40 protein-coding genes and 2 pseudogenes (1 of these 42 running past the window's edge) are annotated in these 41463 nt (G+C 61.5%); 19 read left to right on the top strand and 23 right to left on the bottom strand.

The genetic code is table 11. The features are described from left to right. Positions 1-298 precede the first annotated feature (298 nt). The 4 genes from mnmH to JFT44_RS17645 all read right to left on the bottom strand — a co-directional run bounded on the left by mnmH (position 299) and on the right by JFT44_RS17645 (position 3558). On the bottom strand, positions 299-1399 hold the full coding sequence (gene mnmH, locus JFT44_RS17660; protein WP_128593926.1) for a tRNA 2-selenouridine(34) synthase MnmH: 1101 nt from the start codon (positions 1397-1399) through the stop codon (positions 299-301). Next, complete coding sequence (selD, locus tag JFT44_RS17655; RefSeq protein ID WP_057439455.1) at positions 1399-2433, bottom strand: selenide, water dikinase SelD; 1035 nt, start codon at positions 2431-2433, stop codon at positions 1399-1401. The genes mnmH and selD overlap by 1 nt, the downstream gene beginning before the upstream one ends. 94 nt (positions 2434-2527) lie before the next feature. Then, positions 2528-3277, bottom strand: a complete 750-nt coding sequence (locus JFT44_RS17650) for a TerC family protein (protein ID WP_057439456.1) — start codon at positions 3275-3277, stop codon at positions 2528-2530. A 29-nt stretch (positions 3278-3306) separates the two neighbouring features. Beyond that, complete coding sequence (locus JFT44_RS17645) at positions 3307-3558, bottom strand: hypothetical protein (RefSeq protein ID WP_057959108.1); 252 nt, start codon at positions 3556-3558, stop codon at positions 3307-3309. Between the two features lie 148 nt (positions 3559-3706). Between JFT44_RS17645 and nhaR the strand changes: the two genes are divergently transcribed. Then, positions 3707-4606 (top strand): transcriptional activator NhaR, encoded by a 900-nt coding sequence (gene nhaR, locus JFT44_RS17640; protein WP_057959107.1) that lies wholly within the window; start codon positions 3707-3709, stop codon positions 4604-4606. Here the strand turns inward: nhaR and JFT44_RS17635 are convergent. Further along, complete coding sequence (locus JFT44_RS17635) at positions 4603-5757, bottom strand: MFS transporter (RefSeq protein WP_057439459.1); 1155 nt, start codon at positions 5755-5757, stop codon at positions 4603-4605. The genes nhaR and JFT44_RS17635 overlap by 4 nt on opposite strands. A gap of 209 nt (positions 5758-5966) precedes the next feature. On the opposite strand from JFT44_RS17635, the gene sstT reads away from it, so the two are divergent. After that, complete coding sequence (gene sstT, locus JFT44_RS17630) at positions 5967-7190, top strand: serine/threonine transporter SstT (RefSeq protein WP_057959106.1); 1224 nt, start codon at positions 5967-5969, stop codon at positions 7188-7190. Positions 7191-7291: 101 nt separating this feature from the next. Here sstT and JFT44_RS17625 read toward each other — a convergent pair whose 3' ends face one another. Continuing rightward, complete coding sequence (locus JFT44_RS17625; RefSeq protein ID WP_057439460.1) at positions 7292-7801, bottom strand: DUF1993 family protein; 510 nt, start codon at positions 7799-7801, stop codon at positions 7292-7294. 115 nt (positions 7802-7916) lie between these two features. Here JFT44_RS17625 and JFT44_RS17620 point away from each other — a divergent pair, with 115 nt between their 5' ends. Next, positions 7917-8564 carry a YceH family protein gene (locus tag JFT44_RS17620; RefSeq protein ID WP_057439461.1) on the top strand — a complete coding sequence of 216 codons (648 nt, stop codon included), beginning with the start codon at positions 7917-7919 and terminating at the stop codon, positions 8562-8564. 186 nt (positions 8565-8750) lie between these two features. On the opposite strand, the gene JFT44_RS17615 is transcribed toward JFT44_RS17620, so the two are convergent. Continuing rightward, on the bottom strand, positions 8751-9569 hold the full coding sequence (locus JFT44_RS17615) for a shikimate 5-dehydrogenase (protein WP_128593925.1): 819 nt from the start codon (positions 9567-9569) through the stop codon (positions 8751-8753). Between the two features lie 165 nt (positions 9570-9734). Here JFT44_RS17615 and JFT44_RS17610 point away from each other — a divergent pair, with 165 nt between their 5' ends. From JFT44_RS17610 to JFT44_RS17600, 3 genes are all read left to right on the top strand, one after another. Further along, entirely contained in the window at positions 9735-10082 is a 348-nt protein-coding gene (locus JFT44_RS17610) for a hypothetical protein (RefSeq protein WP_057439463.1), read from the top strand. A 230-nt stretch (positions 10083-10312) separates the two neighbouring features. Further along, positions 10313-10507 (top strand): hypothetical protein, encoded by a 195-nt coding sequence (locus JFT44_RS17605; protein WP_057959104.1) that lies wholly within the window; start codon positions 10313-10315, stop codon positions 10505-10507. Positions 10508-10616: 109 nt separating this feature from the next. After that, positions 10617-10796 carry a hypothetical protein gene (locus JFT44_RS17600; RefSeq protein ID WP_057959103.1) on the top strand — a complete coding sequence of 60 codons (180 nt, stop codon included), beginning with the start codon at positions 10617-10619 and terminating at the stop codon, positions 10794-10796. On the opposite strand, the gene JFT44_RS17595 is transcribed toward JFT44_RS17600, so the two are convergent. Further along, entirely contained in the window at positions 10793-11860 is a 1068-nt protein-coding gene (locus tag JFT44_RS17595; RefSeq protein ID WP_057959102.1) for an AI-2E family transporter, read from the bottom strand. The two genes, JFT44_RS17600 and JFT44_RS17595, sit on opposite strands and share 4 nt — an antisense overlap. Before the next feature lie 161 nt (positions 11861-12021). Here JFT44_RS17595 and yegQ point away from each other — a divergent pair, with 161 nt between their 5' ends. Next, positions 12022-13341 carry a tRNA 5-hydroxyuridine modification protein YegQ gene (gene yegQ / locus JFT44_RS17590; protein ID WP_057959101.1) on the top strand — a complete coding sequence of 440 codons (1320 nt, stop codon included), beginning with the start codon at positions 12022-12024 and terminating at the stop codon, positions 13339-13341. 558 nt (positions 13342-13899) lie between these two features. Here the strand turns inward: yegQ and JFT44_RS29190 are convergent. The 3 genes and pseudogenes from JFT44_RS29190 to JFT44_RS17580 all read right to left on the bottom strand — a co-directional run bounded on the left by JFT44_RS29190 (position 13900) and on the right by JFT44_RS17580 (position 16971). Continuing rightward, entirely contained in the window at positions 13900-14655 is a 756-nt protein-coding gene (locus JFT44_RS29190) for a methyl-accepting chemotaxis protein (protein WP_374068248.1), read from the bottom strand. Between the two features lie 102 nt (positions 14656-14757). Beyond that, a pseudogene (locus JFT44_RS29185) lies at positions 14758-15579 on the bottom strand (cache domain-containing protein); the annotation flags it as partial. 72 nt (positions 15580-15651) lie between these two features. Continuing rightward, complete coding sequence (locus tag JFT44_RS17580; protein WP_169990072.1) at positions 15652-16971, bottom strand: Na+/H+ antiporter family protein; 1320 nt, start codon at positions 16969-16971, stop codon at positions 15652-15654. A gap of 165 nt (positions 16972-17136) precedes the next feature. On the opposite strand from JFT44_RS17580, the pseudogene JFT44_RS29180 reads away from it, so the two are divergent. Together JFT44_RS29180 and JFT44_RS29175 are read left to right on the top strand one after the other, a co-directional pair. Next, positions 17137-18450: pseudogene (locus tag JFT44_RS29180) on the top strand (chemotaxis protein); the annotation flags it as partial. A 150-nt stretch (positions 18451-18600) separates the two neighbouring features. Further along, on the top strand, positions 18601-19356 hold the full coding sequence (locus JFT44_RS29175; RefSeq protein ID WP_374068247.1) for a methyl-accepting chemotaxis protein: 756 nt from the start codon (positions 18601-18603) through the stop codon (positions 19354-19356). Between the two features lie 6 nt (positions 19357-19362). Here JFT44_RS29175 and JFT44_RS17570 read toward each other — a convergent pair whose 3' ends face one another. The 7 genes from JFT44_RS17570 to JFT44_RS17540 all read right to left on the bottom strand — a co-directional run bounded on the left by JFT44_RS17570 (position 19363) and on the right by JFT44_RS17540 (position 25694). Continuing rightward, entirely contained in the window at positions 19363-19779 is a 417-nt protein-coding gene (locus JFT44_RS17570; RefSeq protein WP_169961218.1) for a DUF1850 domain-containing protein, read from the bottom strand. Continuing rightward, entirely contained in the window at positions 19776-21803 is a 2028-nt protein-coding gene (locus JFT44_RS17565) for a TRAP transporter permease (protein ID WP_169990062.1), read from the bottom strand. Before JFT44_RS17565 ends, JFT44_RS17570 begins: the two co-directional genes overlap by 4 nt. A gap of 124 nt (positions 21804-21927) precedes the next feature. Further along, positions 21928-22881 carry a TAXI family TRAP transporter solute-binding subunit gene (locus JFT44_RS17560; RefSeq protein WP_057439471.1) on the bottom strand — a complete coding sequence of 318 codons (954 nt, stop codon included), beginning with the start codon at positions 22879-22881 and terminating at the stop codon, positions 21928-21930. A gap of 209 nt (positions 22882-23090) precedes the next feature. Then, on the bottom strand, positions 23091-24410 hold the full coding sequence (locus JFT44_RS17555) for a sensor histidine kinase (RefSeq protein ID WP_169990061.1): 1320 nt from the start codon (positions 24408-24410) through the stop codon (positions 23091-23093). Beyond that, positions 24407-25075: a response regulator transcription factor gene (locus JFT44_RS17550; protein WP_057959091.1), complete on the bottom strand. Its 669-nt coding sequence runs from the start codon at positions 25073-25075 to the stop codon at positions 24407-24409. The genes JFT44_RS17555 and JFT44_RS17550 overlap by 4 nt, the downstream gene beginning before the upstream one ends. Continuing rightward, positions 25075-25389: a PepSY domain-containing protein gene (locus tag JFT44_RS17545; RefSeq protein WP_057959090.1), complete on the bottom strand. Its 315-nt coding sequence runs from the start codon at positions 25387-25389 to the stop codon at positions 25075-25077. The genes JFT44_RS17550 and JFT44_RS17545 overlap by 1 nt, the downstream gene beginning before the upstream one ends. Continuing rightward, positions 25389-25694, bottom strand: a complete 306-nt coding sequence (locus JFT44_RS17540; protein WP_057439473.1) for a PepSY domain-containing protein — start codon at positions 25692-25694, stop codon at positions 25389-25391. Before JFT44_RS17540 ends, JFT44_RS17545 begins: the two co-directional genes overlap by 1 nt. A 159-nt stretch (positions 25695-25853) precedes the next feature. Between JFT44_RS17540 and JFT44_RS17535 the strand changes: the two genes are divergently transcribed. The 8 genes from JFT44_RS17535 (at position 25854) to codA (ending at position 33201) form a co-directional block, all read left to right on the top strand. Next, on the top strand, positions 25854-26933 hold the full coding sequence (locus JFT44_RS17535; RefSeq protein ID WP_198830966.1) for a patatin-like phospholipase family protein: 1080 nt from the start codon (positions 25854-25856) through the stop codon (positions 26931-26933). Between the two features lie 184 nt (positions 26934-27117). Then, positions 27118-27330, top strand: a complete 213-nt coding sequence (locus JFT44_RS17530; RefSeq protein ID WP_057439475.1) for a helix-turn-helix transcriptional regulator — start codon at positions 27118-27120, stop codon at positions 27328-27330. A gap of 301 nt (positions 27331-27631) precedes the next feature. Further along, positions 27632-28027, top strand: a complete 396-nt coding sequence (locus tag JFT44_RS17525) for a hypothetical protein (protein ID WP_057438507.1) — start codon at positions 27632-27634, stop codon at positions 28025-28027. Positions 28028-28168: 141 nt separating this feature from the next. Further along, a complete protein-coding gene (gene queD, locus JFT44_RS17520) occupies positions 28169-28525 on the top strand; it encodes a 6-carboxytetrahydropterin synthase QueD (protein ID WP_003190259.1) in 357 nt (118 codons plus the stop codon). A 118-nt stretch (positions 28526-28643) separates the two neighbouring features. After that, entirely contained in the window at positions 28644-29267 is a 624-nt protein-coding gene (locus JFT44_RS17515; protein WP_057959087.1) for an NUDIX hydrolase, read from the top strand. A gap of 205 nt (positions 29268-29472) precedes the next feature. Continuing rightward, complete coding sequence (codB, locus tag JFT44_RS17510; RefSeq protein ID WP_198830965.1) at positions 29473-30741, top strand: cytosine permease; 1269 nt, start codon at positions 29473-29475, stop codon at positions 30739-30741. Continuing rightward, on the top strand, positions 30738-31937 hold the full coding sequence (locus tag JFT44_RS17505; RefSeq protein ID WP_120733554.1) for a PucR family transcriptional regulator: 1200 nt from the start codon (positions 30738-30740) through the stop codon (positions 31935-31937). The genes codB and JFT44_RS17505 overlap by 4 nt, the downstream gene beginning before the upstream one ends. 28 nt (positions 31938-31965) lie before the next feature. Further along, complete coding sequence (gene codA / locus JFT44_RS17500) at positions 31966-33201, top strand: cytosine deaminase (RefSeq protein ID WP_057438504.1); 1236 nt, start codon at positions 31966-31968, stop codon at positions 33199-33201. A gap of 9 nt (positions 33202-33210) precedes the next feature. Here codA and JFT44_RS17495 read toward each other — a convergent pair whose 3' ends face one another. The 5 genes from JFT44_RS17495 to JFT44_RS17475 all read right to left on the bottom strand — a co-directional run bounded on the left by JFT44_RS17495 (position 33211) and on the right by JFT44_RS17475 (position 40265). Beyond that, the gene (locus JFT44_RS17495) at positions 33211-35361 is read right to left on the bottom strand and encodes a lipase family protein (RefSeq protein ID WP_198818332.1); all 2151 of its coding nucleotides are present in this window, start codon (positions 35359-35361) and stop codon (positions 33211-33213) included. Positions 35362-35375: 14 nt separating this feature from the next. Beyond that, positions 35376-36155, bottom strand: coding sequence for a hypothetical protein (locus JFT44_RS17490; protein ID WP_169990059.1), 780 nt, complete (start codon positions 36153-36155; stop codon positions 35376-35378). Further along, a complete protein-coding gene (locus tag JFT44_RS17485; protein WP_057438502.1) occupies positions 36152-36982 on the bottom strand; it encodes a DUF4123 domain-containing protein in 831 nt (276 codons plus the stop codon). Before JFT44_RS17485 ends, JFT44_RS17490 begins: the two co-directional genes overlap by 4 nt. Beyond that, on the bottom strand, positions 36982-39003 hold the full coding sequence (locus JFT44_RS17480; RefSeq protein WP_198830964.1) for a type VI secretion system tip protein VgrG: 2022 nt from the start codon (positions 39001-39003) through the stop codon (positions 36982-36984). The genes JFT44_RS17485 and JFT44_RS17480 overlap by 1 nt, the downstream gene beginning before the upstream one ends. A gap of 290 nt (positions 39004-39293) precedes the next feature. Further along, a complete protein-coding gene (locus tag JFT44_RS17475) occupies positions 39294-40265 on the bottom strand; it encodes a diaminopimelate epimerase (protein ID WP_120733559.1) in 972 nt (323 codons plus the stop codon). 217 nt (positions 40266-40482) lie between these two features. On the opposite strand from JFT44_RS17475, the gene JFT44_RS17470 reads away from it, so the two are divergent. Both JFT44_RS17470 and JFT44_RS17465 read left to right on the top strand, forming a co-directional pair. After that, the gene (locus tag JFT44_RS17470; protein WP_057959080.1) at positions 40483-41145 is read left to right on the top strand and encodes a carboxymuconolactone decarboxylase family protein; all 663 of its coding nucleotides are present in this window, start codon (positions 40483-40485) and stop codon (positions 41143-41145) included. Positions 41146-41404: 259 nt separating this feature from the next. Beyond that, a protein-coding gene (locus JFT44_RS17465) for an MFS transporter (protein ID WP_057959079.1) crosses the window boundary here: on the top strand, positions 41405-41463 show its start. Its footprint extends 1093 nt past the window's final position; only the first 59 of its 1152 coding nucleotides appear in the window; it begins with the start codon at positions 41405-41407; its stop codon lies off the right edge, out of view.

The following is a 41463-nucleotide window of genomic DNA, read 5'->3' as shown; positions in this document are numbered from 1 at the left end:
CTTTGAGGTCCATAGGTTTCAGCTCTTCCCAGGGCATGGTCAGATCCTCACAAAATCGACCCTGCCAGTTAATAACTGTTACCTATGTGCGTGAACTGATTTGTAACCCATGTGGGTGAGTCATACCCTGACCATACATTTGCTTACTTTGGGGCTTTTCCAAAGTGAGCCGCCGTAAGGGCGGAACCCTAAGTGGCCATGACCGCAGCAACGGATATGTACACAAACCTAAGAATCACTAAAGAGACCTGTAGCTCATCGCAGGCAAGCCAGCGATGGTGCCCTGAAAACCAACCAATCACCCGCGCCGGGCAGCACGCTCGCGCAGATACTCCACCACCGCGCCCTGCTCCCCGGAAAACTCGATCCGGGCGCCCTTCTTCTCACGCTGGAACGCGTACATCGGATCGTAATATTCACGCAGCCCGACAATCCAGCCGCGATGCAAATCCACGTTCCCCGAGCGGGCCTGCTCGGCCAGGGCGTCCTGCATCAGCCCGTGCAAGCGCTGGTAGCGCTCCCCACCCAGACGCTTGTGGATATTGGCCAGGCTCTGCACCAGGCGCTCGGCGAACAGGCAGAAGCCCGCTTCACCAAACTCTGCGTTGAACTGCGCGCACAGGTCGATCACATAGTCGCGCAAGACCCGCTCGACGCGGTTTTCCAGGCTCTCTTCCAGCCACACCATCGGGTACGCCTGCATGCCCCGGTGCAGGTTCAGCGGCAAAGCGCAGCTACCGATCATGCGGCTTTCGTCCTCAAGCACAAACTGCTCGATGCCCCGCGCGCGCTTTTTCAGTACGTCCACCGCCAGGCGGTTTTCAAAGTCGATATTCGACGGCTGGCCCGTGGCCCGCTTGCCAAAGCTGGAGCCCCGGTGGTTGGCGTAGCCTTCCAGGTCCAGGCCATTGCGCAGTTGCTGGAGCACTTCGGTCTTGCCGCTGCCGGTCAGGCCACCCAGCAGGACGAAATCGCACTGCTCCACAGCCTGGTCCACGGTCTCCAGCAAGAAGGTACGCATAGCCTTGTAGCCACCGCCGACCCGGGGATAGTCGATCCCCGCTTCGTCCTTGAGCACCTTCTGCACCAAGTGCGAGCGCAAGCCGCCACGGAAGCAATACAGGTAACCGTCAGGGTTGGCCTGGGCAAACGCGGTCCAGCGCGCCAGTCGCTCCTGCAGCGTTGCGCCGCTGACCAGTTGGTGCCCCAGCACAATCGCGGCCTGCTGCCCTTGCTGCTTATAGCAAGTGCCCACCCGCTGGCGTTCGTCATCGTTCATCAACGGCAGGTTGACCACGCCGGGGAACGCACCCTTGACGAATTCGACCGGCGCACGGGTATCCATCATCGGCCGGTCGTTAAGAAAGATATCGCGGTAATCGGTGATGTCGATGGGCATCAAGACACCTCTACCGCGTGGCTCTGTCGCTCGACCAACTGGCCAATGGGCGCAAGGTTCAGCCCCAGTTCGGCCGCTGCCGCGAGAAACTCGGCTTCGCCCTCAGGCGTGACCGCCACCAGCAACCCGCCACTGGTTTGCGGGTCGCACAGCACGCGCTTGTGCAACTCATTGATACGGCCCAGTTGGCGCGAGTAACTGTCGAAGTTGCGCAACGTACCGCCAGGCACACAACCCTGGTCAAGGTAGTACTCGACCCCTGGCAGACGTGGGACTTTTTCGTATTCGATAAGCGCGGTCAAACCGCTGCCGTCAGCCATTTCCACGAGGTGCCCGAGCAGGCCGAAACCGGTCACGTCGGTCATGGCGCTGACCCCGGCCAGCTTGCCAAAGCGGCTGCCGGGCTTGTTGAGGGTGCACATCCAGTCCCGCGCCAGGCCGATATCGGCTTCCCGCAGCTTGCCCTTCTTCTCGGCGGTGGTGAGGATGCCGATGCCCAGGGGTTTGGTCAGGTACAAGCGGCAACCGGCGGTGGCGGTGTCGTTGCGCTTCATATGACGCTTGTGCACCAGCCCGGTGACGGCCAGGCCGAAGATCGGCTCCGGGGCATCGATGGAGTGCCCACCGGCCAGGGGAATGCCCGCCGCGTCGCACACCGCACGGCCACCGCGAATCACTTCCCGGGCGATCTCCGGGGCCAGCACATTGACCGGCCAGCCGAGAATCGCGATGGCCATCAACGGATCGCCGCCCATGGCGTAGATATCGCTGATGGCGTTGGTGGCAGCAATGCGCCCGAAATCGAAGGGATCGTCAACGATCGGCATGAAAAAGTCCGTGGTGGACACCACCCCGCGCTCGTCATCAATGGCGTACACCGCCGCGTCGTCCCGCGAGGCATTACCCACCCAGAGCTTGGGGTCGAGGTTCTGCGCACCGCTGCCGGCGAGGATCACTTCCAGCACCTGTGGCGAAATCTTGCAGCCGCAACCGGCACCGTGGCTGTACTGGGTCAGGCGAATCGGCTCGTTCATGGTGGACCTCAAACTATCAAGTGCGGGGATTCTAACAGACAGCAAAAGGCCGGCTGGGCTCTTGTGAGCGCAGCCGGCCTTTGAGGTTCAGCGGTTACTGGCGGGCAGCGAGCAAACGCTTGTGGCGATTACGCCGGGCAATGTTCAGGCACTCGATGGCAGCCGAGAAAGCCATGGCCGCGTACACGTAGCCTTTCGGCACATGGGCACCGAAGCCTTCGGCGATCAAGGTCATGCCGATCATGATCAAGAAGCCGAGGGCCAGCATGACCACGGTCGGGTTGTCGTTGATGAACTTGGCCAGGGGTTCAGCCGCCACCAGCATCACGATTACCGACGTCACCACAGCAATGATCATGATCGGCAAGTGCTCGGTCATACCGACGGCGGTGATGATGCTGTCGATAGAGAACACCAGGTCGAGCAACAGGATCTGCCCGATGGCCGCGGCAAAGCCAATAGCCACTGTATTGCCGACGCTGGCCTTCTCTTCGGGCTCCGGGTCCATGCTGTGGTGGATCTCGGTGGTTGCCTTCCATACCAGGAACAGGCCGCCGGCGATCAGGATCATGTCCTTCCACGAAAACGCCTGGCCAAAGACTTCGAATACCGGCGAGGTCAATTGCACAATAAACGCGATGGTGCTCAACAGGCCCAGGCGCAGTATCAGCGCCATGCTGATGCCGATGCGCCGTGCCTTGGCCCGGTGCTGCTCCGGCAATTTATTGGTGAGGATCGAGATGAAGATCAGGTTGTCGATCCCCAGCACGATTTCCATGACGATCAATGTCGCCAGGGCCACCCAGGCGGTAGGGCTCGCGGCCAGTTGTACAAGATAATCCATAGGTCAGTCCTGACTCGGTATACGGGGAATTAAGCTTCTTGGGAACTTGGCTCAGGCTTGGAGTCCTGATCTTGCTCGTCGTCCTTGGGGGCGATCAAGCCCTGGGTCGCTTCGCTCAACGCCTGTTCGGCGGCTTTATGGGTGTCGTCAATGGCCTGCTTGGCCGCTTCGCTGGCTTTGCCCAGCACCTGCTGCGTGCTTTTCTCGACCTGGTCGCAACCACTGAGCACCACTAATGAAAGCGCAAGCAACGACGCCGCGCCCAGGGAATTGAGTTTCATGATGTATTCCTCGTTAGAACCGTTGGGCCCAAGCATTGGGCTCGCGATAGCGAGGCATTCTAAGGAAGCGAACACTTCAGGAAAATTCGTATTTTTTTCGCTTATACTTCGATTTATACGAAGTAACACTCTGCAACCGAGGCACCTGATGCTCAACTACCGACAACTGCATTACTTCTGGGTGGTCGCCAAGACCGGCAGCATCGTGCGTGCCTGCGAGCAACTGAACCTCACACCGCAGACCATCAGCGGGCAAATCAGCCTGCTGGAGCAGACATTTGGTATCGCACTGTTTCAACGAGTCGGCCGCCAGTTGGAACTGACCGAGGCCGGGCGCCAGGCCCTGCCCTATGCCGAGCAGATGTTCCAGACCGGCAGTGAATTGGAAGCGATGTTGCGCGCCCAGCCCAATGAACAACAGATTGTGTTTCGTGTCGGCGTGGCGGACGTGGTGCCCAAGTCCATCGTCTACCGCCTGATTGCGCCGACCATGGAGCTGAGCGAGCCGCTGCGCATCACCTGCCGCGAAGACAAACTGGAGCGGCTGTTGGCCGACCTGGCGATCCAGCGCCTGGACCTGGTGATCTCCGACAGCCCGATGCCGACCCACCTGGATATCAAGGGCTACAGCCAGAAGCTGGGGGAATGTGGCATCAGCTTCTTCGCCACCCAGGCGCTGGCGGACCTGCACGGCGGCGATTTCCCACAATGCCTGCACGGTGCGCCGCTGTTGATTCCAGGTGCAGAAACCGTGGTGCGCAGCCGTTTGCAGCGCTGGTTCGCCGAGCAGCAGATTCGTCCGAAGATTATCGGCGAGTTCGACGACAGCGCCTTGATGCAGGCGTTCGGCCAATCCGGCAGCGGGATTTTTATCGCCCCCAGCGTGATTGCCGAGGAAGTGCTACGCCAATACGGCGTGGCATTGATTGGCCAGACAGACGCGGTCACCGAGTCGTTCTATGCCATCTCGGTGGAGCGCAAGGTCAAGCACCCCGGCATCGTGGCGATTACCGAAGGTGCTCGCCGCGAGCTGTTTACCGCGCTTTAGGCGCAGGCGACCCGGGTCTTGGCGGTCATCAGCCACAGGGCCAGGAGAATCGACAGCAGGATAAACCCCGACGCGGCAAACCCCAGGCTGCCCAGGCCCATGGTGTCGATCACCCGCCCACCGACCATCGCGCCCAGGCCAATGCCCAGGTTGGCCCCGGCAATGTTCAAGGACGCAGCAAATGCCGGCGCATGGGGTGCGGCCTTCATCAACCGCACATGGCTGACCAAAAACAGCGCCGCCTGGGTCACGCCCCAGATCGCCATGGCCGCCGCCAGGCCGAGGGTGGAGTGGATCGCCGGTACCAGCGCCACCATGCCGGCGATCATAAAGCCGCAGAACACCATAGAAGCGATCAGCGGATGCTTGTCGACCATGCGCCCGCCCAGGGAGTTACCGATCAGGCCGACGGCGCCAAAGCCCATCAGGCACCAGCCCACCAGGGTGCCATCGAAGCCGGCCAGGCGCTCCAGAATATCGGCCAGGTAGGTGTAAGCGGTGAACATGCCGCTGAAGACCAGGATCGACAGCAACACATGGCCCTGCATCAACGGGCTGCGCAGGATCTTGAACTGCGAACGCAGGGTCACCGCGTCCTTTTTCACGGTGGTGGCCGGCAGGTAGATCAACAGCAGCAATGCCTTGAGCATCGCCACCCCGGCGAGGATGCCAAAGGCGCTGCGCCAGCCAAACGCATCGGAGATCAGGGTGCCCACCGGGATGCCGAAGACGGTAGCGCAGACAATCCCGAAACCGATCTTGGCAATCGCCCGGCCAGCGTAGTCCGGCCCGACGATGTCCACTGCCGTTTCACTGGCCAGGGCCCAAAACACCGGCAGCCCCAGAGCGGGAATCAGGCGGGCCACGGCCATCACCCAGATATTCGGCGCCAGGGCCGCCAGGGTATTGGCCGCGCCGAACATCAATAGGATGCTGATAAACAGACGCTTGCGCTCGAAACGCGCGAAATACGCGGTCAGAAACGGCCCGAACGCGGCCACGGTAAAGGCAAACAAAGTCACCAGCAGACCGGCCTGGGACACGCTCACATCCAGGTCGCGAGCGATGGAGGGTAATAGCCCGACAATCACAAATTCGGTGGTCAACACGGTAAAACCGGCTGCGGACAGCAGCAGGATGGGCAACAACATGCACAACTCCAGAAACGGCGACGCCAGCGTTAGCCTTGAGGCCCGCTGACAGAGATATAAGAAGAGGATGGCGAATCTTAACAGAATGTGACCGTGCCACACACGGACTTGGCGACTGAATGCCGCAGTAAACTGGATATTTCCTACAGCATGTTAGACTTCGCGCCCTGCATAGCGCTGTACACATTAAAAAAACTAGAGACACTCTTATGACTGCTGCTCCCTCTCTCTTTCAACGACTTATGCGCCTCAGCCTGGTCACCCAGATTGTCATCGGCCTGGCCGCTGGCATCTTACTGGCCCTGCTGTCGCCCAGTGCGGCCCTGTCCACCGCGTTTATCGGCAAGGTATTTGTCTCGGCGCTCAAGGCCGTGGCGCCAATCCTGGTGTTTGTGCTGGTGATGGCCTCGATTGCCAACCACAAGCATGGCCAGGAAACCCATATCCGGCCGATTCTGTTCCTGTACCTGCTGGGCACCTTTTCCGCTGCGGCGGTCGCGGTCATTGCCAGCACCCTCTTCCCCTCGAACCTGGTGCTCAGCACCCATGACGTGGCCGTCAGCGCCCCTGGCGGGATTGGCGAGGTAATGCAGGGCCTGGTGCTCAGCGTGGTGGACAACCCTATCAGCGCCCTGATGAACGCCAACTTCATCGGGATCCTGGCCTGGGCCATCGGCATGGGCATCGCGATCCGTCATGCCGGGGAAACCACCCGTACCGTGCTGGCCGACCTGTCCAACGGCGTCACGCTGATCGTGCGCGTGGTGATTCGCTTCGCCCCCCTGGGTATTTTCGGCCTGGTGGCCTCGACCCTGGCTGCTTCCGGCTTCGATGCCTTGCTGGGTTATGCGCACCTGTTGCTGGTGTTGATCGGCTGCATGCTGTTCGTGGCACTGGTGGTCAATCCAGCCATCGTGTTCTGGAAACTGCGCCGCAACCCGTACCCGCTGGTGCTGTTGTGCCTGCGTGAAAGTGGGATCACCGCCTTCTTCACCCGCAGTTCGGCGGCCAATATCCCGGTCAACCTGGCGTTGAGTGAGCGCCTGGGCCTGCATGAAGACACCTATTCGGTGTCGATCCCGTTGGGTGCGACCATCAATATGGCCGGCGCCGCGATCACCATTACCGTGCTGACCCTGGCGGCCGTGCACACCTTGGGCATCGCCGTCGACCTGCCGACCGCCGTGCTGCTCAGCGTGGTTGCGGCGGTCTGTGCGTGTGGCGCGTCGGGTGTGGCCGGGGGTTCGCTGTTGCTGATTCCACTGGCGTGCAGCCTGTTCGGCATTCCGAGTGAAATCGCCATGCAAGTGGTGGCCGTAGGCTTCATTATCGGGGTTTTGCAGGATTCGGCGGAAACCGCGCTGAACTCGTCTACCGACGTGTTGTTCACCGCTGCGGCGTGCCTGGGCCAGGAAGACAAGAACCCGGCCTGACACAACCCGGCAAGCAAGTGGGCGCTGGTTTGGGTGGAAGCTGGCTTGCCAGCTCCCATACAAGCCAGCTCCCACATTGGTTTTGCGGTGTGACTCGGGGCTTAGAACGCGCCCATGTAGTCACGCTTGCCCACTTCCACACCGTTATGACGCAGCAAGGCGTAGGCGGTGGTGACGTGGAAGAAGAACTGCGGCAGGCCGTAGGTCAGCAAGTAGGACTGGCCGCTGAAGCGTTTCTCTTTAGGCGTGCCCGGACGGGTGACGATCTCGATACCTTCCTTGCCGTCGATCTGTGCCGGGGTGATGGTGTCGATAAAGGCCAGGACCTTGGCGATCAGCGCTTGCAGGTCAGCGAAGGTAACTTCGGTATCTTCGTATTTCGGCACTTCGATCTCAGCCAGGCGCGCGGAAACGCCCTTGGCAAAATCCACGGCGATCTGTACCTGACGGACCAGCGGGAACATGTCCGGGAACAGACGCGCCTGCAGCAAGGCGTTAGGGTCGATGTTCTTGGCGGTGGCGTGGGCCTCGGCCTTGTTCAGCACATCGCTCAGGGCGTTGAGCATTTGCTTGAAGACCGGAAGTGAAGCGGCGTACAGGGAAATAGTCATGACAGTCTCGACAGTGGTGACAGGGTTTGAACAGCGGCGATTATAGACATGAGCGCTGCTTGTCTTTTATTTTTTCGGGATTAGGCTAGTGGGCTCACTGCATAGGGAAAGCGCGATGACCGCCGAGCACGACACCACCTCTTCCGAGCCGCGCCTGAACAGCACGGAAATCCGCGTTTTGGGCTGCCTGATCGAGAAACAGGCCACTAACCCGGAAACCTACCCGCTGACCCTCAACGCCCTGGTCCTGGCCTGCAACCAGAAAACCAGCCGGGAACCGGTGATGAACCTCAGCCAGGGCCAGGTTGGCCAGAGCCTGCGCGCCCTGGAGGGCCGTGGTTTTACCAAGCTGGTGATGGGCAGTCGCGCCGACCGCTGGGAACACCGCGTGGACAAGGCCCTGGAACTGGTGCCGGCACAGGTGATCCTTACCGGCCTGCTGTTCCTGCGCGGGCCGCAGACGGTCAACGAACTGCTGACCCGCAGCGGGCGCATGCATGATTTTGAAGATGCCGAGCAGGTGGTGCATCAGCTGGAACGCCTGATCGCCCGCGACCTGGCGGTACTGGTACCCAAGCAGGCCGGCCAGCGCGAAGACCGCTACACCCACTCCCTGGGTGACCCCGCGGATATCGAGGCGATCCTGGCCGCACGCGGTAGCCCGGTGGAGCGCAGCAGCGCCAGTGGGGTTTCCGTGGAGCGCATCGAGGAGCTGGAGGCGCGGATTGCGGCGCTGGAAGAGCGCCTGTCACGCCTCGAATAAACGTCCCCCCTTATGGGAGCGGACTTGTGTGGGAGCGGGCTTGCTGGCGAAAGCAGTGGGTCATTCAACACCAATGTTTGCTGGGCCGACGTCGTCGCGAGCAAGCCCGCTCCCACATTTGATCTTCGCTGCTTTGAGCATTGCGTTGCATTAGGGCTTGCCCGCTCCCACATGGGCCGGCGGTGTTTACTGCCGGGCGAAATCCACGGCCTTCTGGAACTGTTCGTCCGTCGGCCGGATGCCGGTGTACAGCACGAACTGCTCCAGGGCCTGGATCGCGATCACTTCCAGGCCGGTAATCACCCGCTTGCCCTGGGCCCTGCCCCGCACGATCAAGGGCGTTTCGGCGGGGATCGCCACCACATCGAACACGGTGTCTGCCGCATCAATTGCGTCGGCCTCGAAGGCCAGGTCCTGCGCCTGGGCGCCGCCAGTCATGCCGATCGGCGTCACGTTGACCAGCATCTGCGGGCGCGCTTCACCCAAGGTCGCCTGCCACTGATAGCCCAGGTTCTGCGCCAGGGCCCGACCCGCCGTTTCATTGCGCGCAACGATCACGCCATTGGCATAGCCACCATCCCGCAAGGCACTGGCCACGGCCTTGGCCATGCCGCCGCTGCCGTGCAGGGCGAAGGTCGAGTCCTTGGGCACCGCGTGTTTTTGCAGCAGTTGCTCGATGGCGATGTAGTCGGTGTTGTAGGCCTTGAGGTGCCCGGCGGTGTTGACAATGGTGTTGATCGAGGCGATGGCGCGGGCCGATTCGTCGAGCTCATCGACCAGCTCGATGCAGGCTTCCTTGAACGGCATCGACACCCCACACCCACGAATCCCCAAGGCACGGATCCCGGCCACGGCGCCGTTCAAGTCCTGGCTGCTGAACGCTTTGTAGTAGAAGTTCAGCCCCAGTTGCTCATACAAATGGTTATGAAATCGCAGGCCGAAATTGCCCGGACGGGCCGACAGCGACATGCACAACTGGGTATCCTTGTTGGGGTTCATCAGCATCGGTAACGCCTCTTCGAAGTAAGCAAATCGGTACAGACCTTACACAACCTTTACCTAGTGGCCGTGCTGTTTTCCTGAAATACGTTGTCTTAAAAGTATCCCCGCGACAATCCTTGAGTCTATTGATTGCAGACCACAAGCGCAGGGGCCAACCGAGGAAAGACCATGATTCGTAAAATCCCCAGGATCGCTTTGCTGATCGGTGCACTTGCTGTAGCCGGCCAAGCCTCCGCCCATGGTGGCGGTTGGGGTGGCCCGGCCGTATTGGGTGCGGTTGTCGGCGCAGCCGTAGTTGGCTCTGTGATCGCCAGCCATGATCGACCGGTGTATGTGCAGCAGCAACCGGTGTATTACCAGCCACAGCCGGTGTATGCCGCCCCGCCACCGGTCTATTACCAGCCGGCGCCAGTGTACGTGCAGCAGCCGGTGTATTACCGCCGGGCGCCCGTATATTACGGGCCACCACGTGGCTACTACGGCCCGCCCCGCGGCTATTACGGGCGTGGCTGGTAAACCCAGCAGCAAAAGCCCCGCACACCCGGCGGGGCTTTTTTATGGGTGGCCTGGTCTGAATAAATCTCGCCAGGGTCGTTATGGGGACAACCCTGGCTGTTAATTCCGACATTATTAAGGCCAACGTGCACTTGCCCAATTGGGGGCCGCGCTGTCATGTTTGTGTCACACGGCACTCTCACTATCAAAACTGTCCCCCATAACAGGCCATAACAACAAGGACGCCCAGCATGCCCACACAAAATCCGCATCATACCGCCGGCCTCTGCACCTCGAGCAAGGTCTATAGCGCCTTGACCGAGCTCAAGCACCTGGAAGGCCATCGCAGCGCCAAGTTTCTTTCGCTGCTGGCAGAAAACCTGGTCCACAAGGGCCTGCTCAATGAACAGGAAGTGCTGCACATGCTGGACCAGGTGGTTGACTGAGACCCTGCCGGCGCAGCCTCGATGACAGTGATGTTGACTATCGAGCAAGGTGATTTTCCCTCGCCGCCGGGCCACCGTAAGGTGACCTCCATCAGCAATGGAGGTAGATATGCCCACTATCCAGATCATGTCCGTCGTCGGCAGTGCCGTCCCTGTCCCCCTTCGCGAGCTGGGTTTGCTCGCCTGTTGGTACCTGGTACGCGACGGTGAAGCCATCAGTGGCCCCCTGACCTCACTGCCCGCCGCCCAGGCCCTGTCACGCAAGATGGCGCACTGCTTCTCGGCTTAGGGCAATGGCAGGCGTACCCGGGGTTTGGTTTCGACAAACAGCCCCCAGCTGGAAATAAACAGCGCGGCAATCAACGGCCCGATCACAAAACCATTGAGGCCGAAGACCGACAGGCCGCCCAGCGTCGAGATCAGGATCAGGTAATCCGGCATCTTGGTGTCCTTGCCCACCAGGACCGGGCGCAGCACGTTGTCCACCAGGCCGATCACAAACACCCCGAACAGGGCCAGCACCACCCCTTGCCAGATTGAACCGCTGAGCAGGAAGTACGCGGCTACCGGCCCCCACACAATCCCGGCACCCACCGCCGGCAGCAATGACAGAAACGCCATCAGCACCGCCCAGAGCAACGCACTGGGAATATCCAGAAACCAGAAGATCAGGCCACCCAGTGCCCCCTGGGTCACCGCCACCAGCACATTGCCCTTGACGGTCGCCCGTACCACGCGGTTGAACTTCAGTTGCAGGCGACGCTTCTGTGGCTCGGCCAGCGGCACCGCCGTGCGTACTTTGCGCACCAGTTCGGGGCCGTCGCGCAGCAGGAAGAACAGCAGGTAGAGCATGATGAAAAAGCTCACCAGGAAATCAAAGGTGCCTTGACCAAAGCTGAATGCCTGGCTGGCAAAGAACTGGCTGCCCTGCATCGCGCCCTTGACGATTTTCTCGCGCAGGCCTTCCAGGTTGCCCATGCCGAAGCGATCCAGCAGGTGCTGGAAGTACGGCGGCAGGAAGTTCTTGAATTGCTCGATGTAGCCCGCCACATCCAATTTGCCGCTTTCGACGTTCTTGTACAGCGTCGCCCCCTCCTGCACCAGCAAGGCGCTGGTGATGATCACCGGCAAGATCGCGATCACTAGGCACACCATCAGGGTACACAGCGACGTGAGGTTGCGGTTCCAGCCAAACTTGAGCTGCAGGCGCCGCTGCATAGGCGCAAAGATGATCCCGAGGATAACCGCCCAGAACACCGCGCCGTAGAACGGCAACAGGATCCAGAAAAACGCGAGGGTCACCAGGACCAGCAGCAATAGCAGGGTTTTGAATTGCAGATTCGTTTGGTTCATGTCCGATCCGTGCCAGAAAAACGTCGGGCGCCCAGCGCGCCCTGTTGCTTAGTCCACCGCGCATCCGGCGAGTGCCATCTTTATTTCTACAGCGTAGACCCAGATCAATAACCGCCAGGCCCGGCTCGGCTACCCTGCCGCCCTTTTGCGATCTGAATCCCATGCTCCCTGTCCTCGCTCCCGAATTGCTCGCCCCTGCCGGCACCCTGAAAAACATGCGCTACGCCTTTGCCTACGGCGCCGATGCGGTCTACGCCGGCCAGCCGCGCTACAGCTTGCGGGTGCGTAATAACGAGTTCGATCACGCCAACCTGGCCCTGGGCATCGCCGAGGCGCAGGCCCAGGGCAAGCGCTTTTATGTAGTGGTCAATATCGCGCCGCACAATGCCAAGCTGAAAACCTTCCTCAAGGACCTGGAACCGGTGATCGCCATGGGCCCGGACGCGCTGATCATGTCCGATCCGGGCTTGATCATGCTGGTGCGCCGGCACTTCCCGCAGATGCCGATCCATCTGTCGGTGCAGGCCAACACGGTGAACTGGGCCAGTGTCGAGTTCTGGCAGCAGCAAGGCATCTGCCGGATCATCCTGTCGCGGGAGCTGTCCCTGGAAGAAATCGCCGAAATCCGCCAGCACGTGCCGGCCATGGAGCTGGAAGTGTTTGTGCATGGCGCGCTGTGCATGGCCTACTCCGGGCGTTGCCTGTTGTCCGGCTACATGAACAAGCGCGATGCCAACCAGGGCACCTGCACCAATGCCTGCCGCTGGAAATACCAGGCCACACCCGCGGCCGAAAACACCGTGGGCGATATCGTCCAGCAGTATCAGCCCGAGCCGACCCTGGGCCTTGGCGCGCCCACCGACCAGGTGTTCCTGCTGCAGGAGGCCAACCGCCCGGATGAGCAGATGCCGGCCTTCGAGGACGAACACGGCACCTACATCATGAACGCCAAGGACCTGCGGGCGGTGCAGCATGTCGAGCGCCTGACGCAGATGGGCGTGCATTCGTTGAAAATCGAAGGCCGCACCAAGTCCCACTTTTATGTGGCGCGCACCACCCAGGTGTACCGCCAGGCCATTGATGATGCGGTGGCCGGTCGTGCGTTCGACCGGGGCTTGATGACCAACCTTGAGTCCCTGGCCCAGCGTGGCTACACCGAAGGTTTCCTGCGCCGCCACGTGCATGACGAATACCAGAACTACCAGAACGGCAGCTCCGTCTCGGAACAACAGCAGTTTGTCGGGGAATTGACCGGCGAACGGCGCGGGGAGCTGGCCGAAGTCAAGGTGAAGAACCGCTTTGCCGTGGGCAATCACCTGGAACTGATGACCCCGGCGGGGAACTTCCATTTTGACCTGGGGATGATGCATAACGCCAAGGGTGAGGCGATTGAGGTGGCGCCGGGGGATGGGCACACGGTGTATGTGCCGGTGCCGTTGGACATGGATATCGGGTTTGGGTTGTTGATGCGGGATGTGTAGCGGCTGTTAGGGCCCCATCGCAGGCAAGCCAGCTCCCACATTTGACTGCATTCACAGTTCAACATGTGGGAGCTGGCTTGCCTGCGATGAGGCCAGAACCAGCACCGCAATTGCCAGATCAGATCCTGAACTGCCCCACCAGCTCCCACATTTTGACCATGTTCACCGATCAAGTGTGGGAGCTGGCTTGCCTGCGATGAGGCCAGATCAAGCACCGCAATTGCCAGATCAGATCCCGAACTACCCCAGCAACCGCCACATTTTGACCATGTTCACCGATCAAGTGTGGGAGCTGGCTTGCCTGCGATGAGGCCAGAACCTGCACCGCAATTGCCAGATCAGATCCTGAACTACCCCAGCAACCGCCACATTTTGACCATGTTCACCGATCAAGTGTGGGAGCTGGCTTGCCTGCGATGAGGCCAGATCAAGCACCGCAATTGCCAGATCAGATCCTGAACTGCCCCACCAACTCCCACATTTTGACCATGTTCACCGATCAAGTGTGGGAGCTGGCTTGCCTGCGATGAGGCCAGAACCAGCACCGCAATTGCCAGATCAGATCCTGAACTGCCCCACCAACTGCCCCAACCGCTGCCCCAGTTCCGCCAGGCTGCGGGAGGTCTGTGCGCCCTGCTGGGTCTCGTCCGCCACGCTGTCCACCGCCACGGCAATCTGATGCACGCTGCGGTTGATCTCTTCGGCCACGGCGGTTTGCTCTTCTGCAGCACTGGCGATCTGCGCGTTCATCGTGTTGATGGTCCCGATCAGTTGCGCCATGGTATCGAGGGACGCCCCGGCTTCATTGGCCTGGGCCGAGGTGCCGTCGCCGGCATCGCTGGAGCGGCGCATGGATTCCACGGCCGCCTCGGTGCCCTTTTGCAGGCGGTCGATCATGCCCTGGATTTCCTGGGTGCTCTGCTGGGTGCGGCTGGCCAGTGCGCGGACTTCATCGGCCACCACCGCAAAGCCACGCCCGGCTTCACCGGCACGGGCGGCTTCAATGGCGGCGTTGAGGGCCAGCAGGTTGGTCTGCTCGGCAATCGAGCGGATCACCCCGAGCACGCTGACAATCGACGACACGTCCTGTTGCAGGCTATCCAGGGACACGCCACTGCTGCGGATGTCATTCACCAACGCATGAATCTGCGCGATGCTGCCATCCACCACGCGCTTGGCGGCCTGGCCTTCGGCGTCGGTCTGCTGCGCCGCCACGGCCGCGCCCTGGGCACTGCGGGCCACTTCATGGGCGGCAGACGACATTTCATTGATCGCCGTCGCCACCTGGTCGGTTTCCTGGCGCTGGCGTTCCATGGCCTGTTCCGAACGATGGGCCTGCTCGGACACCTGGCTGACCAGCCCGGTCAGTTGCGAGGTCATGTCAGTGATCTGGCGTACCAGGCCGTGGATCTTGTCGACAAACCGGTTGAACGAGCCGGCCAGTTCACCCAACTCGTCCTGGCTGGTGATTGCCAGGCGCCGGGTCAGGTCGCCCTCACCGGCGGCGATATCGTCGAGGTTGGCTTTCATCAGGTGCAAGGGGCGCAGGATGGTATTGGCCAGCAGCATGCCCGCTGCAGCGATCAGCAACAGCAGGATTACGGCGATGCCGACAATGCTCAACAACACCCCTTCCATGCGCTCGTTGACCTTGGCTTCGACTTCGCTGACCAGGGCCTCGATACCGTCGAGGTTGACCGAAGTACCGATCACCATGTCCCACTTGGGCAGGTACTCGGTGTAGCCGAGCTTGGGCACCAGTTCGGTTTGCCCCGGCTGGGTCGAGCTGTATTGCAGGTAGTGGGTGCCGTCCTTGCCGACCCTGACCAGGTCGCGGTTGACGTAGACGCCGTTGGGGTCACGGTTGTCCTTGAAGCTTTTGCCCACGCCGTCGGGGCTGTTGCCCTTGAACAGGCGGATGGTTTCGGAGTCGTAGCCGAAGAAATAGCCGTCCTTGCCGTAGGTTGTGTTGGACAACAGCTTGACCACCTGCGCCCGCGCCTCTGTATCGCCGGGGGCTGCGGCGTCGTACAGCGGCTTGATGGTGGTCATCGCCACTTCGACATAACTTTGCAGGGTGGCCTTGGCGTTGTTGAGCAGGCGCTGGCGGGTTTCGGCCACCTCGGTGCGCGCCTGTTCCTTGAGGATCCACACGGTGGTCAGGCTGATGACCACGGCAAACAACAACACCGGCAGTACGGCGAGGGACAGGACTTTGGCCTTCAGACTCAGACGCATGGATCTTCTCTCTTGTAGGGCAACGTTAGGAGGTTAACGGCCCTAAAGGAGAAAACTGTAGGAATCTGCTTGTTACAGGGTCATCGCGGCAAACCAGCCAAATACCAGCAACGGCAGGTTGTAGTGCAGGAAGGTCGGGACCACGGTGTCCCAGATATGGTGGTGCTGGCCGTCGATGTTCAAACCCGAGGTCGGCCCCAGGGTGGAGTCGGACGCCGGCGAACCGGCATCGCCCAGGGCCCCGGCGGTGCCGACGATGCAGACAATGGCCAGCGGGCTGAACCCCAGTTGCACACACAGCGGCACAAAAATCGCCGCAAGGATCGGCACGGTGGAAAACGACGAACCGATGCCCATGGTCACCAGCAGGCCCACCAGCAACATCAACAGCGCACCCACGCCACGGCTGTGGCCAATAAAATCGGCCGAGTCCTGCACCAGCGTCTGTACCTGGCCGGTGGCCTTGAGCACTTCGGCAAACCCCGACGCCGCGATCATGATGAAGCCGATCATCGCCATCATTTTCATGCCTTCGGTGAACAGATCATCGGTGTCGCGCCAGCGCACGATGCCCGATACCGAGAAGATCAGGAAACCCGCCAGGGCACCGATGATCATCGAGTCCAGCCACAACTGGATAATAAAGGCCGAGGCAATGGCCAGCCCGGCGACCAGCAGGGTCAGCGGGTTGTACTGCACCGCCACTTGCTCGACCCGCTCGATCTTCTGCTGGTCGTAGATGCGCTTTTTGCGGTAACTGATAAACACCGCCACCAACAGGCCGAACACCATGCCCAGCGCCGGAATACCCATGGCATGGGTAACGTTGACCTGGCTGATATCCACCCCGCTCTTGGCGACATTGGCCAGCAGGATCTGGTTGAGGAAGATATTGCCGAAGCCCACCGGCAGGAACATGTACGGGGTGATCAGGCCGAAGGTCATGACGCAGGCGATCAGGCGCCGGTCAATCTGCAACTTGGTCAGCACATACAGCAGCGGCGGTACCAGCAGCGGGATAAAGGCGATATGGATCGGCAGGATGTTCTGCGAGGCAATCGCCACCGCTCCCAGCAGGCAGATCAGCAGCCATTTGACAGAACTGCCGCCAGTGGTGTCCTGGCGGCCCACCAGCAGCAGGGCCTTGTCCGCCAGGGCATGGGCCAGGCCGGACTTGGCAATCGCCACCGCGAAAGCACCGAGCAATGCGTAAGACAACGCCACCGTGGCACCGCCGCCCAAGCCGCTGTTGAACGCGCTGAGCGTCGCGTCGATCCCCAGGCCACCGGTCAAACCGCCGACCAGGGCACCCACGATGATCGCGATGACCACATGCACGCGGGACAGGCTGAGCACGAGCATGGTACCGACCGCGGCGATTACTGCGTTAATCATGGTTACCTCAAGACAGAAATATAAACACAACACGTGCCGGCGCCCCGGCCAGATGTCGACCACGGCACACGCAGAAAGGGAGTTTTATTAGAGGCCGCGCACTTTGCAGCAGCCGGCGCGCCATGTCAAAGAACGACGTCGCGAATAGATTCAATTGAACGTATGAATAAAGAAAAACAACCGGCGGCCGATAGCGTGGATTATCTCTGTCGCAACGAAAGGTTAAGGATCTCCATGTCGCTCAGGCAGCTGTCCATTCAATGGAAAATCACCCTCCTCGCCGGCCTTTGTCTGTTGGGCATCGTGACCCTGCTGGTGGGTCTTTCGCTGTATCGGATGGACCAGAGTTCGCAACGGGTCCAGACCTCCAGCACACAGATGCTTAATGTTGCCGCCCAATCGCGCATCGAAGCCCAGGGTGAAGTGCAGGCGCTGGGCATCCGCCAGCAATTTATGGACGCCTACCAATATGGCCATGGCTTTTCGCGCCAGGTGCTGTTTTTGCGCGAACAGGCCGAAAAACGCTTCCTCGATGCCTTCGACCTGCGTGAAGACCTGACCCGCCAGGTCAAGGCCGCCCTGCAAGCCAACCCGGACCTGTTGGGCCTGTCCCTGGTCTTTGAGGCCAATGCCCTGGATGGCAAGGATGAGCTGTTCGCCGGCCAAGCGGAGCTGGGCAGCAATGAAAAGGGACGCTTTGCCCTGTACTGGTCGCAGCCGACACCCGGCACCCTGACCTCGATGGCGCTGCCGGAAAGCGATATGTCCGACACCAGCGTCGGCCCCAGCGGCGAGAAGGCCAACACCTGGTTCACCTGCCCACGCTCCACCCTCAAGCCGTGTGTGATCGAGCCGTACTTCTATGTGATCGACGGGCACAACGTCTTGCTGACCAGCATCGTGTTCCCGCTCATGGCCAATGGCAAAGTCATCGCCTCGCTGTCGGTGGACATCAACCTCAACAGCCTGCAGGCAGTCAGCCAGAATGCCAGCCGCGAGCTGTATGACGGCCAGACCAACGTCAGCATCATCAGCCCAGTGGGTTTGCTGGCCGGCTACAGCCCGGATGCGAGCAAGCTCAGCCAGCGCCTGGACAGTGTGGATACCGCCAGCGGCGCACAACTGATCAGCGCCATGGCCGGCAGCACCCAGACCTACAGCCTGCGTACCGACCATCAACTCAAGGTGCTGGCACCGTTCCAGCCCATTCCCAATGGCAAGTCCTGGGGCGTGTTGCTGGATGTGCCGGAAAAAGTCCTGATCGGCCCCGCCGAAACCCTCAAGGCCGAGCTGGATGCCGACAACACCAAAGGCACCCTGCTGGAACTTGGCCTGGGCCTGCTCGCCGCCATCGTCGGTTTGCTACTGGTGTGGCTGATGGCCCGCAGTGTCACCCGGCCGATCCTCGGCGTGGCCCATATGCTGGAGGATATCGCCAGCGGCGAAGGCGACCTGACCCGGCGCCTGGCCTACGACAAGCGCGACGAGCTGGGCGAACTGGCCAGTTGGTTCAACCGCTTCCTCGACAAACTGCAACCGATCATTGCCGAGGTCAAACGCTCGGTGCAGGACGCGCGCAGCACCGCCGACCAATCAGCGGCAATCGCCAGCCAGACCAGTGCCGGCATGGAGCAGCAGTACCGCCAGGTGGATCAGGTGGCCACCGCCTCCCACGAAATGAGCGCCACCGCCCAGGACGTCGCCCGCAGCGCCGCGCAGGCGGCACACGCTGCACGGGATGCCGACCAGGCCACCCGCGAAGGCCTGACGGTGATCGACCGCACCACCACCAGCATCGGCCACCTGGCTGCCGACATGAGCACGGCGATGGCCCAGGTCGAAGGTCTGGCAGCCAATAGCGAGCAGATCGGTTCAGTGCTGGAAGTGATCCGCGCGATTGCCGAACAAACCAACCTGCTGGCCCTCAACGCCGCCATCGAAGCCGCCCGTGCCGGTGAAGCCGGGCGTGGTTTTGCGGTGGTGGCGGACGAGGTGCGCAACCTCGCACGGCGCACTCAGGAGTCGGTGGAAGAAACCCGCCAGGTGATCGAACAGTTGCAAAACGGCACCCAGGAAGTGGTGAGCTCCATGAGCAACAGCCATCGCCAGGCCCAGGGCAGTGTCGAACAGGTCGGCCAGGCCGTCACGGCATTGCGCCAGATCGGCGATGCGGTGACGGTGATCAGCGACATGAACCTGCAGATTGCCAGCGCCGCCGAGCAGCAAAGCGCGGTGGCCGAGGAGATCAACAGCAACGTGGCGACGATTCGTGATGTGACCGAGTCGCTGTCGGAACAAGCCAATGAATCGGCGCGGGTCAGCCAGACGCTGAACAGCCTGGCCAATCAGCAACAGGGGTTGATGGACCAGTTCCGGGTCTGATCGCGGTTAAAAGGTGCGGGGCCGGGGGCTGGACGCAACCTCCAGCTCACACCCCCACAGCTCTACCGCCGGCTGGCTCGCCTGGGGCGGGCCGAGCCAGGCACTCAGCCACTGGCACTGCTGGTTGAAACACAGTTGATAATCCCCGGCCTCGGGGGTGCGGCCCAGGCGCAGGGGCTGCAAGGGCGGCAACTGACGCTGGTAATGCCAACTGCCATCACGCAGTTCGGCGCCGTGCGGGATCTCCATACCGGCCCCGGAACCCTTGACCCGCGCCTCGCCCAACACCAGGCCCTCAGGCGTTACACGGTAGTCCTCTTCCCAGCGCACTTTCTCAATCGTATGCGTCCAGGCCAGGGTAAACACAGGCGTAGGCACTTGTGCCCATACCGCGCCCGCCAAGCCCAGACACAGACCGATCACGCAGTGGCCGCCTGGGCACGATGGGCACGCCAGCAGTGCTGTGCGATCAACAGGCCCACCATGACGAAGCCGATTTCATCGCTTAACGGCGTCGCCAGAATCAGGCTACCACCGGCGAAGAAGCCCAACAGGCGCTCCCACCAACTCAGCCTGGCTTGCAAGTAGCCGGTAAATACCGCGCCCCAGATACCAATGGCCAGCATCGCTTTGGCCACCACATACAGTGTGGCCAGCAGGCTATCGCCCTGCAGCATCAGCGCCGGCTCGTACACCGCCATAAACGGCACAACGAACCCCGCCACCGCGATGCGTACCGCCCACAAGCTGATCTTCAGGCCGCTCTCCCTGGCAATCGGTGCCGCCGCGAAACAGGCCAATGCCACCGGCGGTGTGAGGTCGGCCATGATGCCGAAATAGAACACGAACATATGCGAGACAATCAGCGGTACGCCGAGGTCCAGCAGTGCCGGTGCAGCGATCGAACTGGTGATGATGTAGTTGGGAATGGTCGGGATCCCCATGCCCAGCACCAGGCAAGTGAGCATGGTGAGCACCAGCGACAGGAACAGGCTGTCCTGGCCAATGGCAAGGATGTAACCGGCAAAGGTGGACGCCACCCCGGTCAGCGACACGACACCGATAATCACCCCCACCAGGGCGCAGGCAATCCCCACCGGCACCGCGTGCCGTGCGCCCTCTACCAGCGCATGCAGGCAGATGGTCAGGGTGTCGCGGCCGCCTTTGATAAACCAGCACACCGCCACCAGCAGCGCCACCACCCCGAACACCATGCCGATACCGAGCCGGAAGAAGCCCGCGCAAAGCAGACCCAGGACGATCCAGAAGACAAAACGCATCACCTTGGACGAGACCCGCAGGATGATCGCCGAGCCGAGAATCACAATGGACGTCAGGGCCAGGCCGACCATGCCGGAGAACAGCGGCGTGCGCCCGGAGAACAGCAGGTAGATCAGCACAAACAGCGGAATCAACAGATACCAGCGCTGCTTCACCGCGGCCCAGGGGTTCGGGCATTCGTCCTTGGGCAGGCCACGCAGGTTGGAGCGCTTGGCTTCCAGGTGAACCATCCAGAATACCGAGCCGAAGTACAGCATGGCCGGAATCAACGCGGCCTTGGCCACCTCGAAGAACGGCACGTTGATCGTCTCGGCCATGATAAAGGCCACTGCGCCCATGATCGGCGGCATGATCTGGCTGCCCATCGACGAGGTCGCTTCCACGCCACCGGCAAACGCCGACTTGTAGCCGAAGCGCTTCATCAACGGGATGGTGAATTGGCCGGTGGTGACCACGTTGGCCACCCCCGAACCGGTGATGGTGCCCATCAGCGCCGACGACACCACGGAAACCTTGGCCGGGCCACCGAGTTTGTGGCCGAACAGGCCCATGGCGAAATCGGTGAACAGCTTGATCATTCCGGCCTGTTCAAGGAACGCACCGAACAGGATAAACAGGAAGATGTACGTGGCCGATACATAGGTCGGCGTGCCATACAGCCCCTCGGTGCCAAAGGCCAGTTGGTTGACGATCTGGTCGATGGCATAGCCGCGGTGCATCAGATCGCCCGGCAGGTACTGGCCGAACAGGCCGTAGGCCAGGAACAGCGCACAGATCAACGGCAGGGCAATCCCCATCACCCGCCGCGCCGCCTCAAACACCAGCACAATCAGCACCAGACCGATGACCATATCGCTATCGGTCAGGTCGCCAGAGCGTTGAATCAAGTCGGCTTCGAAATACCACTGGTAGAACGCCGTGGCCATTCCGGCCAGCCCCAGCAGCCAGGCCATCGGCTGCCAGGGCTGAGCATTGCCACGCGCCGGGAAACACAGAAACACCACCAGCAACAGAAAGCCCACATGCACGGCCCGCAGAATCTGGCTGGAGACCGGATGAAAGGCCGCGGTAATGATTTGGAAGACGGAAAACAACAGCGCGACGTAGAACAGCGCTCGCGGCCAATCCCTGGGACTGGCGGCAAGGCCTTGATCGTGCTCACTCATGCAGGTCACTCCCACGTTACAACATCGACATGCCAACAAGCCTGGCGCGTTGTGCGCGCCAGGCTATTCACCGCTCTGGCATAGCGCGCAGCGCTTGGCACTGCGCACCGCACCCACCTGGGCCTTACAGTGCGCCCGCTTCCTTGTAGAAACGCTCGGCGCCCGGATGCAGTGGGATAGGCAGGCCCTTGGCCGCGCCCTGCAACTTGATATCTTTGGCCGCCGAGTGGGCGTTACCCAGACGATCGAGGTTGTCGAACATGAGCTTGGTCATCTGGTAGGCCACCTCATCGGTCACGCCGTCATGGCTGACCAGGATGTTGGTGATGGCCACAGTCGCTACATCGCTGTCCTGACCGTCATAAGTGCCCGCCGGGATCACCGCGCCCTGGTAGGCAGCGTTATCGATCTTCGCCGTGATATCCGCCGGGATGGCAACGAAGGTTATCGGCAGGGTCGCGGCCAGGTCGCGGATCGCCGCCATGCCCAGGCCCGAGGACTGCAGGGTGGCATCCAACTGGCGGTTCTTGATTAACTCGACCGACTCGGCGTACGGCAGAAACTCGACCTTGCCCATGTCTTCATAGCTCAGGCCAGCAGCCTTGAAGATGGCGCGGGCGTTCAGCTCGGTACCGGATTTCGGCGCGCCGACGGAGATACGCTTGTTTTTCAGATCTTCCAGGGTGGTGATGCCAGACTCCTTGCTGGCGACGATCTGGATGTAGTTGGGGTAGGTGCCGGCAATCGCCCGCAGTTTTTTCAAGGGAGCCTTGAAGCCGGCGTCTTGCACGCCATTCCAGGCATCGGCGACCGAGTCACCGAGGGCAAAGGCCAGCTCGCCGCGACCGGCTTGCAGCAGGTTGAGGTTTTCCACCGACGCCTTGGTGGCCTGCACCGAGGTCTTCGATCCGTCTATACCGTTGCTGTACAGCTGTGACAACGCCACCCCAATCGGGTAGTACACGCCGCTGGTGCCACCGGTCAGGACGTTGATAAAGGTTGGGGCGGCGAGTGCCGAGGAACTGGCGACAAGGGCTGCGGCAGCAGCAAACAGGCTCAAGCGTTTGGTCATTTGCATAGATTCACCTTTTATCCTTCTTATTAGGTACCGAGCAGCCGCGTGACCGGCTGACGAGCCCTATGGTAGCTGCCGCGCGCGAAACAGAGAAAATCCTGGTGCCTTTAACCTGTTCCACACGGCCTGCGTGGTGGCTGTTATAAGCGAATTTACGCGAGCCAGGTTCTGTAAGAAAAGTCTTGTTGCAAATCGGCACCCGTAACCGCCGGTCAGGTGTGGCGCCGGGGCAGTTCGATCAACACTTTGAGCCCGCCCAGTGGGCTCTCTTGCAACCGCAATGTACCGGCCCATACATCGACAATGTCCCGCACGATGCCCAGCCCCAGGCCATGGCCATCGGTCTGTTCATCCAGGCGGGTGCCACGACTGAAAACCTGGTCGCGCTGGGCCTCGGGAATACCCGGGCCGTCATCTTCGACGATCAGTTGAAAACACTCCGGGGTCTGCTCAATGCTCAAACGCACTTCGGCATCCGCCCATTTGCAGGCGTTGTCCAGCAGGTTGCCCAAGAGCTCCAGCAAGTCTTCGCGGTCCCAGGGCAGTTGCAAGCCGGGGCGAACCTGGTAGCTCAACTCCAGGTGTTCGCCGTGGATCATGTTCAGGGTCGCCAGCAAGCCCGGCAGTTCGCTGTCGCAGTCGAACAGCGCGCCGGGCAGGGTTTCACCGGCCAGACGCGCGCGGTTGAGTTCGCGGTTGAGCCGTTGCTGCACCTGCTGCAACTGCTCGCGCAACAACTTGGCCAATTGTGGCTGGTCCTTGAGCTGCTCGCTGGAAGCCACGCTCAACAATACCGCCAGCGGGGTCTTCAAGGCATGGCCGAGGTTACCCAGGGCGTTGCGCGAGCGTTTGAGGCTGTCTTCGGTATGGGCCAACAGGTGGTTGATCTGCGCCACCAGCGGCTCCAGCTCCACCGGCACCTGGGTATCCAGTTGCGAGCGCTGGCCTTGTTGCAGCTGTGCAATCTGCTCGCGCGCAGTTTCCAGCGGGCGCAGGGCCCGGCGTACGGTGACCCGTTGCAGGATCAGGATCAGCAGCAGCGCCGCCAGCCCGAGGACCAGGCCGACCTGGCGCATCAGGCGAAAACTTTCCCGCACGGGCGTGTAGTCTTGAGCCACGCTGATGGAAATCGACTGGCCAAAACGCTTGTAGTCCGATCGCAGGACCAGCAGTTGCTGGCCTTCCGGGCCCAATTGCAGGTTGCCCTTCAGGCCGGCCTGGGGCAGTTGCGGCAGTTCCTGGTCCCACAATGAACGGGAGCGCCAGTGGTTGTCGCTGAAGTCGATACGGAAATAATGCCCGGAAAACGGCCGTTGATAGGCCGGTGACAAGCGCTGTTCATCCAGTTGCACGCCGCCGGGCCCACGCACCAGGGCCACCAGCAGGTTTTCGCTGTCGTTGCGCAGACCCGCTTCCAGGTAGCGCTGCAGACCCACTTCGAACAGCCACAGGCTGGTCTGCGCCAGCACCAGGCCGACGATCACCATCACGCTGATCAGCCCCAGGCTCAGCCGCCGCTGGATCGACCTCACGCGGGGCTGGCGCCAAAGCGATAACCCTGGCCACGCCGGGTTTCAATCACGCTGCGCCCGAGCTTGCGCCGCAGATGGTTGACGTGGACCTCGAGGACATTGGAGTCGCGCTCGGTCTCGCCGTCATACAGGTGCTCGGCCAGATGGCTTTTGGAAAGGATTTGTTCGGGATGCAGCATGAAGTAGCGCAGCAGGCGAAACTCGGCAGCGGTCAGTTGCACCTCGGCACCGTCGCGCATCACGCACTGACGGCCTTCATCCAGGTGCAAGCCCGCCGCCTGCAAGGTCGGCTGATTGGCCTGGCCATGGGAACGGCGCAGCAAGGCCTGGATGCGCAGGTACAACTCCTCGGGGTGGAACGGCTTGCTCAGGTAATCGTCGGCCCCGGCCTTGAGCCCTGCGATGCGCTCGGCCCAGGAATCGCGGGCGGTGAGGATCAACACCGGGGTCGCCAGCGCGGCGGCGCGCCACTGGCTCAGCACCTCAAGCCCCGGCAAGCCAGGCAGGCCCAGATCGAGGATGATCAGGTCATACGGCTCGCTGCGCCCCTGATACACCGCATCGCGACCGTCCGCCAGCCAATCCACGGCATAGCCCTGGGCTTTCAGCCCGGCCATCAGTTCATCAGCCAACGGTACGTGGTCTTCCACCAGAAGCAGGCGCATCAGTCATCTTCCTCGTCTTCAAGCAGCGCGCCGGTGGTCGCGTCCAGTTTGATTTCCCGGACCACGCCATCGGTGGTCACCAGCTCCACCTCATAGACGTAACTGCCGTGTTTGCTCTCAAGCTCAGCCTCCAGCAACCTGGCACCGGGATGCCGGGCCATGGCCTGCAGCAGCAGTTGCTCCAGGGACAGGATCACCCCTTGCTGACGCAATTCCAGGGCTTCATCCTGGTTGAGGTCCCGGGCAGCCACCACCGAGCAAAAGGCCAGGAGCACCAGCGCCAGTCGACTGCCGGTGCGTAGATTTACCTTCATTACGTATCCTGATGATCCTTGAGGACTTGCCCGGTGACAGCGTCCAATTCCACATCCCACTCGACGCCCTGGGCATCGCGCAGGTCAACCTGGTAAATATACTTGCCGTATTCCTGCTCCAGCTCGGTTTCATGCACCGTGCCACCTGGGTGCTTGGCCAGGGCGGCGGCATTGAGCTTCTCGAAAGACTGGATGGTACCAGCGTCACGCAATTTCAGCGCTTCATCCGGCCCCAGGTCCCGCGCCTGGGCCAGGCCGCTGGTGAGGGCGATGATACTGGCGGTGATAATTGTGAGGGTTTTCATGATCGTTCTCCATTTCAGGATGTTTTGCCTACGGCCCCCACAGTACGGGTCGCAACTTAACTGAAACTGAATTGCCACCATGGCAATTGTCCCACAACACCTTGCCAGGCTCCGGGGAATATTTCCTATACTGCCCGGCTCGCCTGCACAGAGATCGGTATGACGGCCATTCACATCAAGTTCCCCGCCCTGACGCTCAAGGCTGGCCAACGCGCTTTTGCACGCATTCGCGAACAAGGCCTCCAGCCTGCCGATGTGGGGATTCTGCCCGGCGCGGCCGGTGGTCCCAAGGCCCTGGGCATTCAGGGTCTGGACTTGGCGCTGTTCGGTGACTGGCTGGCGCGTGCCCCCCGCGAGCGTGCGCTGATCGGCGCGTCGATCGGTTCCTGGCGCTTTGCCAGTGCCTGCCTGCCGGATCCGGTACAGGGCCTGCTCGACCTCGGGCGCCTGTATAACGAGCAACGCTTTGCCAAGGGCGTGACCATGGCCGAGGTCAGCCAGAGTTGCCAGCGCATGCTCGACGACCTGCTGGCCGGGCGCGATGCGTCGCTATTGGATAACCCGCACTATCGCCTGAATATAGTCGTGGTCAAAAGCCATGGCCTGTTGGCCGACGATCACCGAGGGCGCCTGGGCCTGGGCCTGTCCTCGGTGATCGCCGATAACCTGCGCGGCCGTGCGCGGCTGTCCCGGCATTTTGAACGGCTGATCATCCACGACCCGCGCCAGGCGCCGCCACTGCACCCGCTCACGGATTTCCCTTCGCGCTTTCTCGCCCTGGAACCGGGCAACCTGCGCCAGGCCCTGCTGGCGTCCGGCTCGATCCCCATGGTGATGCAAGGCGTACGCGACTTGCCGGGCGCCGGTGCCGGCACCTATCGCGATGGTGGCCTGCTGGACTACCACCTCGACCTGCCCTACCACGGCGATGACATTGTGCTGTACCCGCACTTCACTGATCGAGTCATCCCCGGCTGGTTCGACAAGAGTCTGCCGTGGCGGCGCAGTAGCCCACAGGGTCTGCAGGATGTGTTGCTGGTGGCCCCCTCACGGGACTACCTGGCCCGCCTGCCCCACGGAAAATTGCCGGATCGCAGCGACTTCAAGCGCTTTATGGGGGATGACGCGCGACGCAACCAGTACTGGCAAACCGCGATGAGTGAAAGCCAGCGGCTGGGCGATGAGTTCCTTGAACTGGCCGATAGTGGCCAGCTGGGTGAGCGCTTGATTGCGCTCTGAGCCACCAGGCCTTATTTTTCCGCAAATTGGCGTAGCGCCCGGCGAGCGTACGTTCACCCTTACCGTGGGTGTATCATCCGGCGCTATGTATGCGATCATACAAGGCATCTTTCTGTGTGCATTCTCATTAACAGTGGCCGAATCAAAAGTTATCGACGATGAAAACAAAAGCATCATCTAACCCATGACAATCATCATTCGATTGGACGTCATGATGGCGAAGAAGAAGATTCGCTCCAACCAACTGGCAGATGCCATTGGGATTACCGAAGCCAATCTATCGCTATTGAAAAACGGAAAGATCAAAGGCGTTAAACTCGAAACCCTGAACAAGCTGTGTATCGCCCTGGATTGCCAGCCAGGCGACTTGCTGGAGTTCGAGAGCGAAGAAGCCTAGCCCTGGAATGAGCTGCCTGGCTTGCGGGCAACCCTGTAAAACACTGATAAATTCAACGCGGACCTCCCCCTTATGAAACCCATAAAGTTCCTGGGCCTCGTCACTACCGCCCTGATTACTGGTTGCAGTAACACCAGTTTCAGCCCTTCCTCGTTCAAGGTTTATGAACCAGGTACGCAGTTCGGCAACCGCCACGGCTCTTCTTTCTGGCTGGATACACCCTGCCCTAAACGTGGTTGCGATAATAATAAGTTGTTCTTCAATCCAGCCCACCAGGAAACAACTTTGGAAAGATACAACCATGCATTCTAATCGCAAAAAAATGTACAGCCTTGGCATGTTCCTGCTTCTGGCAGCAGCCCAGGCAAGCGCGCAGGACTTGCCCAACCTTTCGCTTCTCACGCGCTATGGCGTCACCGAAGATCAGTTGCCGGCAGCCCCCACCGACCTGGCACTGAGCACCGAACCGACGAAAAGTCGCTTTGAAGTGCAGCCCGAACGGCCACTGATCCGGTTGGAGAAAAACGGCAACCTGGTGTCTGAAACCACCGGCAATATCAGCATTGATAACGCCGCCGCCCAAAGCCAGGTGCAGTGTGCCCGTGCGTATGCCGAACTGGAGCGCCGAGGGTCGCAGCGCTCATTGCCGTGTGGGGATGGGGTCAAGGTCAGTACAACGTTATGGTCCCAGGAGTAACAGCGCTTTACGCACTCCGCCTGGTTGCCCGATAAAACAGGTTAGAATGCGCGCCAAGTCGGTCACCTGGGCCCATAAAGCGCTCACCCCACACTGACAATCGCACACAGCCCTAGAAACTCCTGCCTTACAGGTCATACCGTGGAAATTTTCAAAGAGTTTACATTCGAGTCCGCCCACCGCCTGCCCCACGTCCCCGAAGGCCACAAATGCGGGCGCCTGCACGGCCACTCCTTCAAGGTGGCCATCCACCTGAGCGGCGACCTCGATCCGCATACCGGCTGGATCCGTGATTTCTCGGAGATCAAGGCGATTTTCAAGCCGCTCTATGAGCGCCTCGACCACAACTACCTCAACGACATCCCCGGCCTGGAAAACCCTACCAGCGAAGTACTGGCCAAGTGGATCTGGAATGAGCTGAAGCCGTTGTTGCCGGAACTCAGCGCCATTCGTATCCATGAGACCTGCACCAGTGGCTGTATTTATCGCGGTGAATAAAGCACCTCTACAAAACCGAGGGGACACCTCCCTCGCCATGGATTGCTCCATCCCTGGCTTGCCCTCGACGATAGCAGCGAATAAAACCAGGTTTTGAAGCAAACCAAGGAACCACACCATGGAATCCACCTGGCTGGCACAGGCCAAGCGTTTGCAGGCACTGGCCTCTACCGGGCTGCACTTTTGCACGGATGACTTCGAGCGCGAACGCCTGGAAGAGATCGCCCATATTGCCCACAGCATGCTCGCGCAATTGGGGCAAGTGCCTCTGGAGCGCATTACCGGCCTGGTTTCGGACTTCGCCCAGCGTTATTCAACGCCGATGATTGATGTACGTGGCGCGCTGATTGAAGGCGACCGGATCCTACTGGTGCGCGAAGCAACGGATGGCTGCTGGGCATTGCCGGGTGGCTACGCCGATATCGGGTTATCCGCTGCGGAAAACATCATCAAGGAACTTCGCGAAGAGGCCGGGTTGAGCGTTACCGCACGGGCGCTGTACAGCGTGACCCACAAAGCCAAGGGCCTGTATCGGCCTGACGTACGCGACTTCTACAAGTTGTACTTCCTTTGCGAACGCACCGACCAGGCCGCCCCCGTGGCAGGCTTTGAAACCACCGACGTCGGCTTCTTCAGCCTCGACAACCTGCCGCCCCTGTCACGCGGCCGCACCATCGAAAGTGATCTTGAAGCAGCCTTCGCCTTTCACCGTGGGGAAATCACCCAGACCCTGTTCGACTGACACCCTGGACCGGTGATCCCATTTGTATCACCGCCGCACCACTTTAGTGCCGGGCTGGGCACAACCCACAAGCCATTCCGCCTCCCTGCCCTACCCACCCCCAAATATTGTGCAACCTGCACAGTGCTCACCGTGCACCCATCACTGCCCGACAGTTGGCACGGGCGCTGCAACAGGCCCTGCGTCACTCACAGGGGAACGGCACATGACGCAGAACGAACCGGGCAACGATTACCCTCTCAGCGAAGTGCCCATGCATGCACGCAAGGGCCTTGGCTCCACGGCCATGGTGTTGCTGGGCTTCACCTTTTTTACCGCGACCATGTTTGCTGGCGGCAAGCTGGGGGTGGCCTTCAGTTTTACCCAGATGCTCGGGGTCGTGGCCCTGGGTAACCTGCTGTTGGGTATCTACGCCGCAGGCCTGGGGTACATCGCCTTCAAGAGCGGCTTGAACTCGGTGCTGATGGGGCGTTTCTGCTTTGGCGAAGTGGGCAGCAAGTTGAGTGACCTGATCCTGGGTTTCACCCAGATTGGCTGGTACGCCTGGGGCACCGCCACGGCGGCCGTGGTGCTGGGCAAGTATTTCGAGTTGAGCCAAGGCAGCGTACTGGCACTGATGGTGTTGTTCGGCCTGGCGTTCTGCGCCACGGCCTACGTGGGCTATCGGGGGCTGGAAATTCTCTCTTACATTGCAGTCCCGACCATGGGCCTGCTGTTGTTGCTGTCGATGTGGGTGGCCACGGTAAAAGTCGGCGGGCTGGAAGGTTTGCTCGCCGTGGTGCCCAGCAGTGAGTTGGATTTGTCCACGGCCATTACCCTGGTGTTTGGCACCTTTGTCAGCGGTGCCACCCAGGCCACCAACTGGACGCGCTTTTCCCGCTCGGCCAAGGTGGCGGTGCTGGCCAGCCTGATCGGCTTTTTTGTCGGCAACGGCCTGATGGTGCTGATCGGTGCCTACGGCGCCATCGTCTATCAGCAACCGGATGTGGTGGAGGTGTTGCTGCTGCAAGGTTTCGCCATGGCGGCGATGGCCATGCTGCTGCTCAATATCTGGAGTACCCAGGACAACACCATCTACAACTTTGCCGTCGCCGGCTGCAACCTGCTGCGCACCAGGCGCCGCAAGACCGTGACCCTGGTCGGCGCGGTGATAGGCACCCTGCTTGCCTTGCTGGGCATGTACGACATGCTGGTGCCCTACCTGATTTTGCTGGGCACAGTGATCCCACCGATTGGCGGGGTGATCATGGCCGACTTTTTCTATCGCTACCGCGGCCACCATCCACGGCTGGCAGATGTGCGATTGCCGGCCTTCAATTGGCCGGGGCTGATTGCCTATGCCGTGGGTACGGTGCTGGCCTTCAGCTCGCCGTGGGTCGCGCCACTGGTGGGGATTATCGCTGCGGCCGCTACCTACATCGCGCTCACCGCCGTCCTGCGGGTGCGGGTGCCATCGGCTGACGCCCAGGCATGAGCCTGACGGTGGCGGATGTACTGGCCCTGCCGGGGCTGGAGTGCATGAGCCTGCGGGCGGGTAGCGCAGGCCTGGATAATGGCGTGCGCTGGCCTTATGTAGCCGAGAACAGCGGTATTGCCGAGTGGGTGCTGGGCGGCGAACTGGTGTTCGTCACCGGCATCAACCATCCCCGTGACGAGGCCAACCTTTTGCGCTTGCTCGACGAAGCCTGCGCGCGGCAAGTCGCTGGCCTGGTGATCCTGACCGGGCCGGCTTACATCCAGGCAATCCCCCCTGGACTGCTGGAAGCTGCCGACGCCGTCGGCATGCCGCTGATCGAACAGCCTTACTCCCTGAAGATGGTCCTGGTGACCCAGGCCATCGGCTCCGCGCTGATCGAGGCCGAGCAACTCGGACGCTCACGGCATGAGGTGCTGGAGCGCCTGTTGGCGGGCGACTATCAGTCCCTCGACCTGCTGCTGCATCGCGCCAGCCAGCTGGGCATGCCGCTGGACGGGGATTGGCAGGTGGTGCAGTTGCAACTGGACGGTGGCGAGGCGCTATTTGCGCAAACCGTGGCCGCGGACGCCGAAGCTCAGTTGGCCCGCCAGCACGATGGCATTACTCGCCGATTGCGCCAGTTCGCCGCCGAGCATCCTTCGCGTCTGCCCGTGCTCGGCAGGGCTGGGCAGTGGACCTTGCTGCTGCCCGCCGGTGACAACCGGCAACGCCTGGCAAACTGGCTCAAGCCCCTGAACCTGCGCCTGGCCCCGCTGAAGCTGTGCATCGGCTTGAGCGCGGCAAAACATCCGCCAGCCGGCCTGGCCCAGGCCCTGGATGAAGCGCGCCAGGCGCTGGCGGTCGCCCGGCGCTTTGGTGAACATGCCGGTATCTGTGTCTACGATGAACTCGGGGTGCTGAAGCTACTGAGCGCGGTGCGCGATCGCGGGTTGCTCGACCAGTTTCTCCAGGAACGCCTGGGGCCCCTGCTGCGCCATGATCAACGTCACGGCCCGAGCCTGATGCCGACCCTGCAAGCGTGGTTCCTGGACAATGGTAACCTTGTGGCTGCTGCCCTGCGGTTGGCGGTCCACCGCAACACCCTGACCCATCGCGTCCAGCGCATCGAGGCCCTGTGCGGGCTGTCGCTGGACAACCCCAATGACCGTCTGGACATCGGCGTCGCGCTGATGATCTGGCGGCTGTCTGCCTGATTGCTTTTTGCCCAAGAGGAACTTGCCCATGCATATCATCAACGCCCGCCTGCGCAACCGTGAAGGCCTGCATGATCTGCACCTGGAACATGGCCGGATCGCCAGCATTACCCCACAAACCGCCGCGCCGACCCTGGGGCCAGACGACTTGGACGCCGCTGGCAACCTGGTGGTACCGCCATTTGTCGAGCCGCATATCCACCTCGACGCCACCCTCACCGCCGGCGAGCCGCGCTGGAATATGAGCGGGACGCTGTTTGAAGGGATCGAATGCTGGGGCGAGCGCAAGGCCACCATCACCCAGGAGGACACCAAGACCCGCGCCAAGCAGACCATCCAGGCCCTGGCGGCCCATGGTATCCAGCATGTGCGCACCCACGTGGACGTCACCGACCCGGACTTGACCGCACTCAAGGCCATGCTCGAAGTCCGCCAGGAGAGCGGCCACCTGATCGACCTGCAGATCGTGGCGTTTCCCCAGGAAGGCATCGAGTCCTACCGCAATGGCCGCGAACTGATGGAAGAAGCCATTCGCCTGGGCGCCGATGTGGTGGGCGGCATTCCCCATTTCGAGTACACCCGCGACCAAGGGGTCAGCTCGGTCAAGTTCCTTATGGACCTGGCCGAACGCACCGGCTGCCTGGTCGACGTGCATTGCGATGAAACCGACGACCCGCACTCGCGCTTCCTCGAAGTGCTGGCCGAAGAAGCCCGCAGTCGCGATATGGGCAGCCGGGTCACCGCCAGCCACACCACAGCCATGGGCTCCTACGACAATGCCTACTGCGCCAAGCTGTTCCGCCTGCTGGGCCACTCGGGCATCAGTTTTGTTTCCTGCCCCACCGAAAGCATTCACCTGCAAGGCCGCTTCGACAACTTCCCGAAACGCCGGGGTGTGACCCGGGTCAACGAACTGTTGGAGGCCGGCATGAACGTCTGCTTTGGCCAGGACTCCATCGTCGATCCCTGGTACCCACTGGGCAACGGCAATATCCTGCGGGTGCTCGAGGCCGGGCTGCATATCTGCCATATGCTCGGCTACAGCAACCTGCAAAGGGCCTTGGACCTGGTCACCGACAACAGCGCCAAAGCCATGGCCCTGGGCGACCGCTACGGCCTGGAGCCCGGGCGACCGGCGAACCTGCTGATCCTGTCGGCAAACAGCGACTATGAAGTCATTCGCAGCCAGGGCCTGGCGCTGTATTCGATCCGCAACGGCAAAGTGTTGATGAAACGCCAGCCAGCGCAGGTGACATTTTTGTAACCCGCGAGGCTAAACGATCGAGTCCAGGTCCAGTGTCTGGCCCTTGTCCCGATCGCCCTCGAAGGCCGGCGGGATGCTTGCCACCTGGGGCAACTCATGGTTTTCCGGGTGGCTGAACCAACGAGCCAGGCTGGGTTGCAGGTTTGAGGATGAAGCGTGACTGCCGTATACATCGCGCCCTTCCACGCGGCGCCAGCGCAGGCTTTCCAGGCGCTGGCGACTGGTTTGCAATCGATCGATTTCAGCGGTCAAGGCATCGTAATGCTCATGGCCGCGTCCATTCGCCGGGCTGCGACGGTGCAGCTCGAGCTGCTTGTCCTGCAGTTGTCGGCGCAGGGTGCTCAGCGCGTGGTCGATCAATGCGTATTCCCGTGCCGTCACCAGGGAGCCGCTGTTCTCCAGTGTCTGTTGCCAGCGGCGTAACGTGGCCCACGCCGCCGGCACGTAGCTAGCAACCATGAAGTGCTGGCTGGCCTGGAACAGTTGCTTGAGCAGGTTGTCACGCTCGGGCATATCGCCGTGCAAACGCAAAGCGCGATTACACGCCGCCTCCTGCACCGACGCACAACCGGGCTGCCACAGCACCGAGGACTGTGTGCCGTCCGCCAGGATGATCGGCATGAAGTGTTGCAGCTCGCCGTGATGCCGATAGGGCTGTCCACCGAGCCGCACCAGCCCCGCAGCAAACAACAGGCCTCCCGGCGCGGGCGCGCCGAATAAGGTCACGGCGCCCGGCACCCATAGCTTGGCCGTGGTGTTCATCCAGGTCGCCGGCACGCTGGGGACCGGATCATTGTGGTTGACGATACGATGGTGAACCAGGGCAGCCGCTCCCCCTGTGAATTCAGCATCGGCGGCGCGCGGGGCACCGTAGGTGTACAGCAGCACGTTGTAGCCGGCATCCTTGACCCGGCGCAGTCCCTCGGCCAGCAACAAAGCGATGGCCCCACCCAGGCTGTGGCCACAAATCACGATGCGTTGGCCGCTGTAGAACTGATCCAGATAGCGCAATACAAAGTCACGCAAGGCACGGTACGCCTGGTAAAAGCCTTCATGGACCTTACCGATGCCGTCCGCGAAAGGTACCTGGTGGGCATTCGCGTCACGCAGGCCATCCGCCGCACTGGCCGTGCCCCGCACCGCAATCAGCACCACTTCATCGTGATGGCTGATAAAGGCCTGGGTATCCGTACCCTGCTCTTCGTCATCGAAAAAATGCAGGCGTGCCGGATGCTCCTGCCTCGCCTCCAGCTGCGGACTGTTCTGCGGATACAACTGAGGGTCGAAGGGCAGGATCTCGAAACGCCGCGAGTATGGGACATCCTCATACAGCGGGTAAAAACGCCGGACTTGCTCGGCATCGACCCTCCAGGCCTGCTGATACCCCGCGAGTTTTTCAGCAAATAGATGGCCGATGCTGGGGTCCAGAGGAAAATGGACTTCATCTTGCGGGTGAGTGGCCGGCTCCTGGCCAAAACGGCAGTAACTCAAGGTCGCCATCAATGCCAGTTGGTACAGGTTCAAGGCACAGAATTCGTCGTCCCTCGACAGCATCGGGCGCAGTGCCCGCAGGGGTCGGACTTCCAGCGCCGTGTGCTGGTTGGGGAACAGCACCACGCCCGACAACTCGGGCTGGGGTGGGCCAAACCCAAGGTCGGCCATCATTTTCAGGGCATGTGGCTGGGGGCCGTGAGACCGTGGCGCCAGCGGTGGCAGGTGGGCAACATGGCGAACCAGATCGCGCACTTCGACCTGGTAGAACCGATCGGCTTGTCGCCTTGCTGGGTTGCCCTCAAGACGCTGGCCATCCCCGGTAGAAAACTCGCTTCGTTCGGCGCGAACCTGAAGTTCGGTGATGGGTAGTTTGTAAGTCAGGCGCGTCGCCAGTCGGTGATACGGTGCTTCTGTCCCGGCATAGGGCTCATCCAACGTAAGCACCACAGGACCACAATAAAAATCCGTTATTTTGGCGAAGCCCTCTCCATTCAATCTACCGCTGTATTGTTGCCCGGCACTGTCATGGAACGAGTACGGCAGCCCCCCATAATTCTTGCCATTGCCGGTTTCATCGATCAAACAAAAACTCACCCAGTGCCCTCGCCGTGGGCACGCCGGCATCTTGTCACTGAAAAACTCCTGCTTCCATGCCTCCAACTCCATGACTTCACTCCCTGTTAGTTACACGTTGGATAAACATCACAGATACGTCCATCAGGCATTTTTATAGGTTTGAAGTCGGTCGTATTGCCCCGGCAGTACGCGAACATATCTTCGAAACTCTCACCCTGGCACCGCCTCCAGCCGTTTGGAACAGCTACCCAGTTATCGTCAAAGGCAGGTAGCTCTTCGTCAGACAGGTTCAACACCAGCCTGAGTTTTTGCCCCGCCAGTCGATCTCGTTGCACAGCGCCGCCTGCCGACGCTTTACTTGAAAGCCCATTTGCGTCCACTGATCTGCACATGAGGATTTTCCTGATCGCATGCACCGGCCCCACTGTGCGAAAGAACCACCTGCATCGTGCTTGCAACTCCAGCACCCCCGACTCAGGCCTCCCCGGCCCATCCGCGTCTAAACGATCCTGAATATGGATAGCCGCAATATCTCCGCCAACATCCGTATCGCGCGCGCCCCACCGCGCATAAAAATCAAACTCCACGCTGCGCAATACCAACGGGCAGCCCTCGACTGTTTCAGTCAGGGGCAGCGCCTGGGTCACGCGGCTGGCTACCGGGCTGTAGGGAACACTAAAAATCTTCCGCTCGGGCCTTTTGCCTCGACGCCAAGGCAAGGTGCAACGTTCACCTGCTGCGGGGCTGTAGTTAGCGGCGCTTTTAACGCGGAAATTGGCTGGCAAATCCACCTCCAAGGTAAAGCGATCAACGGGCACCACCGCACACCCCGATGTCCAGGCCATACCCAGCACCAGCAGAACTCCACACGCCTGGTTACTCATGCTTGCCCCAACGTGCGCCACTGCTCAGCCACCCGCCTGAAGTGTTCCTCCGGCGCCTCCCCCTTCAGCGGCTGCCACTGAATCACCCTGGGCCCGGTTGCCTCTGCCAAACGCCGCACCACCAAAAACTCCAGTTGCAGAGCGCCGTACCATTGCCAACTGCGGGCCTCGTCCAGTACCTGGGCCAGCCATCCCCCTGGATCCTGGAACTCGACCAACGCCGCAAGGCTTTCGCTGTGTTCGGCCAGCAGGTAGCGCAGGATATTCGCCTGCAAAATGGCCGAGGCCTGGGGGTTGGGGATGTTGAGCCAAGGAGCGGGGTCGGGTATCGGGTACTTTCCGGGCGCTGGGTTGTTGGCGCAGCACCATTGCTCTTCGTGCCAGTAGCAGACGCTGATCAGTGGCCCGAGATAGGCCGGCCATTGCGCTACCGGCACGCTGGTCAGCGCACGCCCCAGGGTGCGGTTGTCGTGGAAACGGTACAGGGCCTGATTGCCCGGTGGCCCCACCAGCATCCGCGCCTGCCAATGCTCGATGACGTCGCCCAGGTCCGCGTCGGGCAAGCTGCCCAGCCAGCCCCAGTTCATCTCAGGGTGCTCGAGCAACCCCACAAGCGCAGGCTCATCGAACTGCTCCACAAGCAGGATCACCGGCCCGTCAGCCGCCAGTGCCGCCACTGCACTGCCACCGTAAAGGCTGCAACATTGCCCCAGGTTGCGAGGCGCCATCAGCGGCTGACGGGCGTTGCTGTTTCCCTCAAGAATCAAACACAGCCGGCGTCCTGCCTGCTGCTGTTGGGTCATCCATTGGCCCGGTGTACGCAGCATCAGGCCGCCCTCCCGCGGATGTCGCACACGCCTTCGCGGCAGCGTTCACATACCGGGCAGAAGTCCGCATCCAGTTGCCGGGCCATGCTCATGACGACAGCCTGGGCCGCTGAAATTTCCGCACCGCTGACGGCCGCACCCGCAGGGCTGGCCGAGCGCGCAACGGCCGGTTGGCCACCCAGGGTAATCGGGCGACTGCTGAAGATCCCACCAGCCTGGATCAGTACGTGCTCGCCTCCGGCCTTGAGGCTCAACTGCGCGCCAGCGTCGATCACCAGGCTGGCACCCGCCTTGAGATGAACCTGTTGCCCTGCCTCGATCACCAGGGCCTGGCCGATATAGGCCAGGCTATCGCCCTGCACCTGGAGGTGATCGCTCGCACCCAGGACCACCTTGCGATCACCACTGACATGTCGCTGTTCGGCGCTTTCCAGGCGCACCGTGCTCGGGCCGCGAATGGTTTCCCGCCGCTCCCCGCCGACTTCCAGGTGGCTGTCACGCCCTACCTGCTGCTGCCAGTCCCGCTGGGCCCGCAGGTAGATAAGCTCTTCACCCAGGCGGTCCTCCAGGTGCAGTTCGTTGCCGCCCGCACCACCGGGGGAACTGCGACTGCGCAATACGCTGCAGGTCTTGTGTTGCGGCAGTGGATAAGGCGGCATGTGCCGCGCATTGGGCAGGCAACCGTTGATCAATGGCCGGTCCGGGTCGCCCTCCAGGAAGGTCACCAGCACCTCCATGCCGACCCGGGGCGTCATGATCGCGCCAAAACCGTCGCCCGCCCAGCCGGAGGCCACCCGTACCCAACAACTGCTTTTATCACTGGCCTTGTCCAGGCGATCCCAGTGAAAACGCACCTTCACCCGGCCGTAGGCATCGCAATGCACCTCCTCGCCCACCGGGCCCGTCACAGTGGCTGTCTGGCTGCCGGTAATGGTTGGCTTGGGATGCTTGAGCGCCGGGCGGTGGATCGCACGCCAGGGCGTGGCGTTGAAGCGGTTGCGATAGCCCTGGAACCTGTCGCCAGCGGGCATCGCCTCCTCCAGCGCCTGGGGTTGATACCCCTCGTGACGCACCGACGTAAGCAGCCACAAGTCATTGCAGGCAGGCTGCGGGTGATCGTGCAACGGCAGGAAATGACCACTGCACAACGCCGGTTGATCACTCTTGCCCAAGGCCCGGTGACGGTCGCGCTGATGGCGCTCCAGGCTGCGACGCGCCAATTGCACACCCCGCGCATGGCCGGTAAACCCGGCGGGGTAATGGTAGTCCTCAAGAGGCAGCACCGATGCAGCCCCGGCGTGTTCCTGCAAACGCCGTGAAGGATGCTCGAAGTCGTGATCACGGCGCACTGCCTGGCGGCTGCGCGTCGCCAGGCGCACATCGAAACGCTGGATCACCCGTGCCTCGGCGGCCGGCCCGTTGGCAGGGCGATAACGCTGTGCAGGCAGGCGACGGAACACCGTCTGGTCATCCCCAAACACCAATACATGGGCGTCCGGGCTGTGGCGAAAGTGGTAGTGAATCCCCTCCTCCTCACACAGCCTCTGGAGGAAGTGCAGGTCGGTTTCCGCGTATTGCACACAGAACGTGCGGGGCGGATAGACCACCGGACCCAACTCGAAGGCATACGCGTCGGCCAGGATGCCGTGGTGCTCGAGCACGGCCGCGATGATCTGCGGCACGCTGCGTTGTTGAAAGATGCGCTGGTCGCGCCGATGCTCCAGCCACGCCAGGCGCGGCGCCAGGGTCAGGCGATAACGAGTGAGCCGGCCCCCGGGGTCATCGCGACCGACGGCATACACCTGCCCGTGCAAACCTTCGCCCATTTCACCGAAGCCTAGATAGGCCGGCTGGTGCAGCAATGCTTCTAGGTCAAGGCCGGGGTTTTCGCTGACCAGTTGCACTTCGATGAAGTAGGGCTGGTCAAGGGCTTCGCGGCCTTTGAATGCCAGTACTTGGAAGTCTGTCTCCATGCCTTGAACAATAAAGTTGAAACGTGACGAAACAAACGCACTCACCATCCGTTGTTACCCGCCATCCACTATCTGACTGAAATACTCCCTCCCGCCAAACAAAAAACCTGCGGCCAAAGAAGTGCCTGAACGCTCTAAAGATTAGCGAGATCCACGAGAATTCGGCGCTTTGAAAATAAAAAAGAAGTTTCGTACGGACACAATGGAAGTCTCTTTTACAAGATGAGAAATCCTCAAAACAAAGCAAGCCCTAACAGCAGGAACTTCCTTACGCGACGCTTCAAACAATAACTAAACAATAAAGAAACAACTGACACTTAGTTAAGCCATCACGTACCTCAGCCTTGAAGCATCGCGGTCCCGAACAGGCTGACACCCAGCAGCGCATCTGCCTGAACGTGCAAGCGTACTGGCGCCGTACCGCCCGGCATCACCACGGCCACCTCTCCCGCCTCGACCCAACCCGCCCGCCATGCCGCACAGGCCACTGCGCTGGCACTGGTCCCGGAGGATGCCGTGGGCCCCTCACCGCGCTCGAACACCCGGGCAATCAGCCGATTGGCAGAGTCTCGCGCTGCCCATTGCAGGTTGACCCCGGCCGCACAGGGCCGGCCATCACCTGCGGGAGGAGCGAAGGCAATCGCTTTCAACGGCTCGAACAGATCAGGTTGGTGCATCTGCCGATTGTCCGGCAAGGCCGATACGTGTTCGACCAAGGTCACGCAATGGGGGTTGCCGATACGCACAAATTGGCTGCGGGTCCATTGCGGGTTGATCGCAGCCAGCTCATTCACTGGGCCAGGCTCGGCGCTTTCCGGCCCCATCGCTGCCACTGCCTGCGGCCCGAATGCTGGCTGCCCCAGTGCCAGCCAGAACCCATGGAGCTCCCCATAGACCGCCGGTTCAACCCCGGTCACCAGCGGCGTCACCCCATCAGGTTGATCGTGGTGTACCCGTAGCTCGCAGGCCTGGGTCATCAGCCCCGCGTCCGTCAGGGCCTGGGCAAAGATCGTCAAGCCATTGCCGCTGCGCTCGGCCAGGGAACCGTCGGTATTGACGATCAGCAGGTCATACGGCGGTGCAGCCTGGAACGGCCCGACCAGCAAACCGTCGCAGCGAAAGGCCTTGGCCTCGGCTGGGCGCAGCGACGTCCCCCAGCCACATTCGGACGCTATCGCCAGCCCCGTCCACGCCTGGCGAGTGCTGGCGGCCAGGGCGGCGTTATCGGGCACGGCAATGCCCCGGCTGCGCAACAGGGCCGGGCTGGCCACACCGTAGATATTGCCGCGAGCGTCGTAGAACAGGGTCATTGTGAGATCACCTCAGCATCCGCCGATGGTCAGCCATGGGAAAAGCGCCTGGCGATTGTGGGCGATCTCAGCGTAGGACACCAACAGCGAGCGCGCCGAGCATGGCAAAAAAACCAGCGCGCCCTACACTCCTGTGTCCCTGGATGGACGTTTTCATCAGGCCGAAGTCCGTGCGCAGTCGAGCAAACGCCGTCCTCATTTTCCTGGAGGATGCACCATGAAGACACTTGCCCCGCAGAGCCCCGTTGAAACGCTTTACCGCGCCGGCCGCAAAACATTCATTGAGCGGGTACCGGATGGCGGCGCACGCCTGGATGCGCTGTTCCATACCGCGCCGGCCCTGGGCGAGTTGGCGGTCGGTGTGGTGTACGGCTATCTGCACGAGCGCCCGGGCCTTGATCCGCGCTTGCAGGAAGCAGCGATCTTTGCCGCGATCGTCGCCGCCGGTATGGTCGGCCCGCCGTTGAGCGTGCATTTCAAGACCAGCCTGGCCCAAGGCCTGGCGCCTGGGGAGCTGACTGAACTGCTGCTGGTGGCCTCGGCCTTTACCGGTTTCCCCCGTGCCGTCGCCACCGCCGAGCAGCTCAACCTGCTGTTCACCGCAGCCAACCTGCCCTCGCCGCCACCACCGCCGCCACGGGCCGTGGCAGTAGCGTTTTGCGACAGTGTGCGCCGGGGCCAGCCGTCATTCCCGGTGGACGCCCAGGCTCGAAAGCTGCTGCGCAAACCCCATAAGCTATCGCTGCACGCCACGGCTGCGGATCGGGTGCTGGTGGAGAGTTACATCGGCCAGGAAACCACGCCCCGTGGCACCCTCCTGGTGCGGGTCGCTGGCGCCGACGTAGTGCAAGTCAGGGCATATCTCCCAACCCCCAACTGACCCACGCGCAGAAGTGGCCTGGAAGGTGGTAATCCTGTGCAAGCAGCCTGGGGTTCAACGCTACTCACAGGGATTACGCACCCTCCAGGCCACCTCAAGCAGGCCCGATAACCTCTGTGTGGTGATCAACGGTAAAAGTGTTCCGTGTTGTCAGTAAAAACTTCGCGGTCCGCAAGGGAACCTGGCTCGCTCGATAGGGCCTGATGTGCAAGGATGTCGCGCTGGACATCGTTCGCTGAACGCAAAACCAAGGATATTCATGACTGCCATCACCCCCCAGGCGCCTGTGGTTCCGGGACGCCTGGAACAAATGTCGAC

The organism is Pseudomonas sp. MF5691 (genome assembly GCF_016405645.1).
GTDB classification, from domain to species: Bacteria; Pseudomonadota; Gammaproteobacteria; order Pseudomonadales; family Pseudomonadaceae; genus Aquipseudomonas; species Aquipseudomonas shahriarae.
The sequence above is the reverse complement of the archived record's forward strand: the minus strand, read 5'-3'. Positions and strand labels throughout refer to the sequence as shown.

Coding starts and splice junctions, on each gene's coding strand:
- yegQ (WP_057959101.1), top strand. CDS start 12,022: ATGCTCCCTGTCCTCGCTCCCGAATTGCTCGCCCCTGCCGGCACCCTG.
- JFT44_RS29190 (WP_374068248.1), bottom strand. CDS start 14,655: ATGGAACGCCAGCGCCAGGAAACCGACCAGGTGGCGACGGCGATCAAT.
- JFT44_RS17595 (WP_057959102.1), bottom strand. CDS start 11,860: ATGAACCAAACGAATCTGCAATTCAAAACCCTGCTATTGCTGCTGGTC.
- JFT44_RS17525 (WP_057438507.1), top strand. CDS start 27,632: ATGCATTCTAATCGCAAAAAAATGTACAGCCTTGGCATGTTCCTGCTT.
- JFT44_RS17645 (WP_057959108.1), bottom strand. CDS start 3,558: ATGAAACTCAATTCCCTGGGCGCGGCGTCGTTGCTTGCGCTTTCATTA.
- JFT44_RS17650 (WP_057439456.1), bottom strand. CDS start 3,277: ATGGATTATCTTGTACAACTGGCCGCGAGCCCTACCGCCTGGGTGGCC.
- JFT44_RS17610 (WP_057439463.1), top strand. CDS start 9,735: ATGATTCGTAAAATCCCCAGGATCGCTTTGCTGATCGGTGCACTTGCT.
- JFT44_RS17470 (WP_057959080.1), top strand. CDS start 40,483: ATGAAGACACTTGCCCCGCAGAGCCCCGTTGAAACGCTTTACCGCGCC.
- JFT44_RS29175 (WP_374068247.1), top strand. CDS start 18,601: ATGGAGCAGCAGTACCGCCAGGTGGATCAGGTGGCCACCGCCTCCCAC.
- selD (WP_057439455.1), bottom strand. CDS start 2,433: ATGAACGAGCCGATTCGCCTGACCCAGTACAGCCACGGTGCCGGTTGC.
- JFT44_RS17600 (WP_057959103.1), top strand. CDS start 10,617: ATGCCCACTATCCAGATCATGTCCGTCGTCGGCAGTGCCGTCCCTGTC.
- mnmH (WP_128593926.1), bottom strand. CDS start 1,399: ATGCCCATCGACATCACCGATTACCGCGATATCTTTCTTAACGACCGG.
- JFT44_RS17495 (WP_198818332.1), bottom strand. CDS start 35,361: ATGGAGTTGGAGGCATGGAAGCAGGAGTTTTTCAGTGACAAGATGCCG.
- JFT44_RS17535 (WP_198830966.1), top strand. CDS start 25,854: ATGACGGCCATTCACATCAAGTTCCCCGCCCTGACGCTCAAGGCTGGC.
- JFT44_RS17620 (WP_057439461.1), top strand. CDS start 7,917: ATGACCGCCGAGCACGACACCACCTCTTCCGAGCCGCGCCTGAACAGC.
- nhaR (WP_057959107.1), top strand. CDS start 3,707: ATGCTCAACTACCGACAACTGCATTACTTCTGGGTGGTCGCCAAGACC.
- JFT44_RS17615 (WP_128593925.1), bottom strand. CDS start 9,569: ATGCTGATGAACCCCAACAAGGATACCCAGTTGTGCATGTCGCTGTCG.
- JFT44_RS17635 (WP_057439459.1), bottom strand. CDS start 5,757: ATGTTGTTGCCCATCCTGCTGCTGTCCGCAGCCGGTTTTACCGTGTTG.
- JFT44_RS17540 (WP_057439473.1), bottom strand. CDS start 25,694: ATGAAAACCCTCACAATTATCACCGCCAGTATCATCGCCCTCACCAGC.
- JFT44_RS17545 (WP_057959090.1), bottom strand. CDS start 25,389: ATGAAGGTAAATCTACGCACCGGCAGTCGACTGGCGCTGGTGCTCCTG.
- JFT44_RS17565 (WP_169990062.1), bottom strand. CDS start 21,803: ATGAGTGAGCACGATCAAGGCCTTGCCGCCAGTCCCAGGGATTGGCCG.
- JFT44_RS17550 (WP_057959091.1), bottom strand. CDS start 25,075: ATGCGCCTGCTTCTGGTGGAAGACCACGTACCGTTGGCTGATGAACTG.
- sstT (WP_057959106.1), top strand. CDS start 5,967: ATGACTGCTGCTCCCTCTCTCTTTCAACGACTTATGCGCCTCAGCCTG.
- JFT44_RS17605 (WP_057959104.1), top strand. CDS start 10,313: ATGCCCACACAAAATCCGCATCATACCGCCGGCCTCTGCACCTCGAGC.
- JFT44_RS17625 (WP_057439460.1), bottom strand. CDS start 7,801: ATGACTATTTCCCTGTACGCCGCTTCACTTCCGGTCTTCAAGCAAATG.
- JFT44_RS17560 (WP_057439471.1), bottom strand. CDS start 22,881: ATGCAAATGACCAAACGCTTGAGCCTGTTTGCTGCTGCCGCAGCCCTT.
- JFT44_RS17485 (WP_057438502.1), bottom strand. CDS start 36,982: ATGCTGCGTACACCGGGCCAATGGATGACCCAACAGCAGCAGGCAGGA.
- JFT44_RS17475 (WP_120733559.1), bottom strand. CDS start 40,265: ATGACCCTGTTCTACGACGCTCGCGGCAATATCTACGGTGTGGCCAGC.
- codB (WP_198830965.1), top strand. CDS start 29,473: ATGACGCAGAACGAACCGGGCAACGATTACCCTCTCAGCGAAGTGCCC.
- JFT44_RS17530 (WP_057439475.1), top strand. CDS start 27,118: ATGACAATCATCATTCGATTGGACGTCATGATGGCGAAGAAGAAGATT.
- JFT44_RS17480 (WP_198830964.1), bottom strand. CDS start 39,003: ATGGTGAGTGCGTTTGTTTCGTCACGTTTCAACTTTATTGTTCAAGGC.
- JFT44_RS17515 (WP_057959087.1), top strand. CDS start 28,644: ATGGAATCCACCTGGCTGGCACAGGCCAAGCGTTTGCAGGCACTGGCC.
- JFT44_RS17505 (WP_120733554.1), top strand. CDS start 30,738: ATGAGCCTGACGGTGGCGGATGTACTGGCCCTGCCGGGGCTGGAGTGC.
- codA (WP_057438504.1), top strand. CDS start 31,966: ATGCATATCATCAACGCCCGCCTGCGCAACCGTGAAGGCCTGCATGAT.
- JFT44_RS17490 (WP_169990059.1), bottom strand. CDS start 36,155: ATGAGTAACCAGGCGTGTGGAGTTCTGCTGGTGCTGGGTATGGCCTGG.